Source organism: Streptomyces sp. NPDC001002, from assembly GCF_053599215.1.
In genome coordinates this window covers 1-56,762 of sequence record NZ_JBSFLV010000028.1, presented here as the reverse complement: position 1 = coordinate 56,762, position 56,762 = coordinate 1, and the positions used below count along the sequence as shown (strand labels likewise).

At 70.5% G+C, this 56,762-nt stretch carries 53 protein-coding genes, 1 tRNA gene and 1 other RNA gene (1 of these 55 running past the window's edge); 40 read left to right on the top strand and 15 right to left on the bottom strand.

What is annotated here, in order from left to right:
* The 3 genes from ACWDR3_RS15600 to ssrA all read left to right on the top strand — a co-directional run.
* Positions 1-367 carry the final stretch of a S41 family peptidase gene (locus ACWDR3_RS15600; RefSeq protein WP_450353011.1) on the top strand. It extends 812 nt beyond the left edge of the window, so 367 of the gene's 1,179 nt are visible here — the last part of the coding sequence; its start codon lies beyond the left edge, outside the window; the stop codon is at positions 365-367.
* Between the two features lie 58 nt (positions 368-425).
* Positions 426-956 carry an SsrA-binding protein SmpB gene (smpB, locus tag ACWDR3_RS15595; RefSeq protein ID WP_450353029.1) on the top strand — a complete coding sequence of 177 codons (531 nt, stop codon included), beginning with the start codon at positions 426-428 and terminating at the stop codon, positions 954-956.
* Positions 957-1,094: 138 nt separating this feature from the next.
* Positions 1,095-1,482: a transfer-messenger RNA gene (gene ssrA / locus ACWDR3_RS15590) on the top strand.
* A 60-nt stretch (positions 1,483-1,542) separates the two neighbouring features.
* Here ssrA and ACWDR3_RS15585 read toward each other — a convergent pair.
* Positions 1,543-2,874: an MFS transporter gene (locus ACWDR3_RS15585; protein ID WP_450353010.1), complete on the bottom strand. Its 1,332-nt coding sequence runs from the start codon at positions 2,872-2,874 to the stop codon at positions 1,543-1,545.
* A gap of 100 nt (positions 2,875-2,974) precedes the next feature.
* Here ACWDR3_RS15585 and ACWDR3_RS15580 point away from each other — a divergent pair, with 100 nt between their 5' ends.
* The 8 genes from ACWDR3_RS15580 to ACWDR3_RS15545 all read left to right on the top strand — a co-directional run bounded on the left by ACWDR3_RS15580 (position 2,975) and on the right by ACWDR3_RS15545 (position 11,736).
* Positions 2,975-3,940, top strand: a complete 966-nt coding sequence (locus ACWDR3_RS15580) for a LysR family transcriptional regulator (protein ID WP_450353009.1) — start codon at positions 2,975-2,977, stop codon at positions 3,938-3,940.
* 490 nt (positions 3,941-4,430) lie between these two features.
* Positions 4,431-5,141, top strand: a complete 711-nt coding sequence (locus ACWDR3_RS15575; RefSeq protein ID WP_450353008.1) for a hypothetical protein — start codon at positions 4,431-4,433, stop codon at positions 5,139-5,141.
* A complete protein-coding gene (locus ACWDR3_RS15570) occupies positions 5,141-7,333 on the top strand; it encodes a glycosyltransferase (RefSeq protein ID WP_450353007.1) in 2,193 nt (730 codons plus the stop codon). The genes ACWDR3_RS15575 and ACWDR3_RS15570 overlap by 1 nt, the downstream gene beginning before the upstream one ends.
* Complete coding sequence (locus ACWDR3_RS15565) at positions 7,330-8,649, top strand: acyltransferase family protein (RefSeq protein ID WP_450353006.1); 1,320 nt, start codon at positions 7,330-7,332, stop codon at positions 8,647-8,649. The genes ACWDR3_RS15570 and ACWDR3_RS15565 overlap by 4 nt, the downstream gene beginning before the upstream one ends.
* An 87-nt stretch (positions 8,650-8,736) precedes the next feature.
* Positions 8,737-9,393, top strand: a complete 657-nt coding sequence (locus ACWDR3_RS15560; protein WP_450353005.1) for a hypothetical protein — start codon at positions 8,737-8,739, stop codon at positions 9,391-9,393.
* Positions 9,390-9,701 (top strand): hypothetical protein, encoded by a 312-nt coding sequence (locus ACWDR3_RS15555; protein WP_450353004.1) that lies wholly within the window; start codon positions 9,390-9,392, stop codon positions 9,699-9,701. Before ACWDR3_RS15560 ends, ACWDR3_RS15555 begins: the two co-directional genes overlap by 4 nt.
* The gene (locus tag ACWDR3_RS15550; protein WP_450353003.1) at positions 9,698-11,089 is read left to right on the top strand and encodes a putative T7SS-secreted protein; all 1,392 of its coding nucleotides are present in this window, start codon (positions 9,698-9,700) and stop codon (positions 11,087-11,089) included. The genes ACWDR3_RS15555 and ACWDR3_RS15550 overlap by 4 nt, the downstream gene beginning before the upstream one ends.
* An 8-nt stretch (positions 11,090-11,097) precedes the next feature.
* Positions 11,098-11,736, top strand: coding sequence for a hypothetical protein (locus ACWDR3_RS15545; RefSeq protein ID WP_450353002.1), 639 nt, complete (start codon positions 11,098-11,100; stop codon positions 11,734-11,736).
* Here ACWDR3_RS15545 and ACWDR3_RS15540 read toward each other — a convergent pair.
* Positions 11,719-12,246, bottom strand: coding sequence for a hypothetical protein (locus ACWDR3_RS15540; RefSeq protein ID WP_450353001.1), 528 nt, complete (start codon positions 12,244-12,246; stop codon positions 11,719-11,721). The genes ACWDR3_RS15545 and ACWDR3_RS15540 overlap by 18 nt on opposite strands.
* A gap of 207 nt (positions 12,247-12,453) precedes the next feature.
* On the opposite strand from ACWDR3_RS15540, the gene ACWDR3_RS15535 reads away from it, so the two are divergent.
* Complete coding sequence (locus ACWDR3_RS15535) at positions 12,454-13,806, top strand: nitrate/nitrite transporter (RefSeq protein WP_450353000.1); 1,353 nt, start codon at positions 12,454-12,456, stop codon at positions 13,804-13,806.
* A gap of 109 nt (positions 13,807-13,915) precedes the next feature.
* Complete coding sequence (locus tag ACWDR3_RS15530; RefSeq protein WP_450352999.1) at positions 13,916-15,082, top strand: uroporphyrinogen-III synthase; 1,167 nt, start codon at positions 13,916-13,918, stop codon at positions 15,080-15,082.
* Here the strand turns inward: ACWDR3_RS15530 and ACWDR3_RS15525 are convergent.
* Positions 15,031-15,558 carry an anthrone oxygenase family protein gene (locus tag ACWDR3_RS15525; RefSeq protein ID WP_450352998.1) on the bottom strand — a complete coding sequence of 176 codons (528 nt, stop codon included), beginning with the start codon at positions 15,556-15,558 and terminating at the stop codon, positions 15,031-15,033. The genes ACWDR3_RS15530 and ACWDR3_RS15525 overlap by 52 nt on opposite strands.
* Positions 15,559-15,733: 175 nt before the next feature.
* On the opposite strand from ACWDR3_RS15525, the gene ACWDR3_RS15520 reads away from it, so the two are divergent.
* The 6 genes from ACWDR3_RS15520 (at position 15,734) to ACWDR3_RS15495 (ending at position 22,750) form a co-directional block, all read left to right on the top strand.
* Entirely contained in the window at positions 15,734-16,330 is a 597-nt protein-coding gene (locus ACWDR3_RS15520; RefSeq protein ID WP_450352997.1) for a CGNR zinc finger domain-containing protein, read from the top strand.
* 329 nt (positions 16,331-16,659) lie between these two features.
* Positions 16,660-17,181 carry a sigma-70 family RNA polymerase sigma factor gene (locus ACWDR3_RS15515; protein ID WP_010039908.1) on the top strand — a complete coding sequence of 174 codons (522 nt, stop codon included), beginning with the start codon at positions 16,660-16,662 and terminating at the stop codon, positions 17,179-17,181.
* A complete protein-coding gene (locus ACWDR3_RS15510) occupies positions 17,181-17,993 on the top strand; it encodes an anti-sigma factor family protein (protein WP_450352996.1) in 813 nt (270 codons plus the stop codon). The genes ACWDR3_RS15515 and ACWDR3_RS15510 overlap by 1 nt, the downstream gene beginning before the upstream one ends.
* A 69-nt stretch (positions 17,994-18,062) precedes the next feature.
* On the top strand, positions 18,063-20,471 hold the full coding sequence (locus ACWDR3_RS15505; RefSeq protein WP_450352995.1) for a HelD family protein: 2,409 nt from the start codon (positions 18,063-18,065) through the stop codon (positions 20,469-20,471).
* Between the two features lie 279 nt (positions 20,472-20,750).
* Positions 20,751-22,166 carry a malic enzyme-like NAD(P)-binding protein gene (locus ACWDR3_RS15500; RefSeq protein WP_450352994.1) on the top strand — a complete coding sequence of 472 codons (1,416 nt, stop codon included), beginning with the start codon at positions 20,751-20,753 and terminating at the stop codon, positions 22,164-22,166.
* A 302-nt stretch (positions 22,167-22,468) separates the two neighbouring features.
* Entirely contained in the window at positions 22,469-22,750 is a 282-nt protein-coding gene (locus ACWDR3_RS15495; protein WP_105974351.1) for an HU family DNA-binding protein, read from the top strand.
* Positions 22,751-22,869: 119 nt separating this feature from the next.
* Here ACWDR3_RS15495 and murA read toward each other — a convergent pair whose 3' ends face one another.
* A complete protein-coding gene (gene murA, locus ACWDR3_RS15490) occupies positions 22,870-24,216 on the bottom strand; it encodes a UDP-N-acetylglucosamine 1-carboxyvinyltransferase (protein ID WP_124000322.1) in 1,347 nt (448 codons plus the stop codon).
* Positions 24,217-24,467: 251 nt separating this feature from the next.
* On the opposite strand from murA, the gene ACWDR3_RS15485 reads away from it, so the two are divergent.
* The 11 genes from ACWDR3_RS15485 (at position 24,468) to ACWDR3_RS15435 (ending at position 37,396) form a co-directional block, all read left to right on the top strand.
* The gene (locus tag ACWDR3_RS15485; RefSeq protein ID WP_280881959.1) at positions 24,468-25,040 is read left to right on the top strand and encodes a YqgE/AlgH family protein; all 573 of its coding nucleotides are present in this window, start codon (positions 24,468-24,470) and stop codon (positions 25,038-25,040) included.
* 29 nt (positions 25,041-25,069) lie between these two features.
* Positions 25,070-25,345: a DUF3039 domain-containing protein gene (locus tag ACWDR3_RS15480; protein ID WP_124000320.1), complete on the top strand. Its 276-nt coding sequence runs from the start codon at positions 25,070-25,072 to the stop codon at positions 25,343-25,345.
* Positions 25,346-25,533: 188 nt separating this feature from the next.
* On the top strand, positions 25,534-26,826 hold the full coding sequence (locus ACWDR3_RS15475) for an extracellular solute-binding protein (protein ID WP_450352993.1): 1,293 nt from the start codon (positions 25,534-25,536) through the stop codon (positions 26,824-26,826).
* Between the two features lie 25 nt (positions 26,827-26,851).
* A complete protein-coding gene (locus ACWDR3_RS15470; protein ID WP_450352992.1) occupies positions 26,852-27,778 on the top strand; it encodes a carbohydrate ABC transporter permease in 927 nt (308 codons plus the stop codon).
* The gene (locus ACWDR3_RS15465; RefSeq protein ID WP_450352991.1) at positions 27,775-28,620 is read left to right on the top strand and encodes a carbohydrate ABC transporter permease; all 846 of its coding nucleotides are present in this window, start codon (positions 27,775-27,777) and stop codon (positions 28,618-28,620) included. The genes ACWDR3_RS15470 and ACWDR3_RS15465 overlap by 4 nt, the downstream gene beginning before the upstream one ends.
* Before the next feature lies 1 nt (position 28,621).
* On the top strand, positions 28,622-30,253 hold the full coding sequence (locus ACWDR3_RS15460) for a beta-N-acetylhexosaminidase (RefSeq protein WP_450352990.1): 1,632 nt from the start codon (positions 28,622-28,624) through the stop codon (positions 30,251-30,253).
* Positions 30,254-30,551: 298 nt separating this feature from the next.
* Positions 30,552-31,445: an FAD binding domain-containing protein gene (locus ACWDR3_RS15455; protein WP_124000315.1), complete on the top strand. Its 894-nt coding sequence runs from the start codon at positions 30,552-30,554 to the stop codon at positions 31,443-31,445.
* Positions 31,442-33,208, top strand: coding sequence for a 2Fe-2S iron-sulfur cluster-binding protein (locus tag ACWDR3_RS15450; protein ID WP_450352989.1), 1,767 nt, complete (start codon positions 31,442-31,444; stop codon positions 33,206-33,208). The genes ACWDR3_RS15455 and ACWDR3_RS15450 overlap by 4 nt, the downstream gene beginning before the upstream one ends.
* The gene (locus ACWDR3_RS15445) at positions 33,205-35,514 is read left to right on the top strand and encodes a xanthine dehydrogenase family protein molybdopterin-binding subunit (protein WP_450352988.1); all 2,310 of its coding nucleotides are present in this window, start codon (positions 33,205-33,207) and stop codon (positions 35,512-35,514) included. Before ACWDR3_RS15450 ends, ACWDR3_RS15445 begins: the two co-directional genes overlap by 4 nt.
* Before the next feature lie 19 nt (positions 35,515-35,533).
* The gene (locus ACWDR3_RS15440; protein ID WP_450352987.1) at positions 35,534-36,064 is read left to right on the top strand and encodes an AAA family ATPase; all 531 of its coding nucleotides are present in this window, start codon (positions 35,534-35,536) and stop codon (positions 36,062-36,064) included.
* 150 nt (positions 36,065-36,214) lie between these two features.
* Entirely contained in the window at positions 36,215-37,396 is a 1,182-nt protein-coding gene (locus ACWDR3_RS15435) for an SUKH-4 family immunity protein (protein WP_450352986.1), read from the top strand.
* 24 nt (positions 37,397-37,420) lie between these two features.
* On the opposite strand, the gene ACWDR3_RS15430 is transcribed toward ACWDR3_RS15435, so the two are convergent.
* Positions 37,421-37,801, bottom strand: coding sequence for an antibiotic biosynthesis monooxygenase family protein (locus tag ACWDR3_RS15430; protein WP_450352985.1), 381 nt, complete (start codon positions 37,799-37,801; stop codon positions 37,421-37,423).
* A gap of 74 nt (positions 37,802-37,875) precedes the next feature.
* Positions 37,876-37,950, bottom strand: a tRNA-Cys gene (locus tag ACWDR3_RS15425).
* A gap of 187 nt (positions 37,951-38,137) precedes the next feature.
* On the opposite strand from ACWDR3_RS15425, the gene ACWDR3_RS15420 reads away from it, so the two are divergent.
* The 6 genes from ACWDR3_RS15420 to ACWDR3_RS15395 all read left to right on the top strand — a co-directional run bounded on the left by ACWDR3_RS15420 (position 38,138) and on the right by ACWDR3_RS15395 (position 44,196).
* Entirely contained in the window at positions 38,138-39,580 is a 1,443-nt protein-coding gene (locus tag ACWDR3_RS15420) for an MFS transporter (RefSeq protein ID WP_450352984.1), read from the top strand.
* 40 nt (positions 39,581-39,620) lie between these two features.
* Positions 39,621-39,821 (top strand): CopG family transcriptional regulator, encoded by a 201-nt coding sequence (locus tag ACWDR3_RS15415; RefSeq protein ID WP_450352983.1) that lies wholly within the window; start codon positions 39,621-39,623, stop codon positions 39,819-39,821.
* Positions 39,818-40,207: a type II toxin-antitoxin system death-on-curing family toxin gene (locus tag ACWDR3_RS15410; protein ID WP_450352982.1), complete on the top strand. Its 390-nt coding sequence runs from the start codon at positions 39,818-39,820 to the stop codon at positions 40,205-40,207. The genes ACWDR3_RS15415 and ACWDR3_RS15410 overlap by 4 nt, the downstream gene beginning before the upstream one ends.
* Before the next feature lie 142 nt (positions 40,208-40,349).
* On the top strand, positions 40,350-42,149 hold the full coding sequence (locus ACWDR3_RS15405) for a DEAD/DEAH box helicase (protein WP_450352981.1): 1,800 nt from the start codon (positions 40,350-40,352) through the stop codon (positions 42,147-42,149).
* A 382-nt stretch (positions 42,150-42,531) separates the two neighbouring features.
* Positions 42,532-43,173: an IclR family transcriptional regulator gene (locus tag ACWDR3_RS15400; protein WP_450352979.1), complete on the top strand. Its 642-nt coding sequence runs from the start codon at positions 42,532-42,534 to the stop codon at positions 43,171-43,173.
* 231 nt (positions 43,174-43,404) lie between these two features.
* Positions 43,405-44,196 (top strand): YlbL family protein, encoded by a 792-nt coding sequence (locus ACWDR3_RS15395; RefSeq protein ID WP_450352978.1) that lies wholly within the window; start codon positions 43,405-43,407, stop codon positions 44,194-44,196.
* Here ACWDR3_RS15395 and ACWDR3_RS15390 read toward each other — a convergent pair.
* The 7 genes from ACWDR3_RS15390 to ACWDR3_RS15360 form a co-directional block, all read right to left on the bottom strand.
* A complete protein-coding gene (locus tag ACWDR3_RS15390; RefSeq protein WP_450352977.1) occupies positions 44,193-44,378 on the bottom strand; it encodes a hypothetical protein in 186 nt (61 codons plus the stop codon). The two genes, ACWDR3_RS15395 and ACWDR3_RS15390, sit on opposite strands and share 4 nt — an antisense overlap.
* Positions 44,379-44,391: 13 nt before the next feature.
* Positions 44,392-44,976, bottom strand: coding sequence for an ArsR/SmtB family transcription factor (locus tag ACWDR3_RS15385; protein WP_450352976.1), 585 nt, complete (start codon positions 44,974-44,976; stop codon positions 44,392-44,394).
* 81 nt (positions 44,977-45,057) lie between these two features.
* On the bottom strand, positions 45,058-46,017 hold the full coding sequence (locus tag ACWDR3_RS15380) for a glycine betaine ABC transporter substrate-binding protein (protein WP_450352974.1): 960 nt from the start codon (positions 46,015-46,017) through the stop codon (positions 45,058-45,060).
* Complete coding sequence (locus ACWDR3_RS15375) at positions 46,014-46,898, bottom strand: ABC transporter permease (protein WP_450352972.1); 885 nt, start codon at positions 46,896-46,898, stop codon at positions 46,014-46,016. Before ACWDR3_RS15375 ends, ACWDR3_RS15380 begins: the two co-directional genes overlap by 4 nt.
* Positions 46,895-48,202, bottom strand: a complete 1,308-nt coding sequence (locus ACWDR3_RS15370; protein ID WP_450352971.1) for a betaine/proline/choline family ABC transporter ATP-binding protein — start codon at positions 48,200-48,202, stop codon at positions 46,895-46,897. Before ACWDR3_RS15370 ends, ACWDR3_RS15375 begins: the two co-directional genes overlap by 4 nt.
* Positions 48,195-48,842: an ABC transporter permease gene (locus ACWDR3_RS15365; protein WP_450352970.1), complete on the bottom strand. Its 648-nt coding sequence runs from the start codon at positions 48,840-48,842 to the stop codon at positions 48,195-48,197. The genes ACWDR3_RS15370 and ACWDR3_RS15365 overlap by 8 nt, the downstream gene beginning before the upstream one ends.
* Before the next feature lie 21 nt (positions 48,843-48,863).
* Positions 48,864-49,343 (bottom strand): Lrp/AsnC family transcriptional regulator, encoded by a 480-nt coding sequence (locus tag ACWDR3_RS15360; protein ID WP_450352969.1) that lies wholly within the window; start codon positions 49,341-49,343, stop codon positions 48,864-48,866.
* A gap of 126 nt (positions 49,344-49,469) precedes the next feature.
* Between ACWDR3_RS15360 and hppD the strand changes: the two genes are divergently transcribed.
* Positions 49,470-50,615, top strand: coding sequence for a 4-hydroxyphenylpyruvate dioxygenase (gene hppD / locus ACWDR3_RS15355; protein ID WP_450352968.1), 1,146 nt, complete (start codon positions 49,470-49,472; stop codon positions 50,613-50,615).
* Positions 50,616-50,702: 87 nt separating this feature from the next.
* On the opposite strand, the gene ACWDR3_RS15350 is transcribed toward hppD, so the two are convergent.
* The gene (locus ACWDR3_RS15350; protein WP_450352967.1) at positions 50,703-52,160 is read right to left on the bottom strand and encodes a tetratricopeptide repeat protein; all 1,458 of its coding nucleotides are present in this window, start codon (positions 52,158-52,160) and stop codon (positions 50,703-50,705) included.
* A gap of 92 nt (positions 52,161-52,252) precedes the next feature.
* Here ACWDR3_RS15350 and ACWDR3_RS15345 point away from each other — a divergent pair, with 92 nt between their 5' ends.
* Entirely contained in the window at positions 52,253-53,668 is a 1,416-nt protein-coding gene (locus ACWDR3_RS15345) for an FAD-binding oxidoreductase (protein ID WP_450352966.1), read from the top strand.
* A 14-nt stretch (positions 53,669-53,682) separates the two neighbouring features.
* Here ACWDR3_RS15345 and ACWDR3_RS15340 read toward each other — a convergent pair whose 3' ends face one another.
* Positions 53,683-54,096 carry an SsgA family sporulation/cell division regulator gene (locus ACWDR3_RS15340; protein WP_124000295.1) on the bottom strand — a complete coding sequence of 138 codons (414 nt, stop codon included), beginning with the start codon at positions 54,094-54,096 and terminating at the stop codon, positions 53,683-53,685.
* 242 nt (positions 54,097-54,338) lie between these two features.
* Between ACWDR3_RS15340 and ACWDR3_RS15335 the strand changes: the two genes are divergently transcribed.
* Both ACWDR3_RS15335 and ACWDR3_RS15330 read left to right on the top strand, forming a co-directional pair.
* Positions 54,339-55,868 carry an RDD family protein gene (locus ACWDR3_RS15335; protein WP_450352965.1) on the top strand — a complete coding sequence of 510 codons (1,530 nt, stop codon included), beginning with the start codon at positions 54,339-54,341 and terminating at the stop codon, positions 55,866-55,868.
* 89 nt (positions 55,869-55,957) lie between these two features.
* The gene (locus tag ACWDR3_RS15330) at positions 55,958-56,644 is read left to right on the top strand and encodes an RDD family protein (protein ID WP_450352964.1); all 687 of its coding nucleotides are present in this window, start codon (positions 55,958-55,960) and stop codon (positions 56,642-56,644) included.
* Positions 56,645-56,762: the final 118 nt, after the last annotated feature.

Here is a 56,762-nt window from a genome sequence, read left to right as displayed (position 1 = left end):
CACGTACGACGTGGACGGCGAGCAGCGCGCCCTGCACGCCGATCCCGGCGGCGACACCACCAGACCCCTGGTCGCGCTCGTCGACGGCGGCACCATGAGCGCGGCCGAACTGCTCACCGGCGCACTGCAGGACCGCGGTCGCGCGGTGGTCGTCGGCAGCCGCACCTTCGGCAAGGGCTCGGTCCAGATGCCGAGCAAGCTGCCCGGCGGCGGCGTCGCGGAACTGACCGTCGGTCACTACCGCACCCCCTCCGGCCACACCGTCGACGGCCTCGGCATCACCCCCGACCTGGATGTCACCGCCCAGGGGCAGGCGGCCGTCGAGCGGGCCGAGACCGTTCTGAGCGGCCTCGGGGACGCTTCGTAATCGGCTTTCCCTCCGACCCCTCCGTAGTGCGAAAATGGACGGCACTATGAGCAAGGGAATGTACGTACCCAAGGAGTCCCAGCCCAAGCAGGGCGGAGGGCCCGCGAAGGCCAAGGACGGCAAGCGCAAGATCGTCGCGCAGAACAAGAAGGCCCGGCACGACTACGCGATCATCGACACCTACGAGGCCGGGCTCGTCCTGACCGGCACCGAGGTGAAGTCGCTGCGCCAGGGGCGCGCCTCCCTGACCGACGGCTTCGTCCAGATCGACGGCAACGAGGCCTGGCTGCACAACGCCCACATCCCGGAGTACAGCCAGGGCACCTGGACCAACCACACGGTCCGCCGCAAGCGCAAGCTGCTCCTGCACCGCGAGGAGATCGACAAGCTGGCGTCCAAGTCGGAGGAGACGGGCCACACGATCGTGCCCCTCGCCCTGTACTTCAAGGACGGCCGCGCGAAGGCCGAGATCGCGCTCGCGCGCGGCAAGAAGGAGTGGGACAAGCGCCAGACCCTGCGCGAGAAGCAGGACCGGCGGGAGTCGGACCGGGCGATCGCGGCGGCGAAGCGGCGGCAGCGGGGCGAGTAGCCGCCGGAAGGCCCCAGGGAGGCCCCCTGGTGTCCGCCCGGAATACGGTGGCATCGGTGTGCGTTGGTCACGTACGATGGCAACTGCACCCCACAGCGGGTGCGACCCCCTCTTCGGAGGGACTTGAAAAAACAACATGGGGATGATCGGTTTCGACAGCGGCTGTCGAAGCAGGGGAAGCGTGTCGAGGAAGCGACAATGATCTCGTTAACCATATGTCGCAACCAATAATCGCCAATTCCAAGAGCGATTCCCAGTCCTTCGCCCTCGCTGCCTAATAACAGCGACTGAAGGACCCTAAAAGGGTGTCAGCCCGGGAGTGTTCCCGACCCGGTTCCTGGCATAATCTAGGGAACTAAACCATCGAGCCCGGTCACGGGGTTCGATGGGAAATCAAACAGTGACTGGGCCCGTCGGCGACTTGTTCGCGTGATCACCGGGGCCGAGAAAATCACAGCGAACTGCACACGGAGAAGCCCTGATTCTGCACCGGTGGACGCGGGTTCGATTCCCGCCATCTCCACTCATCCCATGTTTTCAGAGGTCCCGTCACTTTCGAGTGGCGGGACCTTTGTCATGCCTGTCGTTATGCCCGCTCGGTGGCGACGGAAGTCCGCCACGCCAGGCAGATCATCAATGCCGTCGCCGCCGCCGTCACCGGTACTCCGAAACCCGCCGTCGGCGATACGCGCTCCACCGTCCAGCCGCCGATCGCCGAGCCGCACGCGATGCCCGCCAGGAGACCCGTCACCGCGAGGGTCATGCCCTCGTTCAAGTGGCCTTCGGGGGTGCGCTGTTGGACCAGTGTCATGGTGGTGATCATCGTCGGTGCCGTCGCCATGCCGGAGATCAGGAGCGCGAGGGCCAGCAGCGGGAGCGAGTCCGTGCGGGCGGCCGCGAGGAGCGGGAGCGTGAGGAGGGCCGTCATCGCCGCCACGCACCAGGGAAGGCGGTGTTCCGCGGGGCCCGTCGGCCGCAGGGCCCCGAACAGCAGGCCCGCCGCGCACGAACCCGCCGCCTGCAGGGCGAGGATCACGCCCGCCGCCGCCCGGTGGCCCCGGTCGTCCGCGAAGGCGATCGTGACGACCTCCATCGAGCCGAACACCGCGCCCATGGCGAGACAGCCGGCGAGCAGCGGTGGTATTCCAGGAGCCCGGAGCGGCGAGCCGGTCAGCACGCGCGCGTGCACCGGCGGTTCCGTCGACCGTTGCGCGGCGAACAGCAGCACGCCCGTCAGCAGCAGCACCGCCCCGACCAGCGTGCCCGCCTCCGGGAAGAACGCCGAGCAGAGGAAGGCCGCGAGGACCGGGCCGAGCATGAAGCACAGCTCGTCGGCGGCCTGCTCGAAGGAGTTCGAGGTGTGCAGGGCCTTGTCGTCGCCCTTGAGCAGATGGGCCCAGCGGGCGCGGGACATGCCGCCGGTGTTCGGGGTCGTCGCGGTGGCGGCGTAGGAGGCGAAGAGGGTCCAGGCGGGAGCCTCGTAGTGCACGCACAGCAGGAGTGCGAGGGAGCCGAGTGCGGCGATCGCCGTGGCGGGTACGGCGATCCGGGCCTGGCCGTACCGGTCGACGAGCCGCGCGGTCCACGGGGCGACGACGGCCGTGGCGGCCAGGCCCGTCGCGGTGACGGCACCGGCGAGGGCGTACGAGCCGCGGGAGCCGGCGATCATCACCACCGCGCTGATGCCGAACATGCCCATCGGGAGGCGGGCCAGGAGGTTACCGAGGGTGAAGGCGCGGGCGCCGGGGACGGCGAAGAGACGGCGGTAGGGGCCGGGCGGGCGGGTGCGGTCGCGGTTGCCGAAGCGGGGGCCGAAGTCGACGGCGACCAGGGCGTCGGCGGTGACCGTGCAGAGGATCTTGCGGGGGTCGGAGGGGTTGGGGGCGTCCCACGGCGGTGGTGGAGTCTGGTGCGGCATGGGCATCACCGTCGTCCCCGCCCCGGCGCCGGGTCCAACACCTTGTTGCGGCCGATTCACGCGCTTTCGTTGTGAGTCGGGGCGGTTGTAGGTTCGCCGGATGGCCGCTCACCTGGACACCCGCCTGCTGCGGGCCTTCGTCGCCGTCGCCGAGGAACTGCACTTCACGCGGGCCGCGGTCCGGCTCTTCATCGCCCAGCAGGCGCTGAGCCGGGATGTGCGGCGGCTGGAGCGGGAGCTGGGGACCGACCTGTTCGTACGGACCACCCGGCAGGTGACGCTGACGGCCGACGGTGAGCGGCTGCTGCCGTACGCGCGGCGGGTCCTTGAGGCGCAGGACGAGCTGCTCGCCGCGTTCGGGGAGGCCCGGCCGCTGCTGGTCGACCTGAACTCCCCGGGTCTGGTCACCGGGCGCCGGGTGCTGCACCGGGCCCGTGAACTCGCCCCCGAGCACGAGCTGATGGCCCGCTTCGAGAGCGGTCTGACGGGTGCGGCCGGTGAGCTGCTCGCCGGGCGGCTCGACGCGTCCTTCGGGCGGTTCGCGGGGCTCGACCCGGTGCTGCGGGCGCAGTTGGAGCAGCAGCCCGTGCGGTACGAGCCGATGGCCGTCGTGCTGCCCGAGGACCACCGGCTCGCGCCCCTGGCGGAGGTGCCGCTGGCCGAGCTGGCGGGCGAGACCGTGTACGCCGGCGCGGGCAACCCCCGTACGCCGGAGTGGACCGATCTCGCGCGCCGGCTCTTCGAGGGGCGGAGCATACAGATCGCGCCACCGGTGCCCCTCGCGGTCGGGGACGAGGAGTTCGAGCGGATCATGGCCAAGATGCGGAATCCGGTCCTGGCCGTGGTGGATTTTCCGGCCATGCCTCGAACGGTGGTGCGTCCCTTGATCGACCCCGTTCCCTTGTCACTCGTGTCACTGGTGTGGCGGAAGGGGCTGGTGCATCCGGGATTTGCGGCGCTCCGGCGGGCCGCGGCCGAGCTCGCGGCGGCGGAGGGGTGGCTGCGTAAGCCAGATGATGGATGGATTCCGGCCACGGATTCGTACACTGTTCGGACCCACAATTGACACATTGCGAACACAGGACCCGCGTGTGCGCTACATTCTTCGCCTGAGCACCGTGTGCTAAAGGGGGCGCTCGGACCGGGTGGGGGCCTGGTTCGGTCGACGGGTGCTCGAGTCGTAGGCGCACCCGGAACAGTCCCGTGGGGGGATGAGTGTGCGCGTGAAGAAGTGGCGAGAAGACACCCAACCGGAGTGGCCCGATTCTGCATCAGGGTCCCGCGTCGGGTCTCAACCAGCAGGTACCACCCAGGAGTTCCCCGAGACGACGTTCTCGGATCTCCCTGAGGTGATCTCCCGGACAGGGAGAAGCGGAGGGCGGGGCGCGGGCCTCGCCGGGGCCGATGGATCCGAGCCGGCGAAGGCGCCCGCGGAGGCTCGTGAGGCAGGCCTGATTTCAGCCACGAGCGGTCATCCGGAGGCTGATAATCCGCCTGCTCTCCGGGATCCCTGGGGGAGTTCGGCCGACGCCGACCACGCCCATGACCCGCACGAGGTGACCGTCCAGCTCGACGCCGTCGCGCTCCAGCAGGGGCAGCGTCTGAAAGAGGCCGACGGCTCGCCGGCCGCCGGCGCGGACGGGTCCGACGGGCCGGTCTTCGTCGACGAGTCCGGCCGCCGCAGCCGCCGGTTCCGCCGCCTCGGCATAGCCGTCGGCCTCGCCTGCGCGGTGTACGCCGTCGTCATCGTCGTCACCCTGCTGTCCGGCAGTTCGGACGCGCCCTGGCTGCCCGTGCCGGGTCAGAAGGACGACCAGCCGGCCGGCGAGGTCGACACCTCGCCGCAGCCCACGCTGTCGTCCATACCCTCCGGCACCACCGGCGTCGTACCCGGCACGACCCCGACCGCCGGCAACGGCATCGTCCCGACGCCGGGTTCCAGCGGTAGCGCCACCGGCACCGGCCCCAGCGGGAACGGCACCCGCCCCGGCACCTCCGCCGACCCGGGGCCGACGGCGACCAAGACAACGACCGACCCGGGCACTGGACCGAGCACCCCCGTCTCCTCGGACCCGGTGGTCGACCCGTCGGTCAGCACCTCGCCCGACCCCAGCGGTCCGGCCACCACCTCGCCCGATCCCAGCCCGTCCACGGCGGGCGGCGGCCCCGGCGGTCCGGTCGCCGACGGTCCCAGCGAGCCCAGCCCGATCGCCGTGGACCCGTCCGGTCCCGCGAACCACAACCCGTCCCCGGAGCACATCCTCTGATGGCATCCCGCACCCGCCGTCAAGGGGCCGCGCCCCCGGACGACTCCCCGCGCCGCCGCCTGCCCATGCGCCTGCTGCTGCCCACCCTCCTCCTGGTCGCGCTCGTCGCGATGCTCATGCTGCGCGGCTACGTGCACAGCGAGATCCTCGCCGACCACCGCGTCCAGCCCGGGGCCTCCACCGACAAGGTGCCGCAGAAGATCCTCGACGGCGGCCCGGTCATCGACACCCGCAGCGGCCGCGCCACCAGCCTGAACGTGCCCGACCACCGGATGGTCCTCACCTTCGACGACGGCCCGGACCCGACGTGGACCCCCAAGGTCCTGGACGTGCTGAAGAAGCACCACGCCCACGCGGTCTTCTTCGTCACCGGCACCATGACCTCCCGCTACCCGGGGCTGGTCCGGCGGATGATCGCCGAGGGGCACGAGGTCGGCCTGCACACCTTCAACCACCCCGACCTCTCCTACCAGTCGAAGAAACGAATCGACTGGGAGCTTTCCCAGAACCAGCTGGCGCTCGCGGGCGCGGCCGGCATCCGCAGCTCGATCTTCCGGCCGCCGTACTCGTCCTTCGCCGACGCCATGGACAACAAGTCCTGGCCGGTCACGCAGTACATCGGCACCAAGGGCTACCTCACCGTCGTCAACAACACCGACAGCGAGGACTGGCGCAAGCCCGGCGTGGAGCAGATCATCCGCAACGCCACCCCCAAGGGCGGCAAGGGCGCCATCGTCCTGATGCACGACTCCGGCGGCGACCGGCACCAGACGGTCCAGGCCCTGGACCAGTTCCTGCCCCAGATGCAGAAGAAGGGGTACGAGTTCGACAACCTCACCGAGGCCCTCGACGCGCCCAGCGCCTCGACCCCGGTCACCGGCGTCGAGCTGTGGAAGGGCAAGGCGTGGATCTTCCTGGTCGGAGCCTCCGACGGCATCACCGGGGTGATGGTGGTCGGCCTCTCGGTGATCGGCACCCTGGTCATCGGCCGCTTCGCGCTGATGCTGCTGCTGTCGGCCGCGCACGCCCGCCGGGTGCGGCGCAGGGACTTCGGCTGGGGGCCGCCGATCACCGAACCGGTGACGGTGCTCGTGCCGGCGTACAACGAGGCCAAGTGCATCGAGAACACCGTGCGTTCACTGATGGAGAGCGAGCATCCCGTCGAGGTGATCGTCGTCGACGACGGCTCAAGTGACGGCACCGCGCGGATCGTCGAGGCGCTGGGGCTGCCCAATGTGCGGGTGGTGCGCCAGCTCAACGCGGGCAAGCCCGCCGCCCTCAACCGCGGTCTGGCCAACGCCGGTCACGACATCATCGTGATGATGGACGGCGACACGGTCTTCGAACCGGCCACCGTCCGCGAACTCGTCCAGCCCTTCGGCGACCCGCGCGTCGGCGCGGTCGCGGGCAACGCGAAGGTCGGCAACCGCGACACCCTCATCGGCGCCTGGCAGCACATCGAGTACGTGATGGGCTTCAACCTCGACCGCCGCATGTACGACCTGCTGCGCTGCATGCCGACCATCCCCGGCGCGGTCGGCGCGTTCCGGCGCTCGGCCCTTGAGCGGGTCGGCGGGATGAGCGACGACACGCTCGCCGAGGACACCGACATCACGATGGCGATGCACCGCGACGGCTGGCGGGTCGTCTACGCCGAGAAGGCGCGGGCCTGGACCGAGGCCCCGGAGTCGGTGCAGCAGCTGTGGTCCCAGCGCTACCGCTGGTCCTACGGCACCATGCAGGCGATCTGGAAGCACCGCCGCGCGATCGTGGAGAAGGGCCCCTCGGGCCGCTTCGGCCGCGTGGGCCTGCCGCTGGTGTCCCTGTTCATGGTCCTGGCCCCGCTCCTCGCACCGCTGATCGACATCTTCCTTCTCTACGGGGTCGTCTTCGGCCCGACCGAGAAGACGATCCTGGCCTGGCTGGGCGTCCTGGCCATCCAGGCGGTGTGCGCGGCGTACGCCTTCACGCTGGACCGCGAGCGCCTCACACCGCTCATCTCCATGCCGTTGCAGCAGATCCTCTACCGCCAGCTCATGTACGTCGTGCTGCTGCAGTCCTGGATCACCGCGCTCACCGGCGGCCGGCTGCGCTGGCAGAAACTTCGCCGCAGCGGACAGGTGGCCACCCCCGGGGGTGTGCCGACCCAGCGCCGACGCGTCGCGCACGAGGAACGGGAGTCCATCCGATGAGCGCCGCCCCGCCCCCGCAGTCCCCGTGGCCGCCGAGCGCCGGCGGTCCCACGCTGGACCTGACGCCGTCCCCGGCGCACCCGGGACGGGCCACGAACGGCACCCTGTTCACGGACACGGCCTCAGCACCGCCCGAGGCGCCCGCTCCCGCCGCCGACGCCCCGCCGAAGCGGGGACCCGTCCGGGACCGCTACTTCGACTTCCTGCGCGCGGTGGCCCTGTTCCGGGTGGTCTTCTACCACCTGATGGGCTGGTCCTGGCTCCCGGTGGTCTTCCCGTCGATGGGCGTGATGTTCGCGCTCGCCGGCAACCTCATGGCCCGCTCCCTCAAGCGCCCGGCCGCCCAGGTCGTACGAAGCCGGATGCGCCGTCTGCTGCCGCCGCTGTGGCTGCTCGGCGCGATCGGCGTCACCGGCATGGTGCTCCAGGGCTGGGGACCGAACTCCGAAGGGCACCCCGGCTGGTGGTGGCTCCACCTCACCTACTGGATCGTCCCGCTGAGCGACCCGCCCTACGCCGACGGCCTGCCCGGCTTCCACCACATCATCGGCGAGGACTGGGCCGCGGAACTCGCGGGACCGCTCTGGTACATCCGCGCCTACCTCTGGTACGTACTCCTGTCGCCGTTCATCCTCAAGGCGCTGCGGGCCCTGCCCTGGTCGACGATCCTGTCGCCCATCGCGCTGGCCGCGGCCCTGGAGTTCGGATGGGTGCACATCCCGAGCGTGCGGATCGACTCGGCGGTCACCGACTTCAGCACGTTCGGAGCGTGCTGGATCCTCGGCATGGCCCACCAGGAAGGCATCCTGAAGCGCCTGCCGGGCTATGTCGTGCCGTCCCTGGTGCCGTTCGTCGCCGCTGTCGGTCTCTGGTACGCGCTGACGCACGGTTTCAAGGCCGGACACGACCTGGACGACATCCCGTTCGCCCAGTCCCTGTGGTCCTTCGCCACCGTGCTGCTGCTTCTGCACGTCAGCCCCTCGTGGACCGAGTGGCCACGGCTGCTGCGCCCCTTCGACCGACTGATCACCCTGCTCAACTCCCGCGCGGTGACGATCTATCTCTGGCACAACCTCTGCATCCTCATCGCCGCGACCCTCTGGGACCGCCTGTGGGGCTTCGACGTGCTGAGCGAGCACTACGCCTGGCTGCTGGAGAGCTCGTGGCCGGTCCTGCTCCTCGTCTGGATGCTCATCGCCACCTGCATCGTCAGCTTCGGCTGGATGGAGGACGTGGCGGCGAAGCGCAGTCCGCAACTGTGGCCGGACGGGCACGGCGGCGGGCCCTCTCGCGGTGGAGGCCGTCGGAAGGCGTGACGGATTGATGGGGGACCGGTGGGTTCCGGCCGCCGCTCGCTAAGATGCGCGAGGCATGACGGGGGCAGGAGAACCACAGTGGGACAGGTGCCGAGTACGGAGACGGGCGCGGAGCCGGGTGCGGACGAGACGTCCGGGACAGCATCCGGCCGGGCGGCCCCGGTGTTCGGGCTGATCACGCCCGGGGACTGGTACCGCATTCCGCTGCAACCGCCGGAGCGCCGTGAGGCGTCCATGAGTGCGCTGATCAAGCGGCAGTTCGCCGGGGTCGACGACCAGCCGATCCTGCGCCGGAAAGTGGAGGAGCAGCTGCGCGGGACCGCCGAGGCGGGCGTCGGGCAGGGCGGGATCGTGCTGTACCTGTCCTTCCTCGAATCCGGCGGCATCCCGCTCTCCGCCTCGCTGCTCGTCTCCCGTCTGCACCAGCGGTTCGACAGCCTCGACGCCGTCGCCGCGCTGGCCGGCACCGGCGAGGTCGGCGTGGTCACGCTGCCCGAGGTGGGGCGGGCCGCCCGGCTGCTGCGGCGGCAGCGCACCAAGCAGGCACGGAAGCTGGGCTCCGAGTTCGAGGACACCGTCGTCGAGTACTTCGTGCCGGTGCCGGACCGCGACGAGGTGCTGATGCTGACGTTCAGCACGCCGTTGGAGCCGATCGCGGACGCCATGGTGGGACTGTTCGACGCGGTGGCCGAAACCCTGCGCTGGCAGCGCCCGGGCGAGGAGACGAAGGGGGAGCGGGAGTGAGCGGCGACGAGGGGAAGCTCAAGGTCTCCACGGACGATCTGCACACGGCCGGGACCGGTCTGCGGACGGTGGCGACCGAGCTCGACGGGCTCGACAAACTCATGGACGCCTACGACCTCCGTACGGTCGGGCACAAGCAACTGCACGAGCGGCTGCAGGACTTCTCGGACGGCTGGGACGACAACCGCAAGAAGATGATCGAGGAGATCCAGGGCCTGGGCACCCTCGCCCACGAGGCCGGCAAGGCCTACAAGGAAGTCGACACCGCGCTGTACGACGCGCTCGTGGGCAAGGGGAAGACGAAGTGACCCGGCCCGCGGACCAGCGCTGGGAGGTGCTGGGGGAGCCCGCCGACCCGGTGCCCGGCGACGTCACGGACCTCACGGCGCTCGCCCGGCGGTTCGAACTCACCGCGAAGACCATCTCCGACACCGCCGAGGCGCTGCGCCGGCTCGGGAACCTGGAGAGCTGGGACTCCAAGGCGGGCCGCGCCTTCGCCGAGAAGGCGACCGACACGGCCAAGACGGTCAGCAAGGCGCACGACCGCTACGCCGACGCCTCCTCCGCCCTGAAGACGTACTACACCGAGCTCGAATCGGTGCAGACCGAGGCCGACAAGCTCCTGCACCAGGCCGAGACGAAGAGCGGTGACCTGACGACGGCCAAGTCCAAGGCCGACCACCCGCCCAAGGGCACCGACGCGGGTGGGCAGAAGACGCTCGACAAGTCGGTGACCGACCTCCAGAAGGGGCTGGACGGGCTGCGCGATCAGCTCTCCCCGCTGAAGACCCGGCACAAGGACGCGGGCGACAAGGCGGCCCGCGCCATTCACGACACCACCGAGCACGACGGCCTGAACGACTCGTGGCTGGACGACCTGCGCGACACCCTCAACCTCGTCGCCGACATCGCGGGAGCCGTCGCCGCGGTCTGCGGGGTGCTCTCGCTGCTGGTCGGCTGGATCCCGGTGATTGGCCAGGCCCTGGCCGGGGTGCTCGGCACCATCGCCTTGGTCGCGACCTGCGTCTCACTGGTCTGTCACGTCCTGCTCGCCATCAACGGAGACGGTTCCTGGGGCGATGTCGCGATGGACGTGCTCAGCCTCGCGACCTTCGGCGTCGGGCGCGTCTTCTCCGCGGGCGGCAAGGCTGCCGCCGTGGTCGGCCGCAGCCGGGTCTGGACGGCCGCGACGGAGTACGTCCGCGGCTGGAACCCGGCGATGTCCTCCGCCGCGCGCCGGCTGCTGGTCGAGTCGATGGTCGGCCCGCGAGCCGGCGCCACCGCCCGCGCGGCCCTGCCCGAGGTCTCCCTCTCGGCCGCCTTCCGAGGACTGCCGCGCTCCTTCGCGGAGGACCTGGGCGCCGTCCGCGGCAACTGGCGCCAGGCCTTCAAGTTCGGCGACAACCTCTCCGCGGCCCGCGATGCCTACTCCGCGGCCGGGCCGCGCGGCCTGGCCAGCATGTACGCCGGTCCCGGCATGGTCGACGAACTGGCCCGCATCAAGAACATCGACCCGACCGACCTGAACTTCATCGGTACGCCGGACGCCTTCAAGCAGGCCATGAACTACAACTCCCTCGCCCTGGGCGGCACCGGGGTGGGCGCGACGGCCGACAGCTACCAGTTCGCCGGGCTCTTCGGCGGCGACGACGCGCCGTCGGTCACCGGGCCCGACGCGTCCCTGGCCGGGAAGTGAGCGGCGCGATGAAAGCCACGGACGGGATGGACGGCACGGATGAAGTCGCGGAAGGCACGGGAGAGCCCACCGCGGACTGGACCGAGTGCCAGGTCGCGCTGCCCGCCCTGCAGAACTGGCTGGTCCTGGACCTGGCCACCGAGGACCCCGAGACCTGGGCCCGCGACCTCGCCGCGGGGCACCTCGACACCGGGGCCCGCCCGGAGTGGATCGAGGCCTTCGCGACCGACCTGCTCTGGTACTGGGGCGCGGCGCGCCGCCAAGGTGCTCTGTGCGCGGCCCTGTTGGCGCCGGCCGACGGCGCGGTCATGGCGAGCTGCACCGTGCGTGAGCTGAAGATTCCGACGGAATACTTGAGCGTTGCCGCGCTGCGCGCCGAAGTGGCGCTCGCGGAGGGGCCGTTCTTCGGCTCCCAGGACCTCACGGAGGTCGACCTCCCGCTAGGACCGGCGTTGCGGGTGCACCGACTGGAACCCACGGATCCCGAGTCCGACACCGGCGGCATCACGGAAGGGGTCGCCCACTACGTGCTGCCGAGCCGGTATCCCACCGCGCTGGAGTGCCGGCTGCTGTGGTCGACGCTCGGCTTCGGCGAGGAACTGGAGAAGGTGGCGGACGAGTTGGCGCGGTCAGTCACTCTGGCGTGAGGCCAGCCCGAGCCGTTCCCTGGGGATCATGGCGAGGGGCATCCAGCTGAAGCCGATCGCGAACACCGCGACGGTGGCCGTGACGGTCTCCGGGAGGACCCGGCCGAGCTGGGCCAGGATCACCGCGAGGACGAGCACGTAGACGTCGAAGGCCAGTACGGCGAGCACCTTGAGGAGCGCTGTTCCGGGCCCGATCCGTGGCGAGTCCTCGGTTCCCCGCACCAGGGTGAGCAGGATGACGGGTAGGACCAGTCCCGTGATCCCGCCGCTCGCGATGCCGCCGACCACCAGAGCGGCGCGCCCGTCGTCGGGGATCACTGTCGAGAGAGGGGCGGCATCGGCGGCCTTGCTCAGCAGCGCCACCGCCGCGAAGGCTCCGAGGACCATGGCCGTCAGCACGACGATCAGCCCCGCGCCGAAGGCGATGTTCCCGCCGAGGGACTGCCGGGACCGCGGGGAGCGCTGAAGACGCCGCGCGTTCGCGCGTGCGGAGCTCGGCTCGGCGGACATGGGCTCTCCTGCTCGTGTGGGGGTCGGCTAGAGGATAGCCGTCACCACTTCGCACGCCAGCGCCCTCTCACCCCGAGACCTCTCACCCCCTCCCCGCGCCAGGTGAGAGCAACGTTCCCTTCCGGTCACCCGGTGGCACAGCTCGGAAACGCGCTCTCCCTACCTTCGGGGCATGCCCGAGCCCAGGAATGCCCCCGTGGAGGCGTCATGACAGCCGCTGGTAAGTGGATCGAGCACTGGGATCCGGAGGACGAGACCTTCTGGCGCGAGAAGGGGGAGAAGATCGCCCGGCGCAATCTCGTCTTCTCCGTCCTGTCCGAGCACATCGGCTTCTCGATCTGGACCCTGTGGTCCGTGCTGGTGCTCTTCATGGGCCCGGAGTACGGGCTCACCCCGGCCGACAAGTTCCTGCTGACCTCGGTGGTCACCCTGGTCGGCGCGGTCGCCCGCGTGCCCTACACCTTCGCGGTCGCGATCTTCGGCGGCCGCAACTGGACGATCGTCTCGGCGGCCCTGCTCCTGATCCCGACGATCGCCGCGTTCGTGGTGATGGAACCGGGCACGTCCTTCTCGACCTTCCTGTGGGTCGGCCTCCTCGCCGGCGTCGGTGGCGGCAACTTCGCCTCCTCCATGACCAACATCAACGCCTTCTTCCCGCTGCGGAAGAAGGGCTGGGCGCTCGGCCTCAACGCGGGCGGCGGAAACATCGGCGTACCCGTCATCCAGCTCGTGGCCCTCGCCGTCATCGGCGCGAGCGGCGGTCCGCGCGTGCTGCTCGGGATCTACATCCCGCTCATCGTCATCGCCGCCACGCTGGCCGCGCTCTTCATGGACAACCTGGAGAACGTGAAGAACGACACCGGGGCCGCCAAGGACGCGGCGCGGGACGCGCACACCTGGATCATGGCGTTCCTCTACATCGGCACGTTCGGGTCGTTCATCGGCTACGCCTTCGCCTTCGGGCAGGTGCTCCAGGTCCAGTTCGGACGGACCCCGCTGCAGGCCGCGTACCTCACGTTCATCGGCCCGCTGCTCGGCTCCCTGATCCGCCCGCTGGGCGGCTGGCTCGCCGACAAGTACGGCGGCGCGAAGATCACCCTCTACAACTACGTCGGCATGGCCGCCGCGACCGCCGTCCTGGTCGTCGCCAGCATGCAGAAGTCGCTGCCGCTGTTCGTGACCGTGTTCATCGTCCTGTTCGTGCTCAGCGGGCTCGGCAACGGGTCGACGTACAAGATGATTCCCGGCATCTTCCAGAACAAGGCCCTCGCCAAGGGGCTTGAGGGGGAGGCGGCGGCCGCCTACGGGCGCCGGCTCTCCGGGGCCTCCATGGGGCTCATCGGCGCGGTGGGCGCGCTCGGCGGGGTCGGCATCAACCTCGCCTTCCGCCAGTCCTTCCTCAGCTCCGGCTCCGGCACCGGCGCCTTCGTGGTCTTCCTCGCCTTCTACGCCGCCTGCTTCGCGGTGACGTGGGCCGTATACCTTCGCCGCCCGGCCTCCGCGGCCCGTGCCACGACTGCCGCAGAGTCGAAGCCCCAGCTCAGCTATGCCGAGGTGTGACGTAACACCGGCGACATGAAGCCGAACCGAGCCTGTCACGAGCGGTTGACAGGCTCGGTCGTCACGCGGGCCAGCCGAACTGAGCCGAAAGACCGGCCCTAGGAGTTCCATGTACGAGCAGCAGCAACAGCAGCCGCCGGATCACTCCCCGCACGGACCCCTCGCCGGGTTCACCGTGGGGGTGACGGCCGCGCGTCGCGCCGACGAGCTGGGTGCGCTGCTCCAGCGGCGTGGCGCCGCCGTGCTGCACGCGCCCGCGCTGCGGATCGTGCCGGTCGCCGACGACAGCGAGTTGCTGGCCGCGACGAAGGGCCTGGTCGACCGGGCGCCGGACGTCGTGGTGGCGACCACGGCCATCGGCTTCCGCGGCTGGGTCGAGGCGGCCGACGGGTGGGGGTTCGGGGAGGCGCTCCTGGACCGGCTGCGCGGGGTGGAGCTGCTCGCCCGGGGGCCCAAGGTCAAGGGCGCGATCCGGGCCGCCGGGCTGACCGAGGAGTGGTCGCCGTCCAGCGAGTCGATGGCCGAGGTCCTCGACCGGCTGCTGGAGGAGGGGGTCGACGGGCGCCGTATCGCCGTACAGCTGCACGGTGAGCCGCTGCCCGGGTTCGTCGAGGCGTTGCGGGCCGCGGGTGCCGAGGTGGTGGGCGTGCCGGTGTACCGGTGGATGCCGCCGGAGGACATCGGGCCGGTGGACCGGCTCCTCGACGCCACCGTCTCGCGGGGCGTGGACGCGCTGACCTTCACCAGCGCGCCCGCCGCGGCCTCCCTGCTGAACCGGGCCGAGAAACGCGGGCTGCTGCCCGAACTCCTCGCCGCCCTCCACCACGACGTCCTGCCGGCCTGCGTCGGCCCGGTCACCGCGCTGCCCCTCCAGGCGCACGGTGTCACCACGGTCTCGCCGGAGCGCTTCCGCCTCGGGCCCCTCGTGCAGGTCCTGTGCCAGGAACTCCCGGCCCGCGCACGGTCGTTGCCGATCGCCGGTCACCGGGTGGAGATCCGCGGCCACGCGGTCCTCGTCGACGGCGCGCTGCGTCCCGTACCGCCCGCGGGTATGTCGTTGTTGCGCGCCTTGTCCCGGCGCCCGGGCTGGGTGGTGGCCCGTTCCGAGTTGCTACGAGCGTTGCCGGGCGCCGGGCGGGACGAGCATGCGGTGGAGACGGCAATGGCTCGCCTGCGAACGGCACTTGGTGCGCCGAAGCTGATCCAGACGGTGGTCAAGAGGGGTTACCGGTTGGCGTTGGATCCGGCGGCGGACGCCAAGTACGCGGACGTCTGACCAACTCGGCCGAACAGTACCAACCCCCTCGCCAACAACCCCATCGCCACCGTCGACCCCACCGCCCGCACGACGTTCCACGCCACCCACGGGTCCTCGAAGTGCTCCCGGGCCGCCGCCGGATCCGTCATGTCCGCGAGGTCGTTGTTGAGCGGGATGTTGATGACGATGGTGATGAGGAAGACCAGGGCGTAGGCCAGGAAGCCCGCCCATACCCACCACCGGTAGGGCGTCCCGCGCAACTGCCACGCCGAAACAGCGGACAGCGCCAACGCGCCCATGAAGCTGAGGAAGAACACCGGGTTCTGGATCACGTCGTTGATGTCCCGCATGACGTCGACGAAGACCTTGTCGTCGCTGCGGGCCAGCGCCGGCATGATCGCGCAGGCGAAGGTGTAGAAGAGCCCGGCGATCAGGCCCATGGCGACCGTGGCCGCGCCCAGTACGAGTCCAGAAGCAGTCCTGTGCTGTGTCATGGCTCCAGTCAACGGGCGCCGCGAGGCCCGGGACATCGCCGAGACGCGCACCCGCATAAGCGGCCGTCCACGGGTCCCGTGGGTATGAGGGGTTCCGGCCGCGAGAGCGGGAAGGCACTGTATGAGGGAACGGTTCCTCTGCCCTCAGCTTCCCGAGCCAGGCGGTGACAGGCACATGGCACTGGGTACGGCCACGGTCGCGTACGAACTCCGGTACGACGCCGGGCGGGTCTGTCTCGACCTGCTCGCGACCTCTCACCCCGAGGAACGGTTCGACTCCGTGGAGGTTCTGTGTGCGTGGATCACCGGCGCGGGCCTGGTCCCGCCGGGCGTCCCGCTGACCCACGCCGGCCCCTCCTGGCTGGTCGACTTCCGTGAACTGCGCGGACAGATCGGACAGTTGGTGAGCGGAGCGGTGGCCGCCCCGCCCAGGCCGACGTACGACATCGCGCTCGCCCGGGTGAACGAGATCGCCCGGGTCGCACCTCCGGCCCCACGGGCCGTGCGCGGTGAGGACGGGGCGCTGGTGCGGGAGTTGGACGGGCCGCCCGAGTGCGCGGCGCTGCTCGGGGCGATCGCGCGGGACGCCGTGGAGCTGCTCACGGACCCGGTCGCGCGGGCCGGACTGCGGCAGTGCGAGGGCGACAACTGTCCGATCTTTTATGTCGATTCGTCCCGGGGCCGCAGAAGGCGCTGGTGCTCCAGTGAGGTCTGCGGAAACCGGGAAAGAGTCGCCCGGCACCGTCGGCGGGCGGCACTCGCCCGAGCCTAGGTGTCCGGTAAGTGGCTTCTGTGGGGGGAGCGCGGTCATGTTGTCGAAGTGATTTCGACAACACTGTGTTTGGTCCGAATATGCCTTTGGCATCTGACCTCAGAGAGGCGATGTGGTGGAAATGTAAAGATCGCGCGGTAGGAATGTGCACCCATGTCCCCCTCGTCATGACACCCAGGAGAAAACTGTCGCCCCCTGTTGAACATGACGGGGACCACATCCGTACGTGTGGAGGAGCGACCGACTGGGGGATCCCCCGGACACCGGAGGTGGGCGTGCGCAAGGATTCCGTCGTGGCCAATGAACGTGGATCGAGGGCCCGACATCGCATGTCCCAGCCCTCGGAACCTGATGAGGAGCTGATGCGTGCCCTCTATAGAGAGCATGCCGGACCTCTCCTTGCGTACGTACTCAGGCTGGTCGCCGGAGATCGGCAGCGAGCAGAGGACGTCGTGCAGGAGACACTCATCCGTGCCTGGAAGAACGCCGGTCAGCTCAATCGAGCGACCGGATCGGTACGCCCCTGGCTGGTGACGGTCGCTCGCCGCATCGTCATCGACGGCCACCGCAGCCGGCAGGCCCGGCCGCAGGAGGTCGATCCGTCGCCGCTGGAGGTCATCCCCGCGGAGGACGAGATCGACAAGGCGCTGTGGCTGATGACGCTGTCTGACGCGCTCGACGACCTGACCCCGGCCCACCGGGAGGTGCTCGTCGAGACGTACTTCAAGGGGCGTACCGTCAATGAGGCGGCTGAGACGCTCGGCATTCCCAGTGGCACCGTGCGCTCGCGGGTGTTCTACGCGTTGCGTTCGATGAAGCTGGCACTGGAGGAGCGGGGGGTGACGGCGTGATGAGTGTTTACGGGGGAAACCAGGGATTCGGCACAGGTGGTTCGGGTATGTCTGGCTCCATGATGGGATCTCCGGGCCCGAACGAACATGAAACCGTCGGTGCCTACGCCCTCGGAATCCTTGACGACGCCGAGGCGACAGCCTTCGAAATTCACCTCGCCACCTGCGAATGGTGCGCCCAGCAGCTCGACGAGCTGGCCGGGATGGAGCCGATGCTGGCCGCTCTCGCGGACCTGCCCGGCACCGGCACCCCCGCCATCGGCGAGTCCCTCTCCGCCAAGCCGAGCCCTCGGCTCGTGGAGAAGCTCGTCGACGACATCGGCGAGCGCCGTGCCCTCAAGCGGCGGCGCAGCTTCTACATGGTGGCGGCGGCGGCGGCACTGATCATCGCCGGTCCGCTGGCGGCGATCGCGGTGAACGGCGGCGACTCGGGCGGTACGTCGGACGAGGCCGGCGCCAAGGCGGCCTTCACCACCCTCTCCGACAAGGTCTCCGCGACCGACTCCTCCACCAAGGTCAAGGCGACCGTCGCGATGCAGAAGAAGGACTGGGGCACCTGGGGTGTCGTCGAACTGAGTAACGTCAAGGGCCCGTTGAAGTGCTCGCTCATCGCCGTCGGCAAGAACGGCGAGCGCGAGACGATGTCCACCTGGTCGGTCCCGAAGTGGGGCTACGGCATCCCGAACGCCAAGACCGAGCAGGCCAAGGCACCCCTCTACGCCCAGGGCGGGGCCGCTTTCCAGCCCAACGAGATCGATCATTTCGAGGTCATGACCTTCGACGGCAAGAAGCTCGTGGCAGTAGACGCGTAGTGAACGTAGCTTCCACCGGCCCCCTTCGCGTACGGTTGACGGCTGCCCAGCACGTCAGAAGGGGGCCCGGTGGCCGCACAGGCTCAGCAGGAAACCGCGGTCGACGCCGCAGCGGATTCGGTCCGCGATCGAGAGATCAGCGTCGAACAGAAACATCTCGACCGGGTGTACCAGCGCCTTGAGGAGAAGATCCACGAGGCCGAGTTCCTGATGAACGACGCGGCCAAGCGTGGCCAGGTCGGCACGCCCGGCGCGCTCGCCGAGCGGGACGCCCAGGTCTTCCGGGCCGGCATCCACCTCAACAGGCTCAACAACGAGTTCGAGGACTTCCTCTTCGGCCGGATCGACCTGCTCCTCGGCAAGGACGGCAAGAAGGGTCCCGACGGCGCCTACACCGCCGTGGAACCCGCCGAAGGCGCCGTACGGGACGACAACACCGCCGACATCGCGGAGACCCTGCACATCGGGCGCATCGGCGTCCTGGACTCCGAGTACGCCCCGCTGGTCATCGACTGGCGGGCGCCCGCGGCGGCGCCGTTCTACCGCTCCACCCCGGTGGACCCGGGACGGGTCGTACGGCGCCGGGTGATCCGCTCCAAGGGGCGCAAGGTGCTCGGCGTCGAGGACGACCTCATGCGCCCCGAGCTGACCGCCCTGCTGGACGGGCAGCAGTTGCCCGTCATCGGCGACGGCGCCCTCATGGCCGCCCTCGGCCAGGCCCGCGGGCACACCATGCGGGACATCGTCGCCTCCATCCAGGCCGAGCAGGACCTGGTCATCCGCGCCCCCGCCGCCTCCGTGACGTATGTCGAGGGCGGCCCGGGGACCGGCAAGACGGCGGTGGCGCTGCACCGCGCCGCCTACCTGCTCTACCAGGACCGGCGCCGGTACGCGGGCGGCATCCTCATCGTCTCGCCCACCCCGCTGCTGGTCGCCTACACCGAGGGCGTCCTGCCCTCCCTCGGCGAGGAGGGCCAGGTCGCGATCCGGGCGATCGGCTCGCTGGTCGACGGCGCCGAGGCCACCCTGTACGACGCCCCGGCCGTGGCCCGCGCCAAGGGCTCCTACCGCATGCTCAAGGTGCTGCGGAAGGCCGCCCGCGGGGCGCTGGAGCAGGGCCGCCCGGGTACCGGCGGCTCCGCCCGGCCCGCGGCAGGTCAGCTCTCCTTCGGCGACGACTTCGGTGACGGACCCGGCGGCGACTCCGCCGAGACCGACCCGCGCGGACCCGTCTCGACCTCCCGGCTGCGCGTGGTCGCCTTCGGGCGCCGCCTGGAGCTGGAGGCGGACACGCTGGAACGTATCCGCCAGAACGCGCTCAGCGGCACCGCCCCCGTCAACCTGCTGCGCCCGCGCGCCCGCAAGCTCCTCCTGGACGCCCTGTGGGACCGGTCCGGCGCCGGCACCCGGCACACCGACCCGGAACTCGCCGCCGAACTGCGCTCCTCCTTCGACGAGGACATCACCGCCGAGGACGCGTTCACGGCGTTCCTGGACGCCTGGTGGCCCGAGCTGACCCCCAGAGCCGTGCTGGACGCCATGGCCGACGAGCGGCGCCTGGGCCGCTGGGCCCGGCGGATCCTCAACCCCGGCGAGATCCGCCGGGTGGCCCGCTCGCTGCGCCGGGACGGGTACTCCGTGCACGACATCGCCATGCTCGACGAGCTCCAGGCGATCCTCGGCGTCCCGACCCGCCCCCGGAAGCGGCGCGAACTGGACCCGCTGGACCAGCTGACGGGCCTGGAGGAGCTGATGCCGACCCGCGAGGAGACGCAGTGGGAGCGGGCCGAGCGGCTCGCCCAGGAGCGCACCGAGTACGCGCACGTCATCGTCGACGAGGCCCAGGACGTCACCCCGATGCAGTGGCGCATGGTCGGCCGCCGCGGTCGGCACGCCACCTGGACGGTCGTCGGCGACCCGGCGCAGTCCTCCTGGTCCGACGTGGACGAGGCGGCCGAGGCCCGTGACGAAGCTCTCGGCACCCGCCCGCGCCGCCGCTTCCAGCTCACCGTCAACTACCGCAACCCCTCCGAGATCGCCGACCTCGCCGCGAAGGTGCTGGCGCTGGCCATGCCCGGCTCCGAGTCACCGCGGGCGGTGCGCTCCACCGGCGTACAGCCCCGCTTCACCGTCGTACGGGAATCCCTGGCGCAGACCGTCCGGGCCGAGGCCGACCGGCTGCTCGGGCTCGTCGACGGCACGGTCGGCGTCGTCGTCGCGATGAACCGCCGCGAGGAGGCGGCGCGCTGGCTCGCCGGGCTGGGCGACCGGGTGGTGGCCCTGGGCAGCCTGGAGGCCAAGGGCCTGGAGTACGACGCGACGGTCGTCGTCTCCCCGGCCGAGATCGCGGACGAGTCACCGGCCGGACTGCGGGTGCTGTACGTCGCGCTCACTCGCGCCACCCAGCAGCTGACGGTCGTCTCCGCCGACCGGGACGAGCCGGACGCGTCCGGCGTGCCCGATCTGCTGAGGGACTGATTCCTGTGAACTCCCCGTACGGGAATGGTCTTACGGGATCTGTTTGTTAGCCTGGACGTGACACCGGCCCGATCCAAGCCCCCGGGCCCAACCTTCGTCGCTACGAGCGACCACTTGCCGCGAGGCGAGCATGGCGGGTCGGTGTCACTTACTTCCCTCTCCTGTGAACACTCCCGTGAACTCAAGGTTCGCAATCCGGTCCGACTAACGCCTACTCATCGGTAGGTGCGACCATCGGACGGCATACAGCGTCACAGGTGAAAGCAGAGGAAGTCGGCCATGGCAACGGCGCCCAGCGTCTCCTACTCGATCACGGTCCGTCTGGAAGTGCCCGCCTCAGGAACGGCGGTCTCCCAGATCACCACGGCCGTGGAGACCCACGGAGGCTCGGTCACCGGCCTCGACGTGACCGCCTCAGGCCACGAGAAGCTGCGCATCGACGTCACCATCGCGGCGAGTTCCACGGATCACGCCGACTCGATCGTCCAGCAGCTGCGCGGCATCGAGGGTGTCACCCTCGGCAAGGTGTCGGACCGTACGTTCCTGATGCACCTCGGCGGCAAGATCGAGATGCAGTCCAAGCACCCGATCCGCAACCGTGACGACCTCTCCATGATCTACACCCCGGGCGTGGCCCGCGTGTGCATGGCGATCGCCGAGAACCCCGAGGACGCCCGCCGCCTCACCATCAAGCGCAACTCCGTTGCGGTCGTGACGGACGGCTCCGCGGTCCTCGGCCTCGGGAACATCGGCCCCAAGGCCGCGCTGCCGGTCATGGAGGGCAAGGCGGCCCTCTTCAAGCGCTTCGCCGGCATCGACGCCTGGCCGCTGTGCCTGGACACCCAGGACACCGACGCGATCGTCGAGATCGTCAAGGCGATCGCCCCGGGCTTCGCCGGCATCAACCTGGAGGACATCTCCGCGCCGCGCTGCTTCGAGATCGAGGCCCGGCTGCGCGAGGCCCTCGACATCCCCGTCTTCCACGACGACCAGCACGGCACGGCGATCGTCGTCCTGGCCGCGCTGACCAACGCGTTGCGCGTGGCGGGCAAGGAGATCGAGAACATCCGGGTCGTCATGTCCGGTGCGGGCGCGGCCGGTACGGCCATCCTCAAGCTGCTGATCGCCGCGGGCGTGAAGAACGCCGTCGTCGCCGACATCCACGGTGTCGTGCACTCCGGCCGCGAGGACCTGGTGGGCGCCGCGGCCGACTCGCCGCTGCGCTGGATCGCGGACAACACCAACCCCGAGAACCTGACGGGCACGCTGAAGGAAGCCGTTCGCGGAGCGGATGTCTTCATCGGCGTCTCCGCCCCGAACGTGCTGGACGGGGACGACGTGGCCGCCATGGCCGAGGGCGCCATCGTGTTCGCGCTCGCGAACCCGGACCCCGAGGTCGACCCGACGATCGCCCGTCAGACGGCCGCCGTCGTGGCCACCGGCCGCTCCGACTTCCCGAACCAGATCAACAACGTGCTGGTCTTCCCGGGTGTCTTCCGCGGCCTGCTGGACGCCCAGTCCCGCACCGTCAACACGGAGATGATGCTGGCCGCGGCGACCGCCCTCGCGGACGTCGTGACCTCGGACGAGCTCAACCCGAACTACATCATCCCGAGCGTCTTCAACGACAAGGTCGCGGGCGCGGTGGCCGGAGCGGTCCGGGAAGCGGCGAAGGCGGCGGGCGCGGCGTCGTAGGCGCGATGTCGTAGCCGTGGCGTACGGTGCAAGTGCTGTGAGGATCACCACCCGGCTGCCTCGGCGCGTCGTGGAACGGCGGGCATACGAGGGCCCTTTAGGGTGGCGGGCACGCTCAGGCCTTCCGTGTGACTCCCCAGGGTGTACTAGCGACTCCCTACGGGTGCCGGATTGGCTTTCCCGCCGCAGGTAGGGGCAGGATGCCTCCCTGGGTGAGAGCGCATCGGACTTCTCACAGCGCCTAACATGCGGCTCCGCCGCGTGGCACGCCCCAACAGCAAGAAGAACACGGGAGTAACGACATGAACCGCAGTGAGCTGGTGGCCGCGCTGGCCGACCGCGCCGAGGTGACCCGCAAGGACGCCGACGCCGTTCTGGCGGCGTTCGCCGAGACCGTCGGCGAGATCGTGGCCAAGGGCGACGAGAAGGTCACCATCCCCGGCTTCCTGACCTTCGAGCGCACCCACCGTGCCGCTCGGACCGCGCGCAACCCGCAGACCGGTGACCCCATCAACATCCCCGCCGGCTACAGCGTCAAGGTGTCCGCGGGCTCGAAGCTCAAGGAAGCCGCCAAGGGCAAGTAAGCCTTCGCGTACGCGACGGCATTGCGTACGAGGCTCGGCAACGCGAATGGGGCGGCCACCCGGTCAGGGTGGCCGCCCCATCGTCGTGGGAAACGCTTCTTTCGGCGTCCCCCGCAGGGCTATCCGAGTGCCTTGCCCGGCAACTCCACCTTCGCGCCCAGCTCCACGAGCTTCTCCATGAAGTTCTCGTAGCCGCGGTTGATGAGGTCGATGCCGTGGACCCGGGACGTGCCCTGGGCCGCCAGCGCGGCGATGAGGTACGAGAAGCCGCCGCGCAGGTCGGGGATGACCAGGTCGGCGCCCTGGAGGCGGGTGGGGCCGGAGACGACGGCCGAGTGGAGGAAGTTGCGCTGGCCGAAGCGGCAGTTCGAGCCGCCCAGGCACTCGCGGTACAGCTGGATGTGCGCACCCATCTGGTTGAGCGCGGAGGTGAATCCGAGGCGGGACTCGTACACCGTCTCGTGGATGATCGACAGGCCCGTCGCCTGGGTCAGCGCCACGACCAGCGGCTGCTGCCAGTCCGTCTGGAAGCCCGGGTGCACGTCCGTTTCGAGGGCGATGGACTTCAACTGGCCGCCCTGGTGCCAGAACCGGATGCCCTCGTCGTCGATCTCGAAGGCACCGCCCACCTTCCGGTAAGTGTTCAGGAACGTCATCATCGAGCGCTGCTGGGCGCCGCGGACGTAGATGTTGCCTTCGGTCGCCAGCGCCGCGGACGCCCAGGAGGCGGCCTCCAGGCGGTCCGGGAGGGCGCGGTGGTTGTAGCCGCCGAGCCGGTCCACGCCCGTGACGCGGATCGTGCGGTCGGTGTCCATCGCGATGATGGCGCCCATCTTCTGCAGGACGCAGATCAGGTCCTCGATCTCCGGCTCCACCGCCGCGTTCGAGAGCTCCGTGACGCCCTCCGCGAGGACGGCCGTCAACAGGACCTGCTCGGTCGCGCCCACGGACGGGTACGGCAGCTGGATCTTCGTGCCGCGCAGCCGCTGCGGCGCCTCCAGGTACTGCCCGTCCGCCCGCTTCTCGATCTTCGCGCCGAACTGCCGCAGCACCTCGAAGTGGAAGTCGATCGGCCGGCCGCCGATGTCGCAGCCGCCCAGGCCCGGGATGAACGCGTGGCCCAGGCGGTGCAGCAGCGGGCCGCAGAACAGGATCGGGATGCGGCTGGAGCCCGCGTGCGCGTCGATGTCGGCGACGTTCGCGCTCTCCACGTGGGAGGGGTCCATCACCAACTCGCCCGGCTCCTCACCCGGACGGACCGTCACCCCGTGCAGTTGCAGCAGGCCGCGTACGACCCGCACGTCTCGGATGTCCGGAACGTTGCGCAGCCGACTCGGCTCACTGCCCAGCAGGGCGGCGACCATGGCCTTCGGTACGAGGTTCTTCGCACCACGGACCCGGATCTCGCCTTCCAGCGGGGTTCCACCGTGGACAAGCAGTACGTCGTCAGAGCCGTTGACGGTCATGTATCTCGCGTTCCGGTGAGGGGGGCAGGGCCAGAGGAGCAAGCGTAATCGCCGCGTACCCCCCTTCTGTAAGCCCAGGCACGCCTCAGCCACGTCATAGCTTCGTCACAACACGAACCGCTGCCCGCCGGACACATGGGGTCACCGCCGCTTCCGTGCGCTCGGGACGCACCTGTGCGCCCTGAGCTGCATTCACCCGCGAACACCCATTGCCTCCCCACACGGAGGGAAGATGCGGGATCATGTCTGCCATGACCGAGGTGTCCTCGCTCACAGGGCGGCTGCTCGTGGCCACGCCCGCCCTGGCGGACCCGAACTTCGACCGTGCGGTGGTGCTCCTTCTCGACCACGACGAGGAGGGCTCCCTCGGTGTCGTCCTCAACCGGCCGACCCCGGTGGACGTCGGCGACATCCTGGACGGCTGGGGCGACCTCGCCGGCGAGCCCGGCGTCGTCTTCCAGGGCGGCCCGGTCTCCCTCGACTCCGCCCTCGGCGTCGCCGTCATCCCCGGCGGCTCCTCCGCCGAGCGCGCCCCGCTGGGCTGGCGCCGGGTGCACGGCGCGATCGGCCTGGTCGACCTGGAGGCCCCGCCGGAACTGCTCGCCTCGGCCCTCGGTTCGCTGCGGATCTTCGCCGGATACGCCGGCTGGGGCCCGGGCCAGCTGGAGGACGAGCTGGTGGAGGGCGCCTGGTACGTCGTCGAGTCGGAGCCCGGCGACGTCTCCTCGCCGTCCCCGGAGAGACTCTGGCGCGCGGTCCTGCGCCGCCAGCGCAACGAGCTCGCGATGGTGGCCACGTACCCCGACGACCCTTCGCTCAACTGATGCGTGTGAGCTTCAGTACCCTTGGCGCTATGAGCACTCTTGAGCCCGAGCGCGGGACTGGTACGGGGACCCTCGTAGAGCCGACGCCACAGGTGTCCCACGGCGACGGCGACCACGAGCGCTTCGCCCACTACGTCCAGAAGGACAAGATCATGGCGAGCGCCCTCGACGGGACCCCCGTCGTGGCGCTGTGCGGCAAGGTCTGGGTGCCGGGCCGCGATCCGAAGAAGTATCCCGTCTGTCCCATGTGCAAGGAGATCTACGACTCCATGGGCAGTGGTGGGGACGACGACAAGGACAAGTAGCACCACGTAACACCTGAGGCTTCGCAAGGCCCCTGGGGCGCGTTCGGCGCGCCCCGGGGGCCTTTTGCATGTCACGAAGTGGTTGAGACCTCTTGTGGGCGTGTTCATGTTGTCCCTAGTCTCCGGAGCGTTGTGCAGAGCGAAACAGTCATTGCATATGTTGCAACGCACTCTCGGAGGACCACTCCATGAAGCTCTCTCCCCGACTCGCCGTCGTGCTGACCGCCCTGGTCGTCACCGCCTGCGCCCCCCAGACCTCCTCCAACTCCTCCTCCGAGAAGGACGACAAGGACGGCACCCTGCGGGTGTGGCTGTTCCAGGAGGTCGGCAACGACCCGAAGGAGAAGGTCGTCGACTCCGTGGTCGACGCCTTCCAGAAGGCGCACGAGGGCACGAAGGTCGACGTCGAGTACATCCCCGTCGAGACCCGGGCCCAGCGCGTCAAGGCCGCCTTCAACGACCCCAAGTCCGCGCCGGACGTGATGGAGTTCGGCAACACCGACACCGCCGGCTACGTCCACGACGGCGGACTCCTCGACGTCACCAAGGAGTTCGGCGCCTGGAGCGAGTCCAAGGACACCGACCCGACGGCCAAGCAGTCGGTCACCGTCGACGGCAAGCAGTACGGCTCCCCGTTCTACGTCGGCGTCCGCGCCCTGTACTACCGCACCGACGTCTTCAAGGACCTGGGCCTGCAACCCCCCAAGACCATGGCCGAGTTGGCCACCACGGCCCGCAAGATCCGCGCCGAGAAGCCCGACCTGTACGGCCTGGTCGTCGGCGGCGCCTACACGTACGGCGCGATGCCCTTCGTCTGGGCCAACGGCGGTGAACTCGCCACCGGTGAGGGCGACTCGTACACCTCCGCCATCGACAGCGCGGCCGCCCAGAAGGGCATCAAGGCCTACACGTCCCTGTTCACCTCCGACAACTGTCCCGCCGCCAAGTGCGCCGGGATGGGCGGCAACGACACGATCACCGCGTTCGCGGCCGGCAAGGCGGGCATGGCGATCGGCGGCGACTTCAGCCACGCGGCCGTCGAGGCGGGCAAGGTGAAGGGCAAGTACGCGGTGGTGCCACTGCCCGGTGTGGCGTCCGGGTCGATAGCCCCGGCCTTCGCGGGCGGCAACAACATCGGTGTCCTGAAGAGCACTTCGCACCGCTCGCTCGCGGTCGACCTGATGGAGCAGCTGACGTCGAAGAAGACGCAGGCCTCGATGTTCGACGCGATGGGCTTCCTGCCGACGTTCACGGACGTGCGGGACGCGGCCGCGGCGAAGGTGCCGTTCGAGAAGCCGTTCGTGCAGACGCTGGGGGCGGGGACGAAGTTCGTTCCGGCTTCGCCGGGGTGGTCGCAGATCGACTCCCAGCTGGTGCTGCCGAACCTGTTGCAGGAGGTCATCAGCGGCAAGAAGAGCGTGGCGGCGGCCTCCAAGGACGCGGCGCAGAAGATGAACGCCTCATTCGCCTCCGCAGGTTGAGCCAGTGGTCGCACAGGACACGGTCGTGGAGAGGAGAGCCCTCTCCACGACCACGCCCCGCAAGCCCGGCCGACGTAACCGCGCCGGCTGGACCCCCTGGCTCTATCTCGCCCCCGCCCTCGTCGTGCTCGGCGGGCTGCTGGTCTATCCCATCTACCAGCTCGGGCTGATCTCGTTCTTCCACTACACGCAGGCTCAGGTGAGTGGTGGGGAACCGACCACCTTCGAGGGGTTCGGGAACTACAGCACGCTCTTCTCGGACCCCGAGTTCTGGCAAGTGCTGCTGGCCACCGTGGTGTTCGCGGCCGGGTGCGTGGTGTCGACGCTCGCCGTCGGCTGCGCGCTCGCCGTGCTGCTCACTCGCGTGCGGGCCGTGCCGCGGCTGGCGTTGATGCTGGCCGCGCTCGGCGCGTGGGCGACCCCGGCGGTCACCGGGTCCACGGTGTGGCTGTTCCTCTTCGACCCCGACTTCGGGCCCGTGAACCGGATCCTCGGGCTCGGGGACCACTCGTGGACGTACGGGCGGTTCAGCGCGTTCTTCCTCGTACTGCTCGAAGTGGTGTGGTGCTCCTTCCCGTTCGTGATGGTGACGGTCTACGCCGGCATCCGGGCCGTACCGGCCGAGGTGCTTGAGGCCGCCGCGCTGGACGGTGCCTCGCAGTGGCGGATCTGGCGGTCCGTGCTGGCGCCGATGCTGCGGCCGATCCTGACCGTGGTGACCATCCAGTCCGTCATCTGGGACTTCAAGGTCTTCACGCAGATCTACGTCATGACGGGCGGCGGCGGCATCGCGGGCCAGAACCTCGTCCTGAACGTGTACGCCTATCAACAGGCCTTCGCGTCCTCGCAGTACAGCCTCGGCTCGGCGATCGGCGTCGTCATGCTGCTGATGCTGCTCGCCGTGACGCTCGTGTACCTGCGGCTGCTGCGCCGGCAGGGGGAGGAACTGTGAATCTCGTACGGGCCCAACTGCGGCGCCCCTGGCGGCTGGCGGCCGAGTTGTCGGCGCTGCTCGTCGCCGTCGTGGTCGCCTTCCCCCTCTATTGGATGGTGCTCGGCGCCTTCAAACCGGCCGGCGAGATCGAGTCCAGCGAGCCGCGGCCCTGGACGCTTGCGCCCTCGCTGGATTCCTTCCGGCGCGTGTTCGGGCAGCAGGATTTCGGTCGGTATTTCGTCAACAGCCTTGTCGTCGCGGGCAGTGTGGTGATCGCCTCGGCGCTCATCGCGTTTCTCGCCGCGACCGCCGTGACGCGATTCCGGTTCCGCTTCCGGACCACGCTGCTGATCATGTTTCTGGTGGCCCAGATGGTGCCGGTCGAGGCGCTCACCATCCCCTTGTTCTTCCTCATGCGGGACTTCAATCAACTGAACACGCTGGGCTCGCTGATCCTGCCGCACATCGCGTTCTCGCTGCCCTTCGCGATCTGGATGCTGCGGGGGTTCGTGAAAGCCGTGCCGGACGCGCTGGAGGAGGCCGCGTACATGGACGGGGCGAGCCGGGCGCGATTCCTGTGGCAGATCCTTTTCCCGCTGGTCTTCCCGGGGCTGGTGGCCACGAGCGTGTTTTCCTTCATCTCGGCCTGGAACGACTTCCTGTTCGCCAAGTCCTTCATCATCAGCGACACCTCCCAGTCGACCCTGCCGATGGCCCTGCTGGTCTTCTTCAAGCCGGACGAGCCGGACTGGGGCGGCGTGATGGCGGCCTCGACGGTGATGACGATTCCGGTGCTGGTGTTCTTCGTACTCGTACAGCGACGTCTGGTCTCGGGGCTGGGCGGAGCGGTTAAGGACTGACGTGACTTCACTGACGGAACTGATCCCGGCGCCCGGCGCGGTCGAGGGTGTGGGGCGGTGCGGTTTCCCGTTCGAGCCGGACACCGCCCTGTGGGGCGAGCCCGGCACCGAGAGCACACAGCGCTGGCTGCGGTCCACGGTCGGCGCCGCCCTCGGACTGCCGCTGCCACCGGGGCGGGAGGGCGAGCCCAACACCGTCGTGCTGCGGCTCGACGACTCCCTGGCAGCGGAGGCGTACCGCCTTGAGGTGGTCGCCACGATGGGTGTCAGGATCACGGGCGGCAGCGCGGCCGGCGTCTTCTGGGGCGCCCAGACGCTGCGTCAACTGCTGGGCCCCGCCGCCTTCCGGCGCGCGCCGATCGACCCCGGCACGACGTACGGCGTGCTCCATCTGACCATCGAGGACGCCCCGCGATTCCGCTGGCGCGGCCTCATGCTCGACGTGGCCCGGCACTTCATGCCGAAAGAAGGCGTGCTGCGCTACCTCGACCTGCTCGCCGCGCACAAACTCAACGTCTTCCACTTCCACTTGACGGACGACCAGGGCTGGCGCGTCGAGATCGAGCGGTACCCGAAACTGACGGAGACCGGCTCCTGGCGGTCCCGTACGAAATTCGGCCACCGGGCCTCACCGCTGTGGGACGACAAGCCGCACGGAGGCTTCTACACCCAGGACGACATCCGGGAGATCGTCGCCTACGCCGCCGAGCGGCATATCACCGTCGTCCCCGAAATCGACGTACCGGGCCACTCGCAGGCCGCCATCGCCGCGTACGCGGAACTCGGCAACACCGACGTCATCGACACCACCGCTCTCTCCGTCTGGGACACCTGGGGGGTCAATCCCAACGTACTGGCCCCCACTGACAACACCCTGGAGTTCTACGAGGGGGTGTTCGAGGAAGTGCTCGCGCTCTTCCCCTCGGAGTTCATCCACATCGGGGGTGACGAATGTCCCAAGGGCCAGTGGCGGGAGTCGCACACCGCGCAGAACCGCATCAAGGAACTGGAGCTCGCGGACGAGGACGAGTTGCAGTCCTGGTTCGTCCGGCACTTCGACACGTGGCTGTCCGCGCGCGGGCGCCGGCTCATCGGCTGGGACGAGATCCTGGAGGGCGGCCTCGCCGAGGGCGCGGCGGTCTCCTCCTGGCGGGGCTACGGGGGCGGGATCGCCGCCGCGCGCGCGGGCCACGACGTCGTCATGTGCCCCGAGCAGTACGTGTACTTGGACCACCGTCAGCACGGCGGCCCCGACGAGCCCGTGCCCATCGGGTTCGTGCGCACCCTGGAGGACGTCTACCGCTTCGAACCCGTTCCGGCCGAGTTGACCCCCGAGGAGGCCGAGCACGTCCTCGGTACCCAGGCCAACGTGTGGACCGAGGTGATGGAGGATCAGGCCCGCGTGGACTACCAGACGTTCCCGCGGCTCGCCGCCTTCGCCGAGGTGGCCTGGAGCGCCCTGCCGGCCCCGGCGGAACGGGACTTCGCCGATTTCGAGCGCCGGATGACCGCCCATTACGCGCGCCTCGACGCCCTGGGTGTCGCGTACCGGCCGCCGACCGGCCCGCTGCCGTGGCAGCGCCGCCCCGGTGTGCTCGGCCGCCCGATCGAGGGGCTGCCGCCGCACAAGTAGCCCACCACGCAGGCAGCCGACCCTCCGGGCGGCGCACCCCGCCGAACAAGTACCCGCCCCCGCCGAACAGGTAGGGGAAAATCGTCGCAAGCATCACCGAAGAGTGCCAATTCGCACGCTCCGGTGATGCGGTGCGAAAACGGGTCATCTCGCTGGTGAGGTGGGCGAATGCCGCCTAGCGGACCCCTGTCTTCGGCCCCTGCGAAGATGTGCCAGAGTTGCCACGTCCGCCCTGTCAGCACGTACCGTACGGCAGCACAGGTGGGACCAGGTGGGGCAGCGGGAAGGGGCAGCCGGTTTGACCACGCAAGCACCGCAGTCGGCGCAGTCCGTCACGCTGCCCACGACGCTGGACGAAGCCGTGGCGGCCCTGTCCGCCATGCCCGCCGCCGTGCCCGTGGCCGGCGGCACCGACCTCATGGCCGCCGTCAACTCCGGGCAGCTCAGGCCCGCCGCGCTGGTCGGCCTCGGCCGCATCAGCGAGATCCGCGGCTGGCAGTACCAGGACGGCCACGCGCTGCTCGGCGCGGGCCTCACGCACGCGCGCATGGGCCGCCCCGACTTCGCCGCCCTGATCCCGGCGCTCGCCGCAGCGGCCCGCGCCGCAGGGCCGCCGCAGATCCGCAACGCGGGCACCCTGGGCGGCAACATCGCCTCGGCCGCCCCCACCGGGGACGCGCTGCCCGTGCTGGCCGCCCTGGAGGCGACGCTGATCATCGCGGGCCCGGCCGGCGCCCGCCGGGAGATCCCGGTCTCGCACCTGCTGGCCGGCGTCGACATGCTGCGCGGCGGCGAACTCATCGGCTTCGTACGGATGCCGCTGCTGCACGCGCCGCAGGTCTTCCTGAAGGCCACCGGACGGACCGGCCCCGGACGCGCCGTCGCGTCCGTCGCGGTCGTCCTGGACCCCGCCCGGCGCGGAGTGCGGTGCGCCGTCGGAGCCATAGCGCCGATGCCGCTGCGTCCCCTGGACGCCGAGCACTGGGTCGCCCGCCTCATCGACTGGGACAACGGCCGCACGATCGTCCCGGAGGCGCTCACCGCCTTCGGCGAGTACGTCGCCGCCGCCTGCATCCCCGACCCGGTCCCGGAGCCGGACGGGTCCGTGCAACCGCTTCCGCCCGCCGTACTGCATCTGCGGCGCACCGTCGCCGCGCTGGCCCGACGAGCACTGGGGAGGGCGCTGTCGTGACCGACGACCAGCACGGAGAAGGCGCCCCCCAGGGCGGCGGCCGCTGGGACCCGCTGCCCCAGGGCGACTACGACGACGGCGCCACCGCCTTCGTGAAACTCCCCGAGGGCGGCATCGAGGCGCTCCTGGCCTCCGCCGAACCGCTGGCCGCGCCGGGGCACGGGTATGTGCCGCCGCAGATAGCGGCCACGCCCGGCTCGACCGAGGCGGACCCGTCGGGGACCGGCAGCTGGGCGATGCCCGCGCCGGGCGAGGGCGCCCAGTGGCCCGACCCGAACAGCGTGCCGCCGGAGGGTGACCGGTTCGCGTACAACCCCGCGTCCACGCAGCAGTGGGCCTTCGAGGAGCCGCCCGGCGGCGCCGGGACCCCGCCGCACGGGACGGGACACCCCGGTCAGCCCGGCCAGGACGTGACCGGGCAGTGGTCGATCCCGGTCGCCGACGGTGATCTTCCGGACGAATCGGGCGAGTTCACCACGTCGTCCCTGGTCCAGCAGTGGGGCGGCACCCCGCCGGCCACGCTGCCCGGCGGCGCCGCCGCGCCCTGGGCGACGGACGGCACGGGGCAGCCGTGGGCGCAGGAGTCGGGCGCCCTCACGGACGAGTCACCGGGAGTCGGCGAACCGCATGCCGCCGCCGGGCACACGGGCACGCGCCGGCCCTTGAGCATGCCGCCGCACGCCGACGAGCCGGTCACCGACGACCACGCCGGACCCCGGCAGACGCCCGGCGCGCAGGACGTCGACCCCCGCACGGACGAACAGCCGCCCGGGGCCTACGGGGAAGTCTCCGCCGTAGCCGCCTCACGGCCGCCTCACGGGCCCGGAGAGGCTGCTGCGGCAGCGAGAGTGGCCGAGGGCGCCCAGGAGGCCGCTGAGGCGCCTGAGAGGCCCGTGGAGCCCTTCGCCGGGTCCGCCCGGGACGCCGCGAACGGACGGAACGGCGCCGAGGCCCACGCCTCCGCCGGCACCGACACCCGTGCCGCCTCGGACAGTTCGGACACCGCGGTCCGCCCGGGGCCCGCCGGTCCCGCCGACTCCGACGGCCACGAAGGCTCCGCCGACGACGGCCACGCGGTCTCCGAGGGCCACCCCGGTACCTCGGCCGACGCCGCCCCGCCACCGCCTCCCGGCGAGGAACACCCCCTCGCCTCCTACGTCCTGCGCGTCAACGGCGCGGACCGGCCCGTCTCCGACGCCTGGGTCGGCGAATCGCTGCTCTACGTGCTGCGCGAACGGCTCGGACTCGCGGGCGCCAAGGACGGCTGCTCGCAAGGCGAGTGCGGGGCCTGCAACGTCCAGGTCGACGGACGGCTCGTCGCCTCCTGCCTGGTCCCCGCCGTGACCGCCGCCGGTTCCGAAGTGCGCACCGTCGAAGGCCTCGCCGAGGACGGACAGCCCTCGGACGTGCAGCGGGCGCTCGCCCGCTGCGGCGCCGTCCAGTGCGGCTTCTGCGTGCCCGGCATGGCGATGACCGTCCACGACCTCCTGGAGGGCAACCCGGCGCCGACCGAGCTGGAGGCCCGCCAGGCCCTGTGCGGCAACCTCTGCCGCTGCTCCGGCTACCGGGGCGTCCTGGACGCCGTCAAGGAGGTCGTCGCCGAACGCGAGGCGCACTCCGCCGGAGACTCGTCCGAACAGGACGGCGACGAGGCGCGTATTCCTCACCAGGCGGGCCCGGGAGCCGGCGGGATCAACCCGTCGGCGTTCGAGCCCCACCGGGCGCACGACCAGGCGCACGGACAGGACGGAGGCCAGGCGTGACCAACGAAGCCGCCACCGCGACCAGCACCGCGGAGGCAGCCCCCGCCGCCGAGCCGATCCCGCACGGCCTCGGCTCCTCCCTGCCGGCCGCCGACGCGCGCGCGAAAACCGAGGGCACGTTCCCGTACGCGGCCGACCTGTGGGCCGAGGGCCTGCTCTGGGCCGCCGTACTGCGCTCCCCGCACCCGCACGCGCGCATCGTGTCCATCGACACCACCCACGCGCGCGAGATGCCCGGCGTACGGGCCGTCATCACCCACGAGGACGTCCCCGGCAGCGAGTTCTACGGCCGCGGCGAGGCCGACCGCCCGGTCTTCGCCTCCGAGGTCGTACGCCATCACGGCGAGCCCATCGCGGCCGTCGCCGCCGACCACCCCGACACCGCGCGCATGGCCGCCGCCGCCATCGGCGTCGAGTACGAGGTGCTCGACCCGGTGACCGACCCCGAGCGGGCCTTCGAGGCCGAGCCGCTGCACCCCGACGGCAACCTGATCCGGCACATCCCGCTGCGCCACGGCGACCCGGACGCGGCAGGCGAGATCGTCGTCGAGGGCCTCTACCGCATCGGCCGCCAGGACCCCGCCCCCATCGGTGCCGAGGCCGGTCTCGCCGTGCCCCGTCCCGACGGCGGCGTCGAGCTGTACCTGGCCTCCACCGACCCGCACGGCGACCGCGACACGGCCGCTGCCTGCTACGGCCTCGAACCCGAGCGCGTGAAGATCGTCGTCACCGGTGTGCCCGGCGCCACCGCCGACCGCGAGGACCAGGGCTTCCAACTCCCGCTCGGCCTGCTGGCGTTGAAGACCGGCTGCCCGGTGAAACTCACCGCCACGCGCGAGGAGTCCTTCCTCGGCCACACCCACCGCCACCCCACCCTGCTGCGCTACCGCCACCACGCCGACGCCGAGGGCCGGCTGGTCAAGGTCGAGGCGCAGATCCTGCTCGACTCGGGCGCCTACGCCGACACCTCCGCGGAGGCCCTGGCCGCCGCCGTCGGCTTCGCCTGCGGCCCCTACGTCGTCCCGAACGCCTTCATCGAGGGCTGGGCCGTACGCACCAACAACCCGCCCTCCGGCCACGTGCGCGGCGAGGGCGCCATGCAGGTGTGCGCCGCCTACGAGGCGCAGATGGACAAGCTGGCCAAGAGACTCGGCGTCGACCCGGCCGACCTGCGCATGCGCAACGTCATGGCCACCGGCGACGTACTCCCGACCGGCCAGACGGTGACGTGCCCCGCGCCGGTCGCCGAACTGCTGCAGGCGGTACGGGACTTCCCGCTGCCCGCGCTCCCCAAGGACACCCCCGAGGACGAGTGGCTGCTGCCCGGCGGCCCCGAGGGCGCGGGTGAACCGGGCGCGGTGCGCCGGGGCGTGGGCTACGGCCTGGGCATGGTGCACGTGCTCGGCGCGGAGGGCGCCGACGAGGTCTCCACGGCGACCGTGAAGGTCCACGACGGCATCGCGACCGTCCTGTGCGCGGCGGTGGAGACCGGCCAGGGATTCACCACGCTCGCGCGCCAGATCGTCCAGGAGACCCTCGGTATCGACGAGGTGCACGTCGCGCCCGTGGACACCGACCAGCCGCCGGCCGGCCCCGGCTGCCGCGGCCGGCACACCTGGGTGTCGGGCGGCGCGGTGGAGCGGGCGGCCAAGATGGTCCGCACCCAGCTTCTGCAGCCCCTGGCGCACAAGTTCGGCATGTCCACGGAGCTGCTGCAGATCACCGACGGCAAGATCACGTCGTACGACGGTGTCCTGTCGACCACCGTCACCGAGGCGATGGACGGCAAGGAACTGTGGGCGACGGCCCAGTGCCGCCCGCACCCGACCGAGCCGCTCGACGAGCACGGCCAGGGCGACGCCTTCGTAGGGATGGTGTTCTGCGCGATCCGCGCGGTCGTGGACGTCGACATCGAACTCGGCTCGGTACGCGTCGTGGAACTGGCGCTCGCCCAGGACGTCGGCCGCGTGCTCAACCCGGCGCAGCTGACCGCCCGGATCGAGGCGGGCGTCACCCAGGGCGTGGGGATCGCGCTGACGGAGAACCTGCGCACCGCGCGCGGGTTGATCCGCCACCCCGACCTCACCGGCTACTCGCTGCCGACGGCCCTGGACACCCCCGACATCCGGATCGTGAAGCTCGTCGAGGAGCGCGACGTGGTCGCCCCCTTCGGCGCGAAGGCGGTCAGCGCGGCCCCCGTGGTCACCTCCCCGGCGGCCATCGCGTCCGCCGTACGGGCCGCGACGGGCCGCCCGGTGAACCGCCTGCCCATCCGCCCCCAGGCGGCCGTGGTCACGTCCCAGTGACCTCGTCGTAGCCGCTGCGATGCGCGGGGTCGTCCTGATCACCGGCGTGATGGCGGCCGGCAAGTCGACGGTCGCGCAGGCGCTGGCGGAGCACCTCCCGCGAGCGGCACACGTGCGTGGTGACGTCTTCCGGCGGATGATCGTGACGGGCCGCGAGGAGTACGAGCCCGGGGCCCCTGGCGGGGGAGAGGAACAACTCCGGCTGCGGTACCGGCTGTCGGCGGCGACGGCGGACGCGTACGCGGAGGCCGGTTTCACGGCCGTGGTGCAGGACGTGGTCCTGGGCGAGCAACTGGCGTCGTACGTCGGCCTGGTGCGCACGAGACCGTTCCACGTCGTCGTCCTGGCACCGGACGCGGGCGTGGTCGCCGCGCGCGAGAGGGACCGCCCGAAGACCGGCTACGGCGGGGCCTGGACGGTCCCGGCCCTGGACGACGTACTGCGCACCCGCACACCTCGCCTCGGCCTGTGGCTGGACACCTCGGAGCTGACGGTGGGGCAGACGGTGGAGGCGATCATGGCGGGACGGGAACGGGCGAGGGTGTCCTGAACGTCCTGTGATCCGAGGGATGCGGCTCGGGGGCCGTTGTCAGTGGCGGGGCGTAGTGTTCTGGGCAGTGGGGAACGGGCGGCCGACGCATCCGTCCGACGGCCGCCTGTGCGGGGGCTGTGAGCTGGAACATTCCGGGGGAACGGGACGATGAGCACGACCGATGTCGCCACACCGGCGATCACTCTGACCGAGGATCAACTCGATCCGTACGTGACACACGCGCCGACGCGCGACTGGCTGACCGGGCCCGGACTGCCGGGCGACAGCGGCCTGTTCAGCTTCGTGGAGCTGAGCCGGGAGGGCCTGCGGACGGTCGGGGAGGCGACGGCCGACCCGGACGACCGCCTGGCGGCGGAGCTGCGCGCCCAGTTGGTGATAGGCGCGCTGCTGGGCCCGGCGGGCCTGGAGGGGGAGTCCCTCCTCCTGGACGGCACGACGGGCGAGATCGCGACGACGTACTTCTTCCCCGACCGCCCCGACCTGATGGACACGCGCCCGCTGGCCCCGTCGCTGCGGACGCTGGTGCGCTGCGCGACGGCGGCGGACGAACTGGCGGGATTCCGCGGGCAGTTCGCCTCCTACGCCGGCCGCTTCGGCCCGAAGGTGGCGACGGAGGCGTCCCGGCAACTGCTGGCGCTCTTCGAGGAGGGCGAGGAGGGCACGGACGGCGAGATGGCGCCGTTCTGGAAGATGGCGGCCCTGATCCGCCCGCTCTCCCTGGTGGCGGGCCCCGGCACGGCATCGGGCCTGGCCCTCGACCTCCCCGCCCGCCTCCTGGACGAGGAGTTCGGCCAGGGCAAGGTGGCCCGCTTCGAGGACCTCGACTTCCCGGCGACCCTCACCCACGGCCCGACCCGCTTCTTCCTGCGCGAACGGGGCCTGCCGGAGGACGGTTTCCTCTTCTCCCTGGACACGGACGTCCCGCTGCAGACCCTCGCCGAGTACTACGAGGACGATGGCGCCGACGGACCCCACACCCAACTCCCGCCCCGGGCCGCCGACTTGATCCGCCTCGGCCACCTCATCGAGGACAACAGCCTGGTCGTGGACGGCACGACGGGAGCGGTCCTCAACTGGAGCGAGCCGGACGCCACGCTGTACCCCCTGAACACGGACGTCTCCACCCTGGCCTTCACCCTCTGGCTCCTCCACCGAGAGAAGACGATCGACGACGGCCTCGCGGGCGAACTGACGACCGAGGCGTACGACCAACTGGCCACGACCATGCTCCAGACCCTGGCGACGGTCGACCCGACGGGGTCGGACGTGGGGGCCGGCCACCACTACTGGACGGAGACGTTTCAGGATGAGGCGGGTGGGGTGCTCTGAGTCGGGCGGAGGGTGAGTCGGCGCTCAGCTCTCTGCCGGGCCCTCCGGACCCCGCGCCCGTATGAACCCGTGACTCCGCTCCACCTTCGCCACGTGCAGCGTGTAGCTCTCGTACCACTGATCCCGCCCACGCTGCTGCGCCGCACGGTGCTCGGCATTGGTCCGCCACTCCGTGAGCGCGTCGGCGTCCCGAAAGTACCCAACGGTGATGCCCAGCCCACCGGGAGTCTGCGCGTGGTCCATTCCCAGATACCCGGGGATGCCGTTCACGAGGGCTTCCATGCGGGCGTTGGTCTCGCTGTAGCCGCTCTGCTCGTCGGTGCGCACCGTGGTGAAGACGGCCACGTAGTAGGGCGGTTCAAAGGCCTTGACGGGAGTGACAGGCGCTTCGGGGTGATCGGTCATGGCGTCACGGTAGGACAGAGCGGCAGGAGTGAACGCCGTGTCTGACCTAAGAAGGTGCAGATCAGACGTATTACTGGAGGCCGTGGCGGGAATCGAACCCGCGTAACTCGCTTTGCAGGCGAGTCCCTAAACCACTCGGGCACACGGCCGTGTTCGTGGGATCAAGGTATGGCGGGGTGGGAGAGGGGTTCAAGGGGATCGTCGGGGCTGCAATGGGACTGCCATACGCCGTTCATGAACCGGGGTGGGGGAGCGGGGGGCGTACGACCAAGGTCCCAGGTGGAGTGGGGCTCGCGACAGGGGTCAAACCCCGTTGTGGGTCTTACGCTGGCGGCCATGACCGTCCTTGAGCCGCGCGACGCCGGTGTCGCAGATGAACCCGTGGGTACGACCGACGGCGGAGTGTTGAGCCGTTCCTATCGGGCGCTCAGCGTCGGGATCGTCTCCGTCGTGCTGCTCATCGCCTTTGAGGCGACCGCCGTTGCTACCGCGATGCCCGTTGCCGCGCGGGAGTTGGACGGGGTGGCGTTGTACGCGTTCGCCTTCTCCGGGTACTTCACGACCAGTTTGTTCGGGATGGTGCTCGCCGGGCAGTGGAGCGATCGGCGGGGGCCGCTGGGGGCGTTGACGGCCGGGATCGGGGCGTTTGCGGTTGGGCTCGTGGTGGCTGGGACCGCCGGGGTGATGTGGGTGTTCATTCTTGGGCGGGCCGTGCAGGGGTTGGGGGGTGGGCTGGTCATTGTTGCCCTGTATGTGGTTGTGGGGCGGGCCTATCCCGAGCCGTTGCGGCCGGCCATCATGGCGGCCTTTGCCGCGGGGTGGGTCGTGCCGTCCATCGTCGGGCCGCTTGCCTCGGGGGCCGTGACCGAGCATCTCGGGTGGCGGTGGGTGTTTCTCGGGATACCCGTGCTGGTCGTGCTGCCGTTGGCGCTTGCGCTGCCGCAGATACGGTTGCGGGCTTCCGGGGCGCTGGAGGGCGGAGGCGCCAATTCCGCCTCCTTCGACCGGCGGCGGATTCGGCTCGCCCTCGGGATCTCCCTCGGTGCCGGGCTGCTCCAGTACGCCGCCCAAGACCTGCGCTGGATCTCCTTGCTGCCCGGCGCCGTCGGCGTCGCGTTGCTCGTGCCGGCCGTGCTCGGGCTGCTCCCGCGGGGGACGTACCGCGCGGTGCGTGGGCTGCCGTCGGTCGTGTTGTTGCGCGGGGTGGCCGCGGGAGCCTTCATCAGCGCCGAGTCCTTCGTGCCGTTGATGCTGGTCACCCAGCGGGGGTTGTCGCCGACGCTCGCAGGGTTCTCGCTCGCTGCGGGCGGGGCTACCTGGGCGCTGGGGTCCTGGGTGCAGGCCCGGGCCCGGGTGGAGCCGTACCGGGAACGGCTCATGGGGGCCGGGATGCTGCTGGTCGCCGCGGCCATCGCGACCGCGCCCAGCGTGCTGATCCACTCCGTGCCGGTCTGGATCGTCGCCGTCGCGTGGGGGTTCGGCTGCTTCGGGATGGGGCTGGTCATCTCCTCCAGCAGTGTTCTGCTGCTCAAGCTCTCCGCGCCGGAGGAGGCCGGTACCAACTCCGCTTCCCTGCAGATCTCCGACGGACTGTCGAACGTCGTGCTGTTGTCGGTGGGCGGTGCGGCGTTCGCCGCGCTCGGGGGCGGCACGGTGGCTCATGCGGCGACCGCCGCGGACGGGGCCCATCCGGCCGCCTTCGCCGCGGTGTTTCTGCCGATGGCGGGGGTGGCGTTGGTGGGGGCGTGGGTGACTACGCGGTTGCGGGCCGCGCCCTGACTGGTACCAACCTGGCCCCACTTGGCGGTACCGTTTTGGTATGGCCATGAACCTGCGTCTTCGTGACGACCAGACGGAAGCCCTGAAGCTGCGCGCCGAGGAGGAGGGCGTCAGTATGCACGCCATACTGCTGCGGGCCGTGGACGACTATCTGGCCAGGACGGCTCATGAGGCGCTGGTCCGCAAGGCCGCCAAGGAGCAGACCGCCAAGTGGGCCGAGATCCTGGAGCGGCTCAAGTGACGTTCATCTATCTCTCGGCCGAGGATGTCCTGGCCATCGGCGAGCGGGCCGTCGACGACCAGACCGTTGTCGTGCGCGATGTGGGTCTGCTGACGTCGGCCGCGCATCGCCCCTCGGCCTCCGTGTTCGGGCAGGAGGCCTACACCGAGCTGTTCGACAAGGCGGCGGCGCTGCTGCAGTCGCTGGCCTTCAGCCGCCCCTTCCTCGACGGGAACAAGCGCACGGCGTGGGTGTCCTGCGTCGTCTTCCTGGCCATGAACGATGTGCAGTTGCGGCCGGACATCGACGCTGCCGAGCGTCTGGTCATCGCCGTGGCGGCGGGCTCCATGGAGGAGGTCAAGGACATCGCCGAGGGGTTGCGGGCCCTGGCCGAACAACCGATGTGACGTCAATCCCACCTCCGGCCGTCCCGGCGTCGTCCTCCGTTGACACCGCCGGCCCGCCGGTAGGGTGGCCCGGTTGTCATACACGTAGCCCCTCACGCAACCCCTGTACGCAGCCGAGCCGCCCGACCCCTCTACGGAGACCGTGACTACCACCGCCGCTTCCTCCTCGCACAGCCACCACCTCTCCCCGGCCTTCCCCGGCCGTGCCCCCTGGGGTACCGCCGGCAAGCTGCGAGCCTGGCAGCAAGGGGCCATGGAGAGGTACGTCCAGGAACAGCCGCGGGACTTCCTCGCGGTCGCGACGCCCGGCGCCGGCAAGACGACCTTCGCGCTCACGCTCGCCTCCTGGCTGCTGCACCACCATGTCGTGCAGCAGGTGACCGTGGTCGCGCCGACCGAGCATCTGAAGAAGCAGTGGGCGGAGGCGGCCGCGCGGATAGGGATCAAGCTGGATCCCGAGTACAGCGCGGGGCCGCTCGGCAAGGACTACCAGGGCGTCGCCGTCACCTACGCCGGCGTCGGCGTGCGGCCCATGCTGCACCGCAACCGGGTCGAGCAGCGCAAGACGCTCGTCATCCTCGACGAGATCCACCACGCCGGTGACTCGAAGTCCTGGGGCGAGGCCTGCCTGGAAGCCTTCGAGCCGGCCACCCGGCGGCTCGCGCTCACCGGTACGCCCTTCCGGTCCGACACCAACCCCATCCCCTTCGTCACGTACGAGGAAGGGAACGACGGGATTCGGCGGTCCTCCGCGGACTACACGTACGGGTACGGGTCCGCGCTCTCCGACGGGGTCGTCCGGCCGGTCATCTTCCTCTCCTACAGCGGCAACATGCGGTGGCGGACCAAGGCCGGTGACGAGATCGCCGCGCGGCTCGGTGAGCCGATGACCAAGGACGCGATCAGCCAGGCCTGGCGTACGGCGCTCGATCCGCGCGGTGAGTGGATGCCGAGTGTGCTGCGCGCGGCCGACCAGCGGTTGACGGAGGTCCGGAAGGGCATCCCGGACGCCGGTGCGCTCGTCATCGCCACCGACCAGGAACAGGCGCGCGCCTACGCCAAGTTGATCCGCGAGATCACCGGTTCCAAGGCGACCCTCGTCCTGTCCGACGACTCGGGCGCGTCCGCGCGCATCGACAAGTTCAGTGCGGGCGACGACCGTTGGATGGTCGCGGTGCGCATGGTGTCGGAAGGTGTCGACGTACCTCGGCTCGCGGTCGGGGTGTACGCCACCACCATCTCGACGCCCCTCTTCTTCGCGCAGGCCGTCGGGCGCTTCGTGCGGTCCCGGCGGCGCGGTGAGACCGCCTCCGTCTTCCTCCCCACCGTCCCCGACCTCCTCACCTTCGCCAACGAGATGGAGGTCGAGCGCGACCACGCCCTCGACAAGCCCAAGAAGGAGGGCGAGGAGGACCCGTACGCCGAGTCCGAGCAGGAGATGGAGGAGGCGAACAAGGAGCAGGACGAGGACACCGGCGAGCAGGAGCAGTTCGCCTTCGAGGCGCTGGAGTCCGAGGCCGTCTTCGACCGAGTCCTCTACGACGGTGCCGAGTTCGGCATGCAGGCGCACCCGGGGAGCGAGGAGGAGCAGGACTACCTCGGCATCCCCGGGCTCCTCGAACCCGACCAGGTGCAGATGCTGCTGCAGAAGCGGCAGGCCCGGCAGATCGCGCACAGCCGCAAGAAGCCGGACTCCGAGGCCGACCTCCTCGAACTGCCGGCCGAACGGCGGCCCGTCGTCTCGCACAAGGAGATGATGGAGCTGCGGAAACAGCTCAACACCATGGTCTCCGCGTACGTCCACCAGACCGGCAAACCGCATGGCGTCATCCACACCGAGCTGCGCCGCACGTGCGGCGGGCCGCCGAGCGCCGAGGCCACGGCCGGGCAGCTGCGGCAGCGGATCGCCAAGGTCCAGGAGTGGGCTACGCGGATGAAGTGACCCTCCGTCGCGGTGGCGGAGGGTGGGGTGGGGTGGGGGAGGGTGCCCGGTTCCGGTGCCGTTCGGACACCGGTAAGCGGCGCCGGTGGACTCTGAATTCGGTGCCTCGGCGTCTCGTATCAGGACAAACGTAGGTACTCCCGCCCTACCGGTGCCCGGATTCTGGACGGAGCCTTCCGCTGAGCGAACCCGCTTCGCTACTGTCCCGCTACGCACACGCCCCGTGGCAGCGCCGCCGCGGAGCGCAGCCGTGAAGCGACGCGGTCCGGAGCGCCGGGCCGCCGGCCGACCGGCGGCCTCTGAAGCGCGTCGCTGACGGGACTCGGTGACGCAACCGCCGCGATGAGAGCCGCCGACCTCACCACTTGGAGGAGTGGGCGTCGTGACCGCGGAGACCTCTCAGACGCTCGACCGGGGACTGCGTGTCCTCAAGCTGCTGGCCGACACCGACCACGGGCTGACCGTCACCGAGCTTTCCCATCGACTGGGCGTGAACCGGACCGTCGTGTACCGGTTGCTCGCCACACTGGAACAACACGCGCTCGTACGCCGGGACTTGGGCGGCCGTGCCCGGGTCGGACTCGGCGTGCTGCGCCTGGGCCGGCAGGTGCATCCGCTCGTACGGGAAGCCGCGCTGCCCGCGCTCCGGTCGCTGGCCGAGGACATCGGGGCGACCGCGCACCTTACGTTGGTGGACGGGGCGGACGCCCTGGCCGTGGCCGTCGTCGAACCGACCTGGACCGACTATCACGTCGCCTATCGAGCCGGGTTCCGGCATCCGCTGGACCGGGGGGCCGCCGGCCGGGCGATCCTCTCGGCTCGGTCGCAGCCGTTGAGCGAGCCGGGGTACACGTTGACGCACGGCGAGCTGGAGGCAGGCGCGAGTGGAGCTGCCGCGCCCTTGATCGGCGTGACGGGGGTGGAAGGCAGCGTGGGCGTGGTGATGCTGGCGGACGCGGTGCCGGAGCGGGTGGGACCGCGGGTCGTCGACGCGGCGCGGGAGGTTGCGGAGGCGCTGCGCTGAGCTGTGCGGGTGTTGGTGGTGCCGGTACTGATGGCGCCGTCTGGGGGCTGCCTTCTTTGGGACGGGTGCTTTCGGCCTGGACGGCCTCGTCCTCAAACTCCCCCAGAGGGGGGACCCCCAACGGGCTGAAAAACAAGACGCCGACCGGCATCGAGCCGCGCTCACGCCCCGATCATCCCCACGCCCCGCCCACCACCTGGCCTGAAGTCACTCTCACGTTAGATTGACCCCGTGCTCTCTCGCCTCACGCGCCCCCAAGCCGTCGCCCTCTGCGCCCTGCCCGTCGTCGCGCTGATCGCCACGGCGGTCTTCGCGCCGTTGCCGTTCTCGCTGACGCAGCCGGGGATGACGGCGAACGTGCTCGGTGAGAACAAGGGCACGCCGGTGATCACGGTCACGGGCGCGTCGACCCGGACGACGTCCGGGCAGTTGCGGATGACGACCATCGAGGCGACCAATCCGGACACCCACGTCTCGCTGAGCCAGGTGCTCGACGCGTGGTTCGCCACGGACCGGGCGGTCATGCCGCGGGACTCGGTCTATCCGAGCGGGCAGAGCACCAAGGAGATCGAGGCGCACAACACCGAGCAGATGGAACAGTCCCAGGACGCGGCGACCCAGGCGGCGCTGAACTACCTCGACCTGAGCGACAAGAAGGTCAAGGTCACCCTCAAGCTCGCGGACGTCGGCGGGCCCAGCGCCGGGCTGCTCTTCACCCTCGGCATCATCGACAAGCTGAACGGCGATGGCAGCGGCGGCGACCTCACCGGTGGCCGCAACATCGCCGGTACGGGGACCATCACCGAGGACGGGACGGTCGGTGCGGTGGGAGGCGTGGCCCTGAAGACGCAGGCCGCGCGGCGCGACGGGGCCACGGTGTTCCTCGTGCCCAAGGACGAGTGTGCCGACGCCAAGTCCGAACTGCCCAAGGGACTGCGGCTGATCCCGGTGACCGACCTCAAGGGCGCGGTGAAGTCGTTGGTGGCGTTGGAGGCGGGGAAGGGGACTGTCCCCAGCTGCTAGACGGCCGGTACGGGCTTGGGCGTGGCCGCCAGTCGCAGGCCCACCTCGACCAGCGTCCAGCCCACACGGGTACGGAGGTTGCGGGGGCGCTTCGTCTGTAGGGCGAGGTGGTGTTCGGCGGCCTGGGCCTGGAGTTCGGCGGCGCGCAGGCGGTGCAGGGCGAGATGGGTCTCGGGGTGCATCGGGCTCGGCCTCTCAGTCCGTGGTGAAGGGGAAGGCGTGCGTGTGGACGCGTACCGTCTGCGCGTCGGGGTGTTCCTCGACCTCGGCCAGATCGCGGTAGCTGTCCACGAGGGCGTGCATCTTCTCGACGAGTTCATGGGTGAGTTCCGGGGTCAGCCGGAGCGTCATGCTGCTCATGTCCGTGCTGCGGGCCCACTCCGCCGACCAGTCCTCGCGGGTGCCGAGCCAGGTCGACACCTCGCGGGCCTGGGTCGTCGCCACCTCGTGCATATAGAGGTCCGCGGCGCCGCGTACGGCCGCGCTGGTGTCGTCGAGGAGCGAGTCGTCGAAGATCAGGCCCTGGACCGCCGCCTGCCACCAGCGCTCGCGTCCCTTGCCCCGGTCGGGAGCGTCCTCGACGAACCCGTGCGCGGCGAGCTGGCGCAGGTGGTAGCTGGTCGCACCGCTCGACTCGCCCAGTTTCTCAGCGAGTTGGGAGGCGGTGGCCGGCCCGCCGAAGCGCAGGGCGTCGAGCAACTGCATGCGCAGCGGATGAGCCAGTCCCCTGAGTGAACGGGCGTCCAGATGGCGGACGTTGGGCTGTGCGGGCTCCGTCATGCGTACCAAGGTAGACTTGCAAAGGATGCTTTGCAAGAGGTTCTTTGCATCGACTTCTTTGTAAGTCCCGCCCCCGCGCGGTCACTTCACAAACCCCTCCGCCTTCATCCAGTCCAACGCCACCTGATGCGGATCCTCCCCGTCCACATCCACCTTCGCGTTCAGCGACTGCGCCACCGTGTTGTTCAGCTTCTTCGTGATCGGGTCGAGGATCTCGGCGATCGCCGGATACTTCTTCAGCGCCTTGGAGTTGATCTCCGGCGCCACGTTGTAGTTGGGGAAGAACTTCCTGTCGTCCCGCATCACCGCGAGGTTCATGGACTTGATGCGGCCGTCGGTCGTGAAGACCTCGCCGTAGGTGCAACTGCCCTTCGCCACCTGGGTGTAGATGATCCCGGTGTCCATCTGCGTGATGTTCTTCGCGGGCAGACTCATCCCGTACGCCTTCTCCATCCCCGGCAGCCCGTCCGCCCGGTTGGCGAACTCGCTCTCCACGCAGACGCTGACCGCCCCGGGGTCCGACTTGGCCAGCGCCGCCACGTCCGACAGGGTCTTCGTGCCGTACTTCTTGTAGTGGGACTGGTTCATGGCCAGCGCGTACGTGTTGTTCAGGGCGGACGGCGGCAGCCAGGTCAGGCCGTTCTTCAGGTCCGCGTCGTGCACCGCCTGCCACTGCTGCTCGGGGTCGGTGATCGGCTTGCTGTTGCCGAGGTACGTGATCCAGGCGGTGCCCGTGTACTCGTACATGCCGTCCGCGTCCCCGCTCTTGACGGCCTCCCGCGCGCCGATGGAACCCTGGATGCCCGTTCGGTCCAGGACATCCGCGCCGGCCGCCTCGAACGCGATGCCCATCATCGCGCCGAGGATCAGCTGCTCGGTGAACTCCTTGGACGTGACGGTGAGATGGGCGCCCTTGAGGGGCTCGCCCTTCCCGATCGAGCCCGGCGTCACATCGTCGACCATGGGGGAGCCGCTGGTCAGTCCGCACCCGGCGGCCAGCAGCACCAACGCTCCCGCCGTCACCGCACACCCGCGCTTCACGTCCGTACCTCCAACCCCCGCGGCCGCAGCAGCAGTTCCGCCAGCGAGGCGAGCCAGTCCACGAGCAGGGCCAGCGTCACCGTGAGGATCGAGCCCAGCATCAGCACCGGCATGCGCTGGGTAGTGATGCCGGTGGTGATCAGGACACCCAGGCCGCCGCCACCACCGAAGGTCGCCAGGGTCGCCGTACCGACGTTCAGGACGAGCGCCGTACGGACGCCCGCGAGGATCAGCGGTACGGCCAGGGGGAGTTCGACCCGTGCCAGGACTCCCAGGGGCGACATGCCGACGCCCCGCGCGGCCTCCAGCAGGGTCGGGTCGTTCGCCTTCAGGCCCGCGATCGTGTTCGACAGCACCGGCAGGACCGCGTAGATGATGATGCCGATCAGGGCGGCCTTCATGCCGGTGCCCAGCCAGATCACCAGCAGCGCCAACAGGCCGATCGCCGGGGTCGCCTGGCCCGTGTTGGCGAACGCCATCGCCACCGGGGTGGCCTTCCGGAAAGCCTTGCGGGTCAGCAGGATGCCCAGCGGGATGGCGATGATCAGCACGAAGAACGTGGAGATCACTGTCAGTTCGACGTGCTGCCACAGCGCCTTGGAGACCTGCCCGCCCGAGATCGCGTTCTCGGAGATCGCGTCCAGGTGCGCCTGCTGGAACCAGAGCCAGGTCGCCAGCAGCACGGCGATCAGGAAGGCTGGCAGGAAGGTCAGCTTCTGCCAGGTGAGGCGGTGCGTCGGCCGTCGCGGGGAGACCCCTTGCCCGGAACCGGCACCGGCACCGGGCGCGCCCCCGTCCTCGCCGCCGCCCTCGTCACGGAAGGCGAGCCCCTTGACCTCGTGCTCGCCGGACGGCCGTTTGTGCTCCGCGGGGCTGGTCACGTCGTCGGCTCCCCTTCGGCGGCGCCCTCCTGCTCCGCGTGCGTCTGCGCGGCCCGGGCCTCCTCCAACTCGTGCTGGTGCTCCATGGCTTCCAGCCGGTCGGCCTCCAGCAGTTCGTGCACGGAGTTCATGAGCGTCTCCATGTCGACGACACCCTCGTACTCACCGCGCCGCCCGGTCACCACCGTCCGCCCCGCGTTGTCGGTCAGCACCGCCTCCAGCGCGTCCCGCAGGGTGGCGTCCCGGGTCACCGTGTCGTGCACCAGCGTGCCCGCGCGGGCCAGCGAGCCGCGGGCCCGCATCAGGTCGCCGCGGCGCAGCCACTTGTAGGGGCGGCCCCGCTTGTCGAGCAGCAGGATCTCGTTGGTGCCGCTGTCCCGGAGCTTGTCGAAGATCAGCTGGAGCGGGTCGTCGACGGTCACCGTCGGGTAGTCCCGCACCTCGACGTCCCGTACGCGGGTGAGATTGAGCCGCTTGAGGGCCGCTCCCGCGCCCACGAACCCGGACACGAAGTCGTCGGCAGGGTTGGTGAGGATCGCCTCCGGGGTGTCGAACTGGGCGATGTGCGAGTGCTCGCGCAGCACCGCGATCCGGTCGCCGAGCTTGATCGCCTCGTCGAAGTCGTGCGTGACGAAGACGATCGTCTTGTGCAACTCGTGCTGCAGCCTGATCAGTTCGTCCTGGAGATGGTCCCGCGTGATCGGGTCGACCGCGCCGAACGGCTCGTCCATCAGCAGCACCGGCGGATCGGCCGCCAACGCCCGTGCCACGCCCACCCGTTGCTGCTGCCCGCCCGACAACTGCCGTGGATAGCGCCCCCGGAACTCCGCCGGGTCGAGCCCGACGAGGTCCAGCAGCTCCTCGACCCGCGCCCTGGTCCGCGTCTTGGACCAGCCGATCATCCGCGGTACGAGGGAGATGTTCTGGGTGACGGTCATGTGCGGGAAGAGGCCGGCCGACTGGATCGCGTAACCGACCTTGCGCCGCAGCTTCACCGGGTCGATGTCGGTGACGTCCTCGCCGCCGATGCGGATGCGGCCGCCGGTCGGCTCGATCAGGCGGTTGATCATCTTGAGGGTGGTGGACTTGCCGCAGCCCGACGGGCCGACGAAGACGACGAGTTCGCCCGCCTTGATCTCCATGTTCACGTTGTCCACGGCCGGGTCGCCGCTGCCCGGGTAGCGCTTGGTGAGGTTCTCCAGCTCGATGGTCGCCCCGGTGGTGGCGTTCGGCGCCTTGGCCGCGCCCGTCCCGGAGTCAGAAGTCCCGGAGCCCGAAGTCCCGGATGCGGAGGTCTCAGTCACGGATGCCCCTCGGAATGGTCAGCCGTCCGATCAGGACGTATGCGGCGTCGAACAGCAGCGCGAGGACGACGATCCCGAGCGTGCCCGCGAGGACCTGGTTGAGCGCGTTCTTGCTGCCCAGCGAGGCGATGCCGCGGAAGATCTCGTTGCCGAGGCCGGGCCCGGAGGCGTACGCGGCGATCGCGGCGATGCCCATCAGCATCTGCGTGGAGACCCGGATCCCGGTCAGGATCGGCGGCCAGGCCAGTGGCAGCTCCACTCGCACCAGCTGCATCGGGCGGGACATCCCGATCCCGCGTGCCGCGTCCACCAGCGAGGGGTCGACCCCTCGCAGCCCGACGATCGCGTTGCGCACGATCGGCAGCAGTCCGTACAGCGTCAGCGCGATCACCGTGGGCGGCACGCCCAGGCCGACGATCGGGATGAGCAGACCGATCATGGCGAGGGAGGGCACGGTCAGGATGGTCGAGGTGGCCGTCGTCGCGAGGTTCCCGGCCCATTCGCTGCGGTAGGTGACGACCCCGATCAGCACCCCGAGCAGGGTGGCCACCACCATGCACTGGAAGACGGCGCTGGCGTGCTGGTAGGCGTCCGTGAGCAACTGCTGATGGCGGTTGCCCAGGTACTCCCAGAAGTTCACGCGCTCATCCCATGGTCGCCGTCAGATCCCTTCCTGGTCCTCCGCCGCCTGCTCCACCAGCGGGATGAACCGCAGCGGAACGGGGTTCTCCATGACGATCGCGGTGGAGGCCCGGACGATCCCATCGAAACCCACGACCAGGTCGATCACCCGCTGGAGATCGGCGTTGGAGCGGGCTACCAGGCGGCACAGCATGTCCCCGCCGCCGGTGGTCGTGTGCAGTTCCAGGACCTCCGGCACGGTCGTCAAGTGCGCCCGGACGTCGGCCCCTTGGCCCTGCCGGATCTGCAGCGTCGCGAAGGCGGTCACCGGGTAGCCGAGCGCCGCCGGATCGACCTGAGGCCCGAACCCGCGGATGACGCCATTCGACTGAAGCCGGTCCAGGCGCGCCTGCGCGGTCCCGCGCGCCACCCCCAGCCGCCGGGACATCTCAAGCACCCCGATCCGCGGCTCGCGCGCCAGCAGCACGATGATCCGCCCGTCCAGCTCGTCGATGGCCACGGCAACCTCCCGAAGTGGTGGTCATCCTGTACAGAAATCAGCGAGACACCCGCCTCTCGCTGGACAGAATGCCCAGTGAATACGAGAACTATTGCGCACCTTGCAGGGCGGGGTCACGCTTCCCTCATGACGCAGACCACACACCACACTCCCGACACCGCCCGGCAGGCCGACCCCTTCCCGGTCAAGGGAATGGACGCGGTCGTCTTCGCGGTCGGCAACGCCAAGCAGGCGGCGCACTACTACTCCACGGCCTTCGGCATGCGCCTGGTCGCCTACTCCGGGCCGGAGAACGGCAGCCGCGAGACCGCGAGCTACGTCCTGGAGAACGGCTCCGCCCGTTTCGTGTTCACCTCCGTCATCAAGCCCGCCACCACCTGGGGCCACTTCCTGGCCGAGCACGTGGCCGAGCACGGCGACGGCGTCGTCGACCTCGCCATCGAGGTCCCGGACGTGCGTGCCGCGCACGCCTACGCCGTCGAGCACGGCGCCCGCTCGCTGGCAGAGCCGTACGAGGTCAAGGACGAGCACGGCACCGTCGTACTCGCCGCGATCGCCACCTATGGCACCACCCGTCACACGCTCGTCGAGCGCACCGGCTACGACGGCCCCTACCTGCCCGGCTTCACGCCCGCGAGCCCGATCGTCGAGCCGCCCGCCCAGCGCACCTTCCAGGCGATCGACCACTGCGTCGGCAACGTCGAGCTCGGCCGGATGAACGAGTGGGTCGGCTTCTACAACAAGGTCATGGGCTTCACGAACATGAAGGAGTTCGTGGGCGACGACATCGCCACCGAGTACAGCGCGCTGATGTCCAAGGTGGTCGCCGACGGCACGCTCAAGGTCAAGTTCCCGATCAACGAGCCCGCCATCGCCAAGAAGAAGTCCCAGATCGACGAGTACCTGGAGTTCTACGGCGGCGCGGGCGTCCAGCACATCGCGCTCAACACGAACGACATCGTGCGCACGGTACGGACCATGCGCGCGGCCGGCGTCCAGTTCCTCGACACCCCGGACTCCTACTATGACACCCTCGGCGAGTGGGCCGGCGAGACCCGCGTCCCCGTCGAGACCCTGCGCGAGCTGAAGATCCTCGTCGACCGCGACGAGGACGGCTATCTGCTGCAGATCTTCACCAAGCCGGTCCAGGACCGGCCGACCGTCTTCTTCGAGATGATCGAGAGGCACGGCTCGATGGGCTTCGGCAAGGGCAACTTCAAGGCCCTGTTCGAGGCGATCGAGCGCGAGCAGGAGCGCCGCGGCAACCTCTGAGCCGACCCCGGCCGAAGCGCCCTGCGAGACACCCGCCGAGGCCACCCCCAGGTGAGGTCCGGCGCCCTTCCCCTCCCGGCGCCGGACTCACCGCCTCTGCCGCTTGGCGTCCATCACCGGCACGTCCTCGTCCGGCGGCTCGCCGAGCGCCGCCAGCGCGGCCTGCGCGAGCGGCACGCCCAGCGGCGAGAAGTGCGGGTTGATCCGCAGCGCGTCCTGAAGATGCCGCCGCGCGGGCGCGTACCGCTCCAACTCCCGCTCGATCATGCCCCGGTGGTACGCGTACGACGCACTGCGTACGCCACCGCCGTGCACCTTGTCCGTCGCGGCCGTGGCGTACCGCAGCGCCTCCTTGTCCTTGCCGTCCCGGTGCAGCGCCCACCCCAGCGCGTCCGCGACGGCGATCCCCGGCTGCCGTCGCCACTCAGCCCGCAACCGCCGTACCGCCGCCGCCGGATCCCCGTGGTCCGCCTCGAAGACGCCGAGCACCAACTCGTCGTCCACGCCCCCCGCTTGCTCCTCCCGGACCCGCGCCCGCAGCAGGTCGTACTGCACCCGCGCGGCCTGTCCGAGCCCGAGCGACTCGTACAACTCGCCCAGTTCCAGGGCGTATTGCGGGCTCGGCTGCCGGGCGAGCGCCACCCGGTAGGCGTTCAGGGCCTCTGTCGTGCGCCCCATCGCCGCCAGTGCGCGCCCCTGTCCGGCCTGCGCGGCCCGCTGGTCGGGGTCGACCCGGACCGCCTCCTGGAAGTGCCGCAGCGCGTCGGTCAAGTCGCCGCGCTCCCAGGCCAGTTGCCCGGCCCGTTCCAGCCACGCGGCCCGCTCGGCAGGTGCCGTCGACCGCGCCGCCGCGTCGGAGAGGGCGGCCGCCGCGTCCTCGCGCCAGCCCCGGTCCCGGTAGACCCCGGCGGCCCGCGCCATCACGGCCGGGCCGGTCCGTAGCTCCAGCAGCGCGTCGAGCGTGCGCTGGGTCGCCTTGAAATCACCGAGCCCGGTGTACGCGTCGAGCAGCAGCGGGTACGTCGTCCAGCGCTTGGCGTCGACCTTCAGCGCGGCCTCGCCCCAGCTGCGCGCCGCCCGGAAGTCCCGGCGCGCGTTCGCCAGCGCCGCCATCCCGTCCAACGCCGCAGCCTTTACGTCGTTTCCCTTCGCCCGCACCTTCAGCGAGGTGCGCAGTGCCTGCTCGGCCCGCGGATAGTTCGTCGCGTCGGCCGTCCGCCGCCCCTGCTCCACGTAGGCCGTCCCGAGCACCGCCCACGACCGCGCGTCCCGGGGATGCGTCCGCAGGAAGGTCTCCCGCTCGCCGATCAGTACCGCCAGATCGGGCAGTGCGGCCGGTACTCCGGCGGTGACCGCGGTCAGCGCCTGCGCGCCCGGCGCCGGGGCCGGGGGCCGGACGACCGTCGCCCGTTCGAACGGCCACAGCATCAGCACCCCGCCCAGGGCGGCGCACCCCACGACGGCGCCCGCCACCAGCCACCCGGTTACCCGCGAACGCCGGGCCCGCTTCCGTTCCGTGGCGGCGCTGTCCCTCGCGTTCGTCATGGCGCTCACTGTGCGCCAGTACGACGACCACACCTCGGCATCCCGCGGCTGCCGCAGGTGGGGTTCACACCGATGGCCGCCGGTGCGAGGCTGTGATCATGAGTCGTATCGAAGCGCGTCGCGACGAGGACACGGTGGCGGCCGGTGGCCTCGTGGACCGGCTGCTGGTCGGGCTGCCCGCCGAGGCCGTCCTGACCGACCCCGACATCACGGCCTCCTACGCCAACGACATGGCGAGCTTCTGTCCGGCCGGCGTCCCGGCGGTCGTCGTCCTGCCCCGCACGGTCGAACAGGTCCAGCACGTCATGCGCGTGGCGAGCGAGCTGCGCGTCCCGGTCGTCCCGCAGGGCGCCCGCACCGGCCTGTCCGGCGCGGCCAACGCCTCCGAGGGGTGCGTCGTCCTGTCGCTCCTCAAGATGGACCGCATCCTGGAGATCAACCCGATCGACCGCACCGCCGTCGTCGAGCCGGGCGTCATCAACGCCACCCTCTCCCGCGCGGTCGGCGAACACGGCCTCTACTACCCGCCGGATCCCTCAAGTTGGGAGATGTGCACGATCGGCGGCAACATCGGCACCGCCTCCGGCGGCCTGTGCTGCGTGAAGTACGGGGTCACCGCCGAGTACGTCCTCGGCCTCGACGTCGTCCTCGCCGACGGCCGCCTGATGTCCACCGGGCGCCGCACCGCCAAGGGCGTCGCCGGCTACGACCTCACCCGCCTCTTCGTCGGCTCCGAGGGCTCGCTCGGCATCGTCGTACGGGCGATCCTCGCGCTGCGCCCGCAGCCGCCCCAACAGCTGGTGCTGGCGGCCGAGTTCGCGTCCGCGGCCGAGGCCTGTGACGCGGTGTGCCGGATCATGGCGGGCGGTCACGTGCCCTCGCTGCTGGAACTCATGGACCGTACGACGGTGAAGGCCGTCAACGACCTCGCGCACATGGGGCTTCCGGAGACCACCGAGGCGCTGCTGCTCGCCGCCTTCGACACCCCGGACCCGGCCGCCGACCTCGCCGCCGTCGGTGCGCTGTGCGAGGCGGCCGGTGCCACCCAGGTGGTGCCCGCCGACGACGCCGCCGAGTCCGAACTGCTCCTCCAGGCCCGGCGGCTCTCGCTGACCGCGCTGGAAGCGGTCAAGGGCACGACGATGATCGACGACGTGTGCGTGCCCCGCTCCCGGCTCGGCGACATGCTCGAAGGGATCGAGCGGGTCGCCGAGAAGTACCGGCTGACGATCGGGGTCTGCGCGCACGCGGGCGACGGCAACACCCATCCCACCGTCTGCTTCGACGCCCAGGACCCCGACGAGTCCCGGCGCGCCCGCGAGTCCTTCGACGAGATCATGGCGCTCGGCCTGGAGCTCGGCGGCACGATCACCGGCGAGCACGGCGTGGGCGTACTGAAGAAGGAGTGGCTGGCGCGCGAACTCGGCCCGGTCGGACTGGAGATGCAGCGGGCGGTCAAGCAGACCTTCGACCCGCTGGGCATCCTCAATCCGGGCAAGCTGTTCTGACGTCGGCCGTGGGGTCACTGGGCGAGCAGCTGGTCGAGCGCGTCGTCGATCCCCAGCTGCTCGCCCTCAGTCCCCGGGGGCACCACCCGCAGCGTCCGCTCCAGCCAGGCCGAGACCTGGGCGGCCGGTGCTTCCAGCAGGGCGTCCCCGTCGGGTGAACTCAGCGCCATCAGCACGACGCTGCGCCCCTCCGACTTCGTCGGCCACACCCGCACGTCCCCGTGCCCGCACGGCCGGAACACCCCCTCCACCAGGAGCTCGCGGGAGAACGTCCAGTGCACGGGGTGCTCGGAGTTGATGTGGAAGGTGACGTGGACGGCGTAGGGATCGTCGGTGCGATAGCCCAGGCGGGCCGGGACCGGGATGCTGCGCTCCGGCGACAGGATGAGTTTCAGCTCCAACTCGCGTTCCACCACTGTGTAGTGCATGGCGTGCGGTTCCTCTCTCGGTCAGGTGTACGGGGCTCTGCGAACGGGCCCGTACGAATGGAGAGGGGGCGGGCGCGCAACCATTACGCGGGTTCGGAGAATTTTTTTCCGGAACGGTGAAGCGGGTGCACGCCCTTGCCCGGAAAGGGGCGGGTCCTGCGGGAGGGGCAGTGGTGGCCACGCCGGTCTGATAGATGTGGAGCCCCCCATATTGACCCCCGAGCAGATACGGGACGACGGACATGAGCGCCCCAACCCCGGCACCCGGTGACGACAGGCCCCGCGAGGGGTATTACCCGGACCCGTCCATTCCTGGATATGTCCGGTACTGGAACGGTGCCTCCTGGGTACCGGGCACCAGCCGGCCGGCCCCGTCGGACGGTGCGCCGCTCGCCGCGCCCGACGGCTCCGGTGCCGGCTCCGCGCCGGTCGAGGAGACGGGCCCGCACTTCTTCGACGAGGACCCCGCACCCCAGGTGGCCCAGCACGGCAACCGTCCCGAACCGGCGTCCGCCTGGGGCGCCGACCGCTCCCGCCAGGCCGGCTTCGGCGGCGACCAGGACCGGCGCGTGTCATGGGGCTCCCCGCAGGGCCCCGACCCGCGCGTCCAGCCCGATGTCCCCTACGCCGACCCGACCGGTCACACCGACGGCACGGCGACCGTCCCTCCCGCGGACAGCTCGGCCGACATCCCGTCCGACGGCACCTTCGTCTTCCGCCGTCCGAAGGCGGGCGCGGACGGCGCATCCGGTGCGGGCAACGCCTCCGTCCCCGGGCCCGGCGGTCCTGTCAGGGACGACGGCACCATGACCTTCCGCACGATGACCCCGCGCGCGGGACAGCAGAGCGGGGCGCAGGGAGGGGCGCAAGGCGGGGCGCAGAGCGGGAGCACGGGCGCGCCCGCCGGCCCCGGTTTCGGCGCGGGCAAGGCCGCCGCCGATCGCGCGGCACAGGCGGGGGCGGGAGCAGGAGCCGCCGGCCCTCAGGGTCCGGCCTCCGCGCCGACCGCCCTCTCGGGCCCCCAGGGACCCGCCGCCGCGCCCACCGCCCCCTCCGGTCCCCAACAGGCCGCCCCCGCCGTGCCGGCGCAGTCCAGCGGCCCCCAGCCGGTGCAGCCCGCGGCAGCTGCCGCGCAGGCCTCCGCCACCCCCATGTCCAGTGGCTCCGGCGGGGGACAGCCCTCGTGGGCGCAGCAGGTGCACCGGCTCGCGGGAGGTGAGGAGCAGCCCGTCGCGCCCTGGAAGCCGCCCGTGGAGGACGTGTTCCAGGCCGCCGCCCGGCGCCAGTCCGAGGCCCGCCCCGCGCCGCTCGGCAAGCGCCTGATCGCCCGGCTCCTCGACACCGTCGTCCTGGCGGGCGTCACCGCCGTGGCCGCCGTACCGCTCGGCACCAAGGCGATCGACCACGTCGACGAGAAGATCGACGCGGCGAAGCTGTCGGGTGAGACGGTCACCGTCTGGTTCCTCGACGGCACGACCGCGGTCTACCTGGGCATCGTCCTGGCCGTCCTGCTCCTCTTCGGTGTCCTCTACGAGGCGCTGCCCACCGCCAAGTCGGGCCGCACCCTGGGCAAGAAACTGCTGGGACTCGAGGTGCGCGACATCGAGGGCCACCAGCCGCCCACCTTCGGCGGAGCCCTCCGCCGCTGGCTCGTCTACAGCGTGCCCGGCCTGCTCGTGATCGGTGTCGTGGGCGTCGCGTGGTGCCTCTTCGACCGTCCGTGGCGCCAGTGCTGGCACGACAAGGCAGCCCATACGTTCGTGGCGGGATGACCGTCTACCGCATCGGTACCAGGTGATCCGGTACTCCGGACGGCCGCTCGTCGGATGCGGAGCGGCGGGGTTCGCGGTGCACTCGGGCCATGACCACCGAACCGCCTCCCGGTTCCGGCCAGCAGCCGCCGGACGACGACCCGTTCCGGAAGCAGCCACCGCAGCAGCCTCCGCCCGGCCCGAGCGGCCCGGGCCCGGGCTCGCCGTACGACCCGCCCCCGGGCGGCGGCCAGCCGCCGCCCTACGGCGGCACTCCCTACGGCGGTGGACCCGCCGGTGGGGGCACTCCGTACGGCGGCGGCTCCTACCCCAACGATCCGCTGGCCGGCATGCCTCCGCTCGCCGACAGCGGCAAGCGCACGCTGGCCCGGATCATCGACCTGATCCTCGTCGGCATCGTCGTCTGGCTGGTCACCTGGCCGCTGGGCGTGCACGAGTACGACGTGAGCGGCGACGACATGTCGTACGGCAAGTCGTTCGCGCAGTCCCTGGTCGCCGCGATCCTCTACATCGGCTACGACACCGCCATGATCAGCAGGACCGGCCAGACGCTCGGCAAGAAGTGGCTCAACATGCGGGTGGCCAACCTCGACAACGGCTCCACGCCCTCCGTGCAGTCCACGCTGGCCCGCTCGGCGGTGCTGTGGATCCCGTTCGCGTTCTGCTGCGCCTGCATCTGGACGGCGATCTGCGGCGGCTGGAGCTTCTTCGACAAGCCCTACAAGCAGGGCCTGCACGACAAGGCCGCCAAGACAGTGGTGGTCAGCACCAACTGAGGCCGCGTCGACTCCCGTCGGCGCGGCCTCAAATCAGAGCGGACCGCGCTGTCCGACCGACTCCAAGGATAGGTGTCCATGCGGACGCGCAGACTGTCGGGCTCCTTGCCGCCCGGCC

Excerpts from the sequence above, each read along its gene's own strand:
- smpB (WP_450353029.1), top strand. The coding sequence starts at position 426 with ATGTACGTACCCAAGGAGTCCCAGCCCAAGCAGGGCGGAGGGCCCGCG.
- ACWDR3_RS15585 (WP_450353010.1), bottom strand. The coding sequence starts at position 2,874 with ATGCCGCACCAGACTCCACCACCGCCGTGGGACGCCCCCAACCCCTCC.
- ACWDR3_RS15580 (WP_450353009.1), top strand. The coding sequence starts at position 2,975 with ATGGCCGCTCACCTGGACACCCGCCTGCTGCGGGCCTTCGTCGCCGTC.
- ACWDR3_RS15570 (WP_450353007.1), top strand. The coding sequence starts at position 5,141 with ATGGCATCCCGCACCCGCCGTCAAGGGGCCGCGCCCCCGGACGACTCC.
- ACWDR3_RS15565 (WP_450353006.1), top strand. The coding sequence starts at position 7,330 with ATGAGCGCCGCCCCGCCCCCGCAGTCCCCGTGGCCGCCGAGCGCCGGC.
- ACWDR3_RS15545 (WP_450353002.1), top strand. The coding sequence starts at position 11,098 with ATGAAAGCCACGGACGGGATGGACGGCACGGATGAAGTCGCGGAAGGC.
- ACWDR3_RS15540 (WP_450353001.1), bottom strand. The coding sequence starts at position 12,246 with ATGTCCGCCGAGCCGAGCTCCGCACGCGCGAACGCGCGGCGTCTTCAG.
- ACWDR3_RS15535 (WP_450353000.1), top strand. The coding sequence starts at position 12,454 with ATGACAGCCGCTGGTAAGTGGATCGAGCACTGGGATCCGGAGGACGAG.
- ACWDR3_RS15530 (WP_450352999.1), top strand. The coding sequence starts at position 13,916 with ATGTACGAGCAGCAGCAACAGCAGCCGCCGGATCACTCCCCGCACGGA.
- ACWDR3_RS15525 (WP_450352998.1), bottom strand. The coding sequence starts at position 15,558 with ATGACACAGCACAGGACTGCTTCTGGACTCGTACTGGGCGCGGCCACG.
- ACWDR3_RS15520 (WP_450352997.1), top strand. The coding sequence starts at position 15,734 with ATGGCACTGGGTACGGCCACGGTCGCGTACGAACTCCGGTACGACGCC.
- ACWDR3_RS15515 (WP_010039908.1), top strand. The coding sequence starts at position 16,660 with ATGTCCCAGCCCTCGGAACCTGATGAGGAGCTGATGCGTGCCCTCTAT.
- ACWDR3_RS15510 (WP_450352996.1), top strand. The coding sequence starts at position 17,181 with ATGAGTGTTTACGGGGGAAACCAGGGATTCGGCACAGGTGGTTCGGGT.
- ACWDR3_RS15500 (WP_450352994.1), top strand. The coding sequence starts at position 20,751 with ATGGCAACGGCGCCCAGCGTCTCCTACTCGATCACGGTCCGTCTGGAA.
- ACWDR3_RS15495 (WP_105974351.1), top strand. The coding sequence starts at position 22,469 with ATGAACCGCAGTGAGCTGGTGGCCGCGCTGGCCGACCGCGCCGAGGTG.
- murA (WP_124000322.1), bottom strand. The coding sequence starts at position 24,216 with ATGACCGTCAACGGCTCTGACGACGTACTGCTTGTCCACGGTGGAACC.
- ACWDR3_RS15485 (WP_280881959.1), top strand. The coding sequence starts at position 24,468 with ATGACCGAGGTGTCCTCGCTCACAGGGCGGCTGCTCGTGGCCACGCCC.
- ACWDR3_RS15480 (WP_124000320.1), top strand. The coding sequence starts at position 25,070 with ATGAGCACTCTTGAGCCCGAGCGCGGGACTGGTACGGGGACCCTCGTA.
- ACWDR3_RS15475 (WP_450352993.1), top strand. The coding sequence starts at position 25,534 with ATGAAGCTCTCTCCCCGACTCGCCGTCGTGCTGACCGCCCTGGTCGTC.
- ACWDR3_RS15440 (WP_450352987.1), top strand. The coding sequence starts at position 35,534 with ATGCGCGGGGTCGTCCTGATCACCGGCGTGATGGCGGCCGGCAAGTCG.
- ACWDR3_RS15435 (WP_450352986.1), top strand. The coding sequence starts at position 36,215 with ATGAGCACGACCGATGTCGCCACACCGGCGATCACTCTGACCGAGGAT.
- ACWDR3_RS15430 (WP_450352985.1), bottom strand. The coding sequence starts at position 37,801 with ATGACCGATCACCCCGAAGCGCCTGTCACTCCCGTCAAGGCCTTTGAA.
- ACWDR3_RS15420 (WP_450352984.1), top strand. The coding sequence starts at position 38,138 with ATGACCGTCCTTGAGCCGCGCGACGCCGGTGTCGCAGATGAACCCGTG.
- ACWDR3_RS15415 (WP_450352983.1), top strand. The coding sequence starts at position 39,621 with ATGGCCATGAACCTGCGTCTTCGTGACGACCAGACGGAAGCCCTGAAG.
- ACWDR3_RS15390 (WP_450352977.1), bottom strand. The coding sequence starts at position 44,378 with ATGCACCCCGAGACCCATCTCGCCCTGCACCGCCTGCGCGCCGCCGAA.
- ACWDR3_RS15385 (WP_450352976.1), bottom strand. The coding sequence starts at position 44,976 with ATGACGGAGCCCGCACAGCCCAACGTCCGCCATCTGGACGCCCGTTCA.
- hppD (WP_450352968.1), top strand. The coding sequence starts at position 49,470 with ATGACGCAGACCACACACCACACTCCCGACACCGCCCGGCAGGCCGAC.
- ACWDR3_RS15350 (WP_450352967.1), bottom strand. The coding sequence starts at position 52,160 with ATGACGAACGCGAGGGACAGCGCCGCCACGGAACGGAAGCGGGCCCGG.
- ACWDR3_RS15340 (WP_124000295.1), bottom strand. The coding sequence starts at position 54,096 with ATGCACTACACAGTGGTGGAACGCGAGTTGGAGCTGAAACTCATCCTG.
- ACWDR3_RS15335 (WP_450352965.1), top strand. The coding sequence starts at position 54,339 with ATGAGCGCCCCAACCCCGGCACCCGGTGACGACAGGCCCCGCGAGGGG.
- ACWDR3_RS15330 (WP_450352964.1), top strand. The coding sequence starts at position 55,958 with ATGACCACCGAACCGCCTCCCGGTTCCGGCCAGCAGCCGCCGGACGAC.